This is a genomic window from Nostoc sp. LEGE 12447 (assembly GCF_015206985.1).
Lineage (GTDB): Bacteria > Cyanobacteriota > Cyanobacteriia > Cyanobacteriales > Nostocaceae > Nostoc.
The window spans coordinates 1-57,671 of record NZ_JADEXT010000043.1 but is presented as its reverse complement, the minus strand read 5'-3'; the positions used below and the strand labels follow the sequence as shown (position 1 = coordinate 57,671).

General features: G+C 40.2%; 43 protein-coding genes and 2 pseudogenes (1 of these 45 running past the window's edge). 21 read left to right on the top strand and 24 right to left on the bottom strand.

Annotated features, from left to right (window positions below; translation table 11 throughout):
* The 5 genes from IQ274_RS29335 to IQ274_RS29315 all read left to right on the top strand — a co-directional run.
* Positions 1-24: the end of a hypothetical protein gene (locus tag IQ274_RS29335; protein ID WP_194144320.1), read on the top strand. 210 nt of this gene lie to the left of the window's left edge; only the last 24 of its 234 coding nucleotides appear in the window; its start codon lies beyond the left edge, outside the window; it ends in the stop codon at positions 22-24.
* Positions 25-524: 500 nt separating this feature from the next.
* Positions 525-1,817, top strand: coding sequence for an ATP-binding protein (locus IQ274_RS29330; RefSeq protein ID WP_194144319.1), 1,293 nt, complete (start codon positions 525-527; stop codon positions 1,815-1,817).
* Positions 1,807-3,636 carry a tetratricopeptide repeat protein gene (locus IQ274_RS29325; RefSeq protein WP_194144318.1) on the top strand — a complete coding sequence of 610 codons (1,830 nt, stop codon included), beginning with the start codon at positions 1,807-1,809 and terminating at the stop codon, positions 3,634-3,636. Before IQ274_RS29330 ends, IQ274_RS29325 begins: the two co-directional genes overlap by 11 nt.
* 49 nt (positions 3,637-3,685) lie before the next feature.
* Positions 3,686-4,102: a XisH family protein gene (locus IQ274_RS29320; RefSeq protein ID WP_194144317.1), complete on the top strand. Its 417-nt coding sequence runs from the start codon at positions 3,686-3,688 to the stop codon at positions 4,100-4,102.
* Positions 4,090-4,425 carry a XisI protein gene (locus IQ274_RS29315; protein WP_163928493.1) on the top strand — a complete coding sequence of 112 codons (336 nt, stop codon included), beginning with the start codon at positions 4,090-4,092 and terminating at the stop codon, positions 4,423-4,425. The genes IQ274_RS29320 and IQ274_RS29315 overlap by 13 nt, the downstream gene beginning before the upstream one ends.
* A 97-nt stretch (positions 4,426-4,522) precedes the next feature.
* Here IQ274_RS29315 and IQ274_RS29310 read toward each other — a convergent pair whose 3' ends face one another.
* From IQ274_RS29310 to IQ274_RS29290, 5 genes are all read right to left on the bottom strand, one after another.
* Entirely contained in the window at positions 4,523-5,599 is a 1,077-nt protein-coding gene (locus tag IQ274_RS29310) for a PstS family phosphate ABC transporter substrate-binding protein (protein WP_194144316.1), read from the bottom strand.
* Positions 5,600-5,853: 254 nt separating this feature from the next.
* A complete protein-coding gene (locus IQ274_RS29305; RefSeq protein ID WP_228058433.1) occupies positions 5,854-7,137 on the bottom strand; it encodes a serine/threonine-protein kinase in 1,284 nt (427 codons plus the stop codon).
* Between the two features lie 772 nt (positions 7,138-7,909).
* Entirely contained in the window at positions 7,910-8,536 is a 627-nt protein-coding gene (locus IQ274_RS29300; protein WP_114080407.1) for a cytochrome c oxidase subunit 3, read from the bottom strand.
* 90 nt (positions 8,537-8,626) lie between these two features.
* Positions 8,627-10,363 carry a cytochrome c oxidase subunit I gene (gene ctaD / locus IQ274_RS29295; RefSeq protein WP_163928518.1) on the bottom strand — a complete coding sequence of 579 codons (1,737 nt, stop codon included), beginning with the start codon at positions 10,361-10,363 and terminating at the stop codon, positions 8,627-8,629.
* A gap of 67 nt (positions 10,364-10,430) precedes the next feature.
* Positions 10,431-11,516 (bottom strand): cytochrome c oxidase subunit II transmembrane domain-containing protein, encoded by a 1,086-nt coding sequence (locus IQ274_RS29290; RefSeq protein WP_163928496.1) that lies wholly within the window; start codon positions 11,514-11,516, stop codon positions 10,431-10,433.
* Between the two features lie 558 nt (positions 11,517-12,074).
* Between IQ274_RS29290 and IQ274_RS29285 the strand changes: the two genes are divergently transcribed.
* Positions 12,075-13,025, top strand: coding sequence for a COX15/CtaA family protein (locus tag IQ274_RS29285; protein WP_194144314.1), 951 nt, complete (start codon positions 12,075-12,077; stop codon positions 13,023-13,025).
* A gap of 226 nt (positions 13,026-13,251) precedes the next feature.
* Positions 13,252-14,205 carry a heme o synthase gene (locus IQ274_RS29280; RefSeq protein ID WP_163928498.1) on the top strand — a complete coding sequence of 318 codons (954 nt, stop codon included), beginning with the start codon at positions 13,252-13,254 and terminating at the stop codon, positions 14,203-14,205.
* A gap of 188 nt (positions 14,206-14,393) precedes the next feature.
* On the opposite strand, the gene IQ274_RS29275 is transcribed toward IQ274_RS29280, so the two are convergent.
* From IQ274_RS29275 to IQ274_RS29265, 3 genes and pseudogenes are all read right to left on the bottom strand, one after another.
* On the bottom strand, positions 14,394-14,642 hold the full coding sequence (locus IQ274_RS29275; RefSeq protein WP_163928499.1) for a type II toxin-antitoxin system HicA family toxin: 249 nt from the start codon (positions 14,640-14,642) through the stop codon (positions 14,394-14,396).
* Entirely contained in the window at positions 14,639-14,848 is a 210-nt protein-coding gene (locus tag IQ274_RS29270) for a 2-oxoisovalerate dehydrogenase E1 subunit beta (RefSeq protein ID WP_163928500.1), read from the bottom strand. The genes IQ274_RS29275 and IQ274_RS29270 overlap by 4 nt, the downstream gene beginning before the upstream one ends.
* A gap of 227 nt (positions 14,849-15,075) precedes the next feature.
* Positions 15,076-15,549 (bottom strand): annotated as a pseudogene (locus IQ274_RS29265) (protein kinase domain-containing protein); the annotation flags it as partial.
* A 189-nt stretch (positions 15,550-15,738) separates the two neighbouring features.
* Between IQ274_RS29265 and IQ274_RS29260 the strand changes: the two are divergent.
* Positions 15,739-16,614, top strand: coding sequence for an MBL fold metallo-hydrolase (locus tag IQ274_RS29260; RefSeq protein ID WP_163928502.1), 876 nt, complete (start codon positions 15,739-15,741; stop codon positions 16,612-16,614).
* A gap of 98 nt (positions 16,615-16,712) precedes the next feature.
* On the opposite strand, the gene IQ274_RS29255 is transcribed toward IQ274_RS29260, so the two are convergent.
* The gene (locus IQ274_RS29255) at positions 16,713-16,898 is read right to left on the bottom strand and encodes a hypothetical protein (protein ID WP_163928479.1); all 186 of its coding nucleotides are present in this window, start codon (positions 16,896-16,898) and stop codon (positions 16,713-16,715) included.
* A gap of 119 nt (positions 16,899-17,017) precedes the next feature.
* Between IQ274_RS29255 and dhaK the strand changes: the two genes are divergently transcribed.
* Together dhaK and dhaL are read left to right on the top strand one after the other, a co-directional pair.
* Complete coding sequence (gene dhaK, locus IQ274_RS29250; RefSeq protein WP_194144313.1) at positions 17,018-18,094, top strand: dihydroxyacetone kinase subunit DhaK; 1,077 nt, start codon at positions 17,018-17,020, stop codon at positions 18,092-18,094.
* A gap of 42 nt (positions 18,095-18,136) precedes the next feature.
* A complete protein-coding gene (dhaL, locus tag IQ274_RS29245) occupies positions 18,137-18,784 on the top strand; it encodes a dihydroxyacetone kinase subunit DhaL (protein ID WP_163928504.1) in 648 nt (215 codons plus the stop codon).
* A 22-nt stretch (positions 18,785-18,806) separates the two neighbouring features.
* Here dhaL and IQ274_RS29240 read toward each other — a convergent pair whose 3' ends face one another.
* From IQ274_RS29240 to IQ274_RS29230, 3 genes are all read right to left on the bottom strand, one after another.
* The gene (locus IQ274_RS29240) at positions 18,807-19,400 is read right to left on the bottom strand and encodes a Maf family protein (protein ID WP_163928505.1); all 594 of its coding nucleotides are present in this window, start codon (positions 19,398-19,400) and stop codon (positions 18,807-18,809) included.
* 229 nt (positions 19,401-19,629) lie between these two features.
* Positions 19,630-20,175, bottom strand: coding sequence for a photosystem II reaction center PsbP (gene psbP, locus IQ274_RS29235; protein WP_194144312.1), 546 nt, complete (start codon positions 20,173-20,175; stop codon positions 19,630-19,632).
* Positions 20,176-20,564: 389 nt separating this feature from the next.
* Positions 20,565-21,431, bottom strand: a complete 867-nt coding sequence (locus IQ274_RS29230) for an aldo/keto reductase (RefSeq protein ID WP_194144311.1) — start codon at positions 21,429-21,431, stop codon at positions 20,565-20,567.
* Between the two features lie 159 nt (positions 21,432-21,590).
* Between IQ274_RS29230 and IQ274_RS36820 the strand changes: the two genes are divergently transcribed.
* Together IQ274_RS36820 and IQ274_RS29220 are read left to right on the top strand one after the other, a co-directional pair.
* Entirely contained in the window at positions 21,591-22,352 is a 762-nt protein-coding gene (locus IQ274_RS36820; protein ID WP_228058432.1) for a hypothetical protein, read from the top strand.
* Positions 22,353-22,662: 310 nt separating this feature from the next.
* Positions 22,663-22,932: a DUF3146 family protein gene (locus IQ274_RS29220; protein WP_372726526.1), complete on the top strand. Its 270-nt coding sequence runs from the start codon at positions 22,663-22,665 to the stop codon at positions 22,930-22,932.
* 62 nt (positions 22,933-22,994) lie between these two features.
* On the opposite strand, the gene IQ274_RS29215 is transcribed toward IQ274_RS29220, so the two are convergent.
* From IQ274_RS29215 to ntcA, 3 genes are all read right to left on the bottom strand, one after another.
* Positions 22,995-23,450, bottom strand: coding sequence for a Holliday junction resolvase RuvX (locus IQ274_RS29215; RefSeq protein ID WP_163928508.1), 456 nt, complete (start codon positions 23,448-23,450; stop codon positions 22,995-22,997).
* A gap of 115 nt (positions 23,451-23,565) precedes the next feature.
* On the bottom strand, positions 23,566-25,056 hold the full coding sequence (locus IQ274_RS29210) for a DUF3084 domain-containing protein (RefSeq protein WP_163928509.1): 1,491 nt from the start codon (positions 25,054-25,056) through the stop codon (positions 23,566-23,568).
* Positions 25,057-25,224: 168 nt separating this feature from the next.
* A complete protein-coding gene (gene ntcA, locus IQ274_RS29205; RefSeq protein WP_010998529.1) occupies positions 25,225-25,896 on the bottom strand; it encodes a global nitrogen regulator NtcA in 672 nt (223 codons plus the stop codon).
* A 379-nt stretch (positions 25,897-26,275) separates the two neighbouring features.
* Between ntcA and fabI the strand changes: the two genes are divergently transcribed.
* From fabI to IQ274_RS29180, 5 genes are all read left to right on the top strand, one after another.
* The gene (gene fabI, locus IQ274_RS29200) at positions 26,276-27,052 is read left to right on the top strand and encodes an enoyl-ACP reductase FabI (RefSeq protein WP_163928510.1); all 777 of its coding nucleotides are present in this window, start codon (positions 26,276-26,278) and stop codon (positions 27,050-27,052) included.
* A gap of 95 nt (positions 27,053-27,147) precedes the next feature.
* Positions 27,148-27,789 carry an imidazoleglycerol-phosphate dehydratase HisB gene (gene hisB, locus IQ274_RS29195; RefSeq protein WP_163928511.1) on the top strand — a complete coding sequence of 214 codons (642 nt, stop codon included), beginning with the start codon at positions 27,148-27,150 and terminating at the stop codon, positions 27,787-27,789.
* A gap of 140 nt (positions 27,790-27,929) precedes the next feature.
* A complete protein-coding gene (locus IQ274_RS29190) occupies positions 27,930-28,913 on the top strand; it encodes an ABC transporter ATP-binding protein (RefSeq protein ID WP_163928512.1) in 984 nt (327 codons plus the stop codon).
* 537 nt (positions 28,914-29,450) lie between these two features.
* Entirely contained in the window at positions 29,451-30,926 is a 1,476-nt protein-coding gene (locus IQ274_RS29185) for a polysaccharide biosynthesis/export family protein (RefSeq protein WP_163928513.1), read from the top strand.
* A 913-nt stretch (positions 30,927-31,839) separates the two neighbouring features.
* Positions 31,840-33,261 carry a right-handed parallel beta-helix repeat-containing protein gene (locus tag IQ274_RS29180; protein ID WP_228058431.1) on the top strand — a complete coding sequence of 474 codons (1,422 nt, stop codon included), beginning with the start codon at positions 31,840-31,842 and terminating at the stop codon, positions 33,259-33,261.
* 291 nt (positions 33,262-33,552) lie between these two features.
* Here the strand turns inward: IQ274_RS29180 and IQ274_RS29175 are convergent, their stop codons facing one another.
* From IQ274_RS29175 to IQ274_RS29145, 7 genes are all read right to left on the bottom strand, one after another.
* Positions 33,553-35,799 (bottom strand): GumC family protein, encoded by a 2,247-nt coding sequence (locus tag IQ274_RS29175; protein ID WP_194144310.1) that lies wholly within the window; start codon positions 35,797-35,799, stop codon positions 33,553-33,555.
* Between the two features lie 159 nt (positions 35,800-35,958).
* Positions 35,959-37,152: a glycosyltransferase family 4 protein gene (locus tag IQ274_RS29170; protein ID WP_194144309.1), complete on the bottom strand. Its 1,194-nt coding sequence runs from the start codon at positions 37,150-37,152 to the stop codon at positions 35,959-35,961.
* A 162-nt stretch (positions 37,153-37,314) separates the two neighbouring features.
* A complete protein-coding gene (locus IQ274_RS29165) occupies positions 37,315-38,361 on the bottom strand; it encodes a glycosyltransferase family 4 protein (protein ID WP_228058430.1) in 1,047 nt (348 codons plus the stop codon).
* Positions 38,362-38,726: 365 nt separating this feature from the next.
* Positions 38,727-39,962: an O-antigen ligase family protein gene (locus IQ274_RS29160; RefSeq protein ID WP_194144307.1), complete on the bottom strand. Its 1,236-nt coding sequence runs from the start codon at positions 39,960-39,962 to the stop codon at positions 38,727-38,729.
* 148 nt (positions 39,963-40,110) lie between these two features.
* On the bottom strand, positions 40,111-41,208 hold the full coding sequence (locus IQ274_RS29155; protein ID WP_194144306.1) for a glycosyltransferase family 4 protein: 1,098 nt from the start codon (positions 41,206-41,208) through the stop codon (positions 40,111-40,113).
* Between the two features lie 66 nt (positions 41,209-41,274).
* Entirely contained in the window at positions 41,275-42,708 is a 1,434-nt protein-coding gene (locus IQ274_RS29150) for an oligosaccharide flippase family protein (protein ID WP_194144305.1), read from the bottom strand.
* A 485-nt stretch (positions 42,709-43,193) separates the two neighbouring features.
* Positions 43,194-44,636 (bottom strand): sugar transferase, encoded by a 1,443-nt coding sequence (locus IQ274_RS29145; RefSeq protein ID WP_194144304.1) that lies wholly within the window; start codon positions 44,634-44,636, stop codon positions 43,194-43,196.
* Positions 44,637-46,333: 1,697 nt separating this feature from the next.
* On the opposite strand from IQ274_RS29145, the gene IQ274_RS29140 reads away from it, so the two are divergent.
* A complete protein-coding gene (locus IQ274_RS29140; RefSeq protein WP_175586989.1) occupies positions 46,334-48,952 on the top strand; it encodes a non-ribosomal peptide synthetase in 2,619 nt (872 codons plus the stop codon).
* Between the two features lie 510 nt (positions 48,953-49,462).
* Positions 49,463-50,644 carry an aldo/keto reductase gene (locus IQ274_RS29135; RefSeq protein ID WP_194144303.1) on the top strand — a complete coding sequence of 394 codons (1,182 nt, stop codon included), beginning with the start codon at positions 49,463-49,465 and terminating at the stop codon, positions 50,642-50,644.
* An 87-nt stretch (positions 50,645-50,731) separates the two neighbouring features.
* Here the strand turns inward: IQ274_RS29135 and IQ274_RS29130 are convergent, their stop codons facing one another.
* Positions 50,732-52,060 carry a hemolysin family protein gene (locus IQ274_RS29130; RefSeq protein WP_163938720.1) on the bottom strand — a complete coding sequence of 443 codons (1,329 nt, stop codon included), beginning with the start codon at positions 52,058-52,060 and terminating at the stop codon, positions 50,732-50,734.
* Positions 52,061-52,300: 240 nt separating this feature from the next.
* On the opposite strand from IQ274_RS29130, the gene mfd reads away from it, so the two are divergent.
* Positions 52,301-55,855 (top strand): transcription-repair coupling factor, encoded by a 3,555-nt coding sequence (mfd, locus tag IQ274_RS29125; protein WP_194144302.1) that lies wholly within the window; start codon positions 52,301-52,303, stop codon positions 55,853-55,855.
* Between the two features lie 222 nt (positions 55,856-56,077).
* Positions 56,078-56,650, top strand: coding sequence for a hypothetical protein (locus IQ274_RS29120; protein ID WP_194144301.1), 573 nt, complete (start codon positions 56,078-56,080; stop codon positions 56,648-56,650).
* A 205-nt stretch (positions 56,651-56,855) separates the two neighbouring features.
* Here IQ274_RS29120 and IQ274_RS29115 read toward each other — a convergent pair.
* Positions 56,856-57,671: pseudogene (locus IQ274_RS29115) on the bottom strand (transposase); the annotation flags it as partial.

Here is a 57,671-nt window from a genome sequence, read left to right as displayed (position 1 = left end):
GTCGCCGAGCTTTATCTCATGTAGAGACGCGATTGATCGCGTCTAAAAGACTGACACGTTAGAAAGACGCGATAAATCGCCGTCTTTACAAAGAATGTATTCGTCGATTATTCTTTGACAGACTACTAACTAATAGTAACAACAGCTACCATCGCATGGGCTAGAGGGGAATGAGACGAAGCACATTAAAAATTTATTTTTATAACTGAAAATTTTATTTTATTTATATGTTAAGTAGCTTTCAGGATGTTATCTGTATCATCTATCATTCAGTTTAAATTATCGAATGTATCATCTATCATTCAGTCTTATTGATTATTGACCTCTGCTACTCATTGATAGGTTGAAGTTTGGGTATTAGGGCATCTCTTTTTAAGACATAACATACCACTCACTTAGTAGTTATTTATTAACGGAATTTAAGAAGTTCTGTAAGCATACTCTATCCTAGACATTGCCTGAACTTGTGCTTCAAAAATCATGAGCCATTATATGAATAGTTAGCACGTTTACGGCACTATCCAATGTCTGAAGACTTATTAAACTCCTTTCAAGAAGCATACAGCAATCTCGAACTGTTTCCGTTGATGGAACGGAACGAAATGGAAAGATTTAGAGTCGAATATGGTGATGATTTAATTGCAGACCTGAACCAATTAGTGGAAGATAGTCCTAATGGAGATGGCAAAATTGTCTTTACAGGACATCGCGGATGTGGTAAGTCTACTTTATTAGCTGAATTTAGCCGACAGATTCAAGATAAATATTTTGTAGTTCTCTTTTCTATTGCTGACAAAATTGAAATGTCGGCTGTTAATCATATTAATATACTGTTTGCGATCGCAGTTAATTTAATGACGGAGGCAGAGGCACGCAGAGTTGATATTCCACAATCGACAAAAGAAGCTCTTTATAAGTGGTTTGCTACCCGTACTCGCACTGAAGAATCAAATTTGCAAGCAGAAGTTAGTATAGGTTTTGACCTCTTAAAATTGATTAGCTCTAAATTAAAAGCTGATGCTAGCGTTCGGGATGAAATTAAGCAAGAATTTGAACGCAAGTTATCAGATTTAGTTGCCAGAATTAATGAAATTGCTGCTTTAATTCAAGCTGCAACTAAACAAAATGTTTTGGTAATTATTGATGATTTAGATAAACTTGACTTAGGCAGAGTGAACGAAATTTATCGAGATAACATTAAAGCTCTGTGTCAACCTAACTTTCAAATTATCTACACTATCCCCATTGCAGTACTTAGAGAAACATTTATCAGCACAATAATTGCCACTGAAACCAACGATCAAGTTGTGGCAATGCCTGTCTTAAAAATATTTGATAAAGGTAAAAATCGCTTCCCTAATGCCCTACCTCGCCCGGAAGCAACAAAGATTCTCGGTGAAGTTTTGCAAAAACGGATTCCTAGTGAATTAATCGCAGCAGAAACGGCTGAAAAAATCGTAATTTACAGTGGTGGTGTATTACGAGAATTAATTCGGATTTCTAAGGAATGCTGCCGCATTTGTTTGCGGATGATCCGGCGAAATCCCTCAGCCAAAGTTATCATTGATGATAAAATTCTTCTGCAAGCAATCAATAAAATTCGCAATGATTTTTCCATACGTTTAGGAAAAACTGATATCGATATTTTGCAGAGCGTTTATGAACAATTTATGCCCAATGATCCCAAACAAGCAGAGTTTTTGGATCTACTACATGGGCTGTATGTTCTAGAATATCGTACTGATGAAACTTGGTACGATGTTCATCCAATTATTATCGAAAGCTTGAAAAGACAGGGAGCTATTAATGTTGAATGAAGAATTATTAGATGATGAAGGAGAAAATCAAGATGCGTATGATGATTTAATTGTTTCTATTGAAGCTCAAAAACGGGGATTAAATTTACTGATTGCAGTTTGCGATGATGCTAGCTTTCGTGATGAGATTATTGCTCAATATGAAGCTGAACTACAACCCGCTTTTCGTGCATATCGAGTAACTTTAGCACGTCAAGAACCAAGCCTGAAAGCTGCTCTTAACCAACTGGTACAACAAGAAGAATATCTCCGTCAGCAAAACCTGGCGGTGATTACTGTCACAGGTGCTGAACAACTGTATTTTCTCAGGTTGGGAAATGAGCAATCAGAACAGGAAAAGTTTTTTGGTTACTTACAGTGGACAAGGGAAGGATTGCGCGAATTTCCATTTGCGATCGTGCTTTGGGTAACTAACCAAATTTTAGTTAACCTGATTAAAAAAGCGCCTGATTTTTGGAGTTGGCGTAATGGTGTATTTCGGTTTGAATCTCAAAAGACAAATGCTATTCCTGGTAAAGAATTAGAAAATATCCGCTTTGTTTTTAGAGACACAGAATTAGCTAGTACAGATACTAATGAAACTAATCGCTTTTTCTTACCCATTCAAGATTTACAAAGGTTAATCGAGAAAATAGAACAAGAGCGGGGAACTAAAGACCCCACCTTGGCTACTTTATACTCAAGATTGGGCGATATTTACCACAGCAGATTAGATCGGGGTGAATCTCAAAATTATCAAGAAGAACAGGAATTAGCAATTAAATATTGGCGACAGGCGAGTGAGCTACAAAATGAATTAGGTTTGCAGATAGATTTAGCTAATAGCCTCAACAATTTAGCCGGAATCTATCGTGCAACAGGACAGTACAGCGAAGCCGAACCTTTATATAAACAAGCTTTAGAACTAAGGAAACGCCTGCTAGGAGACAATCATCCTTCTTTTGCTACTAGCCTGAATAATTTGGCGGGACTTTACAAATCTACTGGACAATATGCTAAAGCAGAACTCTTATACCAACAAGCTTTGGAACTGAGGAAACGTCTGTGGGGAGAAAACCATGCGGATGTCGCCGTCAGTTTGAACAATTTGGCATTACTATATGATGAACAAGGACGTTATGACGAAGCAGAACCTTTGTATCTGCAATCATTAGAACTTGAAAAACGTTTGGTTGGTGAAAATCATATTTCTTTCGCTCTTATACTGAATAATTTAGCGCTACTTTATTATCATCAAGGACGTTACAGTGAAGCTGAACCGTTGTCACAACAAGCAATAGAATTAGATAAGCGATTTTTGGGAGAAGAGAATCCTGATGTTGCAACAGATTTACACAATTTAGGATTGATATACCGCGCTCAAGGACGCTACGATCAAGCAGAATCTTTGTTTTTAGAATCCTTGGAACTGAAGCAGCGTCTATTGCAAAAGGCGCATCCACTTTTAGCAGATACTATCTATGCTCTTGGTTATATGTACAGGGAGCAAGGACGCTACAATGAAGCGGAATCTTTATGTATAAAAGCCTTAGAACTTGATAAGCACCTATTGGGAGAAAATCATCCCAATGTTGCCGAAAGTCTCAATAATCTGGCAGAAATTTATCGTGCAACTGGACGTTATGATGAAGCAGAACCGCTTTATTTGCAAGCTTTAAATATTTGTGAGCGAATCTGGGGTGTAAATCATCACCGTAGTGTCTCTATTAGTCAAAATCTAGAAAAACTTGCCACAGCAATGCAGAATAATGGAGAGTGTGATGTCTTGTCTACGACACGCTGCGCAAACGACAACCCCTTTGGGGAACCCATTGCATAGAGCAACAATATCATTTTAGGTTAATCTGGCCTAATCTAGAGATAGCAACATGGCTAAAGATGTTTTTCATCAACAGCTTAAAAAAGCATTAATTAAGGATGGGTGGATAATTACTCACGATCCTTTTACAATTCGTATTAGTGAAGCAATTAAACTACAAATAGACTTAGTGGCTGAAAATGCCATTGCCGCAGAACGTAATACAGAAAAAATAGCTGTTGAAATTAAGAGTTTTATTGCAGATTCAGATATCAGTGAATTTCATACTGCACTAGGACAATATCTAAATTACTGCCAAGCTATTGAAGAACAAGAAGTAGACAGAGCGCTTTACCTAGCAGTTCCTATCGAAACATATCAAGACTTTTTTCAACTTTCTTTTGTCCAACGCGCTCTTCATCGTTACCAAGTTAAGTTGATAGTTTACGACCCAAGATGTGAGGAAATTCGACTATGGATAAAATAGAACGCTATCGACAACTTATCAAACAAGTATTGAGCGAACATCAACAAATAGCATCTAATAGCGATACAGTAAATTCACAATTAATTTTAGACAATGAAAATGATCATTATCAACTAGCTTATGTTGGCTGGCAAGGAGATAAGCGGGTGTTTGGCCCGGTCATGCATTTTGATATTCAAAATGAGAAAATATGGATTCAGTATAATGGTACAGAAGAGTCTGTTGCTGAACGATTGGTTGAGTTAGGTGTACCCCGTTCTGATATTGTGATTGGGTTTCATTCTCCTTTTAAACGCCAATTTACTTCTTATGCTGTCGAGTAAATGTAAATATTTTCAACTTAGAGCTTCTATAAGAACCCCGACTTCTCTAAGAAGTCGGGGTTCTTGGGGAAGGGGACTTAATTGTCATCCAAATCTACTAGTCAACACTGACGAAACCAGCTTGCTCAATTGCTCTTTGTCCCTGGTCAGTTAATAAAAGATTGGTGTATGCATCCCCAATTTTCTGTTCCCGACCTTTATTCTGCTTAATAATCACAAACAAATTAGCAATTATGGGATAGCTGCCATTTTTGATAGCTTCTGTATTTAGCTGATTGCGCTGACGCGGACATTGCTCAGGCGACACCATCGGTTCCCGATAGGGGGGAATTAATTGACCAGCTGTCTGACCCAATGGCAAAGCCTTTACACTACATTGAGGCACTACTGAACGAGCAGAACCGTAATATACACCACCAGGGATTTTACTGAGTTGGCGCACTGCCTCTGTAGTAGAGTAGACATATTGCACATTCGAGCCAAGTGTTTGCCCTTTCAAGTCGCTATTGCTAGGGAATATTACTGTATCTGCGTCCTCTGGTCGTTGAGATAAAGGTGTGATGGGTAGGTTTGGCCCACCTACTTGATTCCAGTTAGTAATTTTCCCCAAATAAATCTGCTGCAATTGGTCAACAGTTAAACCTGACACTTTCAGGGATGGGTTGACTACTACTGCTATTCCATCCATACCTACCTGACGTTGCTCAAGGGTAAAGCCTCGCTCTTTTGCCATAGCTTGTTCTTCATCTGTAAGGGGACGAGAAGACTGAGCAAAGTCTAATTTCCCATCAAGTAACATCCGAATGCCTGAGCTAGAACCAGGGCTAGCATTAACAGGGTCTACATAACGTAATTGTAGTTCCGGGCGATCGCTCTGGATCTGAGAATCTACCAATTGCCGAATAGATGCCCAAGCTGTACTTCCTCCGTAGTTAAATGAGGCAGTGGGGACATCTGCAACTGTCTGAAAACTGGATGTGGTACTAGAGACGGTCTTGAAATTTTGATTAGGAGAAGAGTTAACGCTGTTACGGGACAATAAATTCGGCTTTAGTAACCACCAAAGCAGCCCACCAATAACCATAAGTGTCAGCACTTTACCAATAATCAAACCTCTAAGGAAGAGAGCAATTTCGCTGTTAATTAAAGCTTTTTTTTGATTTGTATTGTCCATATTTTTAAATTTTGTTTATTATATTGATCTTACAGGAATCTCTAAGTAATTATCCTAGAATAATTTTTAGAATATTTAGATTTAAATTAAATACGTAATAGCTAGTTAATAGGTATTTTTATGATTGCTGCTAGATTATTAACTTTTTCTAATGTATAGACTCATCTTTGAATTTTGTGAAGTTAGACATATCGCGCTTGCGCTGCGCGCACCACACAAATAAATATGGCCATACCACGCTGCGCGAACAGAAATTAAAGTGGACTGCTATCATGAGATTCAATTTGCTTTTTAATAATTTTTGCAATGCTGCAATTGTTTTTACAGACTCCTTTTTTAGCTGCTGATTTGATTATTAGGCTATTCACATTGGCATTAGTAAATCGTTGCTCAACCAATTTTTCTATAAAATTATTTAATTGAGTAGGCTGGTTTGGAGACGATGCACCTGTATTAATAAATGTATAGATTAAAATTAATACTATAAAACTAGTGGTAGCGCCAAGCCCTATTCCTAGAAGCAAAAGAAAGTTTCTATAATTTAGCAAATAAGTATCATCAGCATTTTGGTTGATGCCAGCAGATTCTGATGACTGTGGCAACAGTAGAGCAGAATTAAGTGCTTGCAAAGCTTCTGTAGCAGATTGATAACGCTGATTGTAGCGATCGCGAACCATTGTATCTAAAATATTTGCAAGAGCATCACTTACCTGTACCTGATCGCGCCAGAGAACTTCTCCAGTATTGGGATCTTCTTTTATTTGCTCAGGAATTAAACCTGTCAAAGCTTGAATGCCTATCATCCCTACTGCGTAGATATCGCTGCAAAGTTTTGGCTTTCCTTTAGCCTGTTCGCTTGGCATATAACCAGGAGTCCCAACAGCAATTGTTAAACCTGCTCCCAAAGCACCAATTTTCTTAATACTCCCAAAGTCAATTAGCACAATCTTCTGATCGGAGTGCCGCCGCATCAAATTTTGGGGCTTAATATCTCTATGAATAATGTTATTTTGGTGAACGAATGCCAGCACTTCCAGGATGTCTTTTAATAAACTTAAGACTGCATTCTCGCTCAGACGCTGACCTGATACAATTTCTTGGGTTAACGCATGACCATCAATAAATTCTTGGACTAAATAGAAATCTCCATCTTCATCAAAATGGGCAAACAGTCTAGGAATTTGATCGTGGTCGTTGCCTAGCTGGTATAAAACTTCCGCTTCCCGATCAAATAACTTTTTAGCGATGGGTAGAACAGCGGGATTGGAATCTTTTGGTTGGAAATGTTTTACCACACAATGGGGTTGTCCTGGTAAATCTAGGTCTACAGCTAAGTATGTATCACCAGAGCCTCCACTTCCTAAGTGTTTGATAATTTCAAAGCGATTCCGAAGTGTTTTTCTGGGGAGAGAGTATTGATCCCTGTTACCTCTAGCACCTGCTAACAAGTAAGTATTACCAGAACCTCCGCTTTCCAGCAGTTTGACAGTCTCAAAGCGACTCCGAAGTTTTTTTCTAACTAGAGGGTTCTGGCTCATGTGGCGTATACTACTTGTTAATTTACTGACCATTCAGAGCTTGGGTGAGGTATGAATACCTGCCGCTAGATTTGTTCCTATTTGAGGAAGCTAGCTTCTCAGTCAAACCATACTTTGGAGCATTTTCATGGCTAACTCCTTGATTTGGTTAATTTGATACCTTTACAGATATCTTAATATAAAGATAAAGTTTATTTTTGGAATAATTCAATAATTTTATCTCTTAAGTAAATTTAATACTAGCCTCCAGTATTTATAACAGTATATTAACTGGTTATTCAATAGGGTCCAAAAAACATCCAACTTTTCCGACTTTTCCGACCTTTTAGTTGCGTCTATAGTACAATACGCTTGGGTTAAGAGCTACTGGCAAAAATTTTGGGTTTTGAGACGCGATAAATCGCCGTCTCTACAAGTGTTTTGGTCTTATCTGAACTGTATTGTATTGGTCTATAGTAATCCGCTTTGATTTTTGTTCGCGCAGTGTGGTGTAGCAATATTTACTTGCATTGGAAGGTAAGAGGCAAGAGACAATTTGAAAAAAAGCTTTTTGAATTGTACAAGGTTTTTTAAAATATCAAATACAAGTACTATATATTACTTGCAATAAGTCAGTTGCATTTAAAAAAGTAATCGTGTGAGTAGTTTAAGCTTGTTTTAGTATATTTTCTATAAACCTTGCTAAGTAAAAAATAAAATATTAATTAAAAAAGCCCCCAATAGGGGGCATATTAAGTTGTTCGCGTGGAGTAAACAACTAAATAATTAATACTCACAGGAGATAGAGTAATCCGAACAAAATAATCCAAATCACGTCAACGAAGTGCCAGTAGATTTCGGCTGCTTCAATACCAAAGTGCTTTTCGTCACTATAGTGACCCGGAAGGCGCGATCGCCACAACACGGCAACAATGGCCAAAACGCCAATGGTAACGTGCAATCCGTGGAAACCAGTCAAAACGTAAAATGCACTAGCAAATAAATTGGTAGTTAAACCAAATTCTAAATGGGTATATTCATATACTTGACCCACTAAGAAAGTAGCGCCCATCACGGCGGTAATTGCTAACCAGATTCGCGCACCTCGCGTATCGTTCTTTTTAATAGCAGTGTCAGCATTGTGCATGACAAAACTACTAGAAATTAGATTGATGGTGTTGACTCCAGGTAACAGTAGTTCTAATTCTGGAGTACCTGCTGGCGGCCACACAGGTAAGGTAGCACGGAAAGCTAAGTAGGCTCCGAACAGACCCATAAAAATCATCCCTTCAGCAATCAGGAAGACATATAGCCCAAACAGACGATGGTCTGGATGTTCTTCGTGATGGCCAACGGACGCTTCCACCGCGTGGTGATGATTAAGTTCGGTTTTAGCTGGGTCAATGATTTGACTTTGCATGAATTTTGATGAGTGGGGAATGGGGAATGTGGAATGGGGAATGGGGAGCAGAGGAGAAGAAATTCCTAGTCCCCAGTCCCCAGTCGCAGTTTATTTGCGGTCTTCGGGATTGGCAGCAACGGCTGGATCGGGTTCTGCTCTTAATACTGAATTGGGCCCACCAGACAAGATTGGATTGGGATCGTATAAAGGTACACCTTCATTAGCATGTTCCAAACCGTAGTCGTAGGGGCCTGTAGCCAGCACTGGGGTTTGATCAAAATTTTCGATCGCAGGTGGTGAAGTTGTCATCCATTCTAAGGTAAGTGCCCTCCAAGGATTATTAGCAGCTTTCTCACCGTACAACCAACTCCAAACCGCATTGATGATGAAGGGGAATGTCGAAATTGCCAGTATGTAAGAACCATACGTACAAATTTCGTTCAATGTGGTGAATTTGGGATCATATTGGGCAATGCGGCGATTCATGCCCATTAAACCCAGTTTGTGCATAGGTAAGAAGGTCATGTTTAGACCAACAATAGTCAAGGCAAAATGAACCTTACCCCAAAATTCGTTGATCATCCGTCCCGTCATTTTTGGGAACCAGTGGTAAATGGCGGCAAAAATCCCTAGAACGCTACCACCAAATAGCACATAGTGCAAGTGGGCTACCACAAAATAGGTGTCGTGAACGTGAATGTCAAAGGGCACTGCTGCCAACATCACGCCACTGATACCGCCGATTACAAAAGTGCCGACAAAGCCGATGGCGAACAACATCGCACTGTTAAGCTGGATTTTTCCACCCCACATGGTTGCTAACCAGCTAAATATTTTAATCCCTGTGGGTACGGCGATGATCATGGTGGTGATCATAAAAAACATCCGCAACCAGCCGGGGATACCACTGGTAAACATGTGGTGCGCCCAGACGATTAGCCCCAAAAAGCTGATTGCTAGAGATGAATAAGCGATCGCTTTATAGCCAAAAATCGGCTTGCGGGAATGCACGGGGATAATTTCTGAAATTGCTCCAAAGAAGGGCAAAATCATGATGTAAACGGCTGGGTGGGAGTAAAACCAGAACATGTGCTGGTATACAACCGGGTCGCCACCGCCAGTTGGGTTAAAAAATGTTGTCCCGGCAATTAAGTCAAAGGAAAGCAGAATCAGACCTGCTGCTAGAACTGGGGTAGATACCAAAACTAGCGCCGAAGTTGCAAACATTGCCCAGCAGAACAAGGGCATTTTGTGTATGTCCATGCTGGGGATACGCATCTTCAGCAATGTCACCAGGAAATTTATCGACCCCAAAATTGAGGACGTACCCAGCAGCAGGACACTCATAATCCAAATGCCTTGCCCCACTTGTCCTGTTACCAAACTCAGGGGAGGGTAGGAAGTCCAACCCGCATCCGGTGCATCGCCTACCGCTAAACTGGCGATCAGCAATATACCCGCAGGGGGGATCATCCAAAAGGCAACAGCATTCAGCCGAGGAAATGCCATATCTTTTGCCCCAATCATCAGGGGAATTAGATAGTTAGCAAACCCTGCCCCGGTTGGCACGATCCACAAGAAAATCATGATCGTGGCGTGTAACGTAAACAGACTATTGTAGACTTCTGGGGTGACAAAATCTACCTCTGGGGTTCGTAGTTCTGTGCGAACCAAGTCAGCCATTACACCGCCAATGCAGTAGAAAATAAACGAAGTGACTAGGTATTGAATCCCAATCACCTTATGGTCGGTTTGAAAGCCAAAGAAGTCTTGCCATTTTCTGATCCCTGGTTCCTCAAGAAGGGCAGGGATATTGGCAGTTTCTTGCAACTGAGCTTGTGTCATAGTCATTAGTCATTAGTCATTAGTCATTGGTCATTAGTCACTGGATTTTGACTAAATAACATATTGACTAATGGTGAACTTGATGAAGGATTTCTGGTTTAATTCCCATGTCCTTGGTGTAAGGAGCAAGAAAATCATTTGGGGATAAATTCGCTGGGTTAACAGCAACGGCTTGATTTAGTGTTTCTTTGCTGGCAACTAGCTGTTCTTGCATCCATTTGGCAAATGCTTCTTCTGACTCAACAACTACTGGCGCTCTCATTGCACCGTGGTAAGGGCCACAAAGTTCGGCACAGATTAGGACATAATCTCCTGCTGTTTTGGGGGTGAAGCGAATCTCGCTTTGTCTACCAGGGATCGCATCTTGTTTCAGGCGGAACTCTGGCACCCAGAAAGCATGGATGACATCGTTGGCTGTCATATTGATTTCCACTTCTCGCCCGATGGGAACGTGCATTTCACCTGTAGTTATACCAGTTTCAGGATAGGTGAAAATCCAGGCATATTGTAGACCTGTGACGTTGACCTGTAATTGTGCTGGTTTGCCTGCTTTATCAGGAGTTCCCCCAATTGTTGGAGCAACACTACCGACACCTGGGGCATTCCGCAGTTGGGGAATTTGGTCAGCATTGCGGACTTCTGCGGTAGCTGGGTCTTGCATTGCCTCATCAGATTTTTCTTGATTGAGGTTAGGCTCGGTGCTAGGAGGAGTATCGCTTAAGGTTGCGGCCATCGCACTTCCAGGCATTGCCATTGACTCCTGATTCATCATCGGCGCTTCATGAATAGCATGAGGATCAAAGCCACCGATTTCGTTGTAGACATCAAAGCTGTAAACAGAAATACCGATAACGATAATTGCTGGGATCGCCGTCCAGAGTATTTCTAGAGGTATATTGCCCTCAACTGGTGGGCCGTCTTCATTGTCACCTGCACGCCGACGGTATTTAAATGCGGAGTAAATCAAAATACCTTCAACTAACAGGAATATACCTGTAGAAACAATCATCATCGCGTTGAACAGACCATCCACCAAGACGGCTTCATCCGTGGCTGCTGCTGGCAACAGACCGTGATTTTGACCGTACCAAAGGCTGGCTAGCGTTAGCACGATGCCAATGAGTAATGTCCAGATTGAACTTGGAATCTTCACGGCTTACTTAATTGAATTTACTACGTTATCTTAAAGCTGCCCACTTACTAAGGTAGTCTAGGCTGGAAGGCATAGAGTCCAAAGGTCTGAAATTTTTATTAATTTTTTTAACTATTTTACTAATATTGGGTACAAGGTGACTATCAGGAGGCAGAAGGCAGGAGGCAGGGGGCAGGAGGTAGAGGGGAGGAGTAACCCAGATGCATTTAAAAGCATGGGTATTGAACCACTGGATTTTATACTCAAAACTGAAGTTTCCATTCATTTTCATTCATAATTATTTCCTCCTGCCTCCTGCCCCCTAACTCCTGCCTTCTCCTAAAATCAGTGGAAAAATTTAAGGAAAAATTTAGAATGTTTAAATTAATTGTGATTAATCAATTTTTCACATCTTGAAAAATACCTAAAGCTTCAGGCAGAACCTTCCTAGAGTGATTCAAAGTATAAGTGAGTGCTAATCTATAAACCCTTAGCCTATACGCTAGGGTGAAGATGGGACACTAAAAGAAAATTGAAAATTTTAAGAGAGCCACCAAGAGCGGGCAGAAGGTATCATTCATGAGCGAATTTGTCCTACAACAACAAAATGAAGCGGCAGTTGAGCAGCAAAAGCCCAAGGAAATGATTCGGCGCTTGGTGTGGAAAATGTGCATAGCCACCTTAATTTTGATGGCAATAGGCAGTGCCACCCGCGTGATGAATGCTGGACTTGCTTGCCCAGACTGGCCCTTATGCTATGGCGAACTCGTGCCAGCCAAGCAAATGAATCTCCAGGTGTTCCTAGAGTGGTTTCACAGATTGGATGCAGCTTTAATTGGTTTAAGCGCGATCGCACTTTTTGGTTTGTCCTGGTGGCATCGTCGTTTCTTACCCAGATGGCTGCCTTGGGCATCCACATTCGCCCTATTTTTAATCGTCTTCCAAGGCATCTTGGGAGGACTCACCGTTACCGAACTGTTGCGGTTTGATATTGTTACTGCTCATTTAGGAACGGCGCTGTTATTTTTTTGCACCCTCTTGATTATCGGCACGGCACTCACTCCCTATCAGGGGACTGGAACCGTTGGTAAGTTGCCTTGGGTAGGTTTAACTGCTGCTATTCTGGTTTACCTGCAAAGTCTGCTAGGTGCTTTGGTAGGCTCTCGCTGGGCACTACACCAATGCTTCGGTGGTTCTCAACTTTGTACTGTAATGTACAGCCATATTGCTGGTTTGGTGCCGCCAACAGTCACAACCTTGGCAATGGTATTTATCTGTTGGCGTACACCAGCACTACATCCAGCCTTGCGGCGACTGGCAAATATAGCTGGTGGTTTGTTGACCTTACAAATTTTGTTGGGATTTGCCACTTTCAAATTACATCTCCAAGTCGAGCCTCTCACCGTCTCCCACCAAGCTATAGGAGCAGCTTTGTTAGGTACTTTGGTGGCTTTCACAGTTCTCGCACAGCGTGACTCAGTTAGTGCTGAGTACACAAGTGCTGAGTCACGAGTGCTGAGTGCTGAGTAAGGAATGGGGAAGATGAGGAAGACGAGGGAGATGAGGGGGCAGAGGAAGAATTTCTATCTAACTCATAACTCCTAACTCAGCACGGGCTAAACCTTAGCTATCCGCTAACAGCACTAATGATGCAACCTACCCAGGGACAGAAAATCTGTGTTTTTATTTGCCTGAAAGAGCCAGCTTGAGCGTGGGCTGCATATAAGTTGTTGAAAAATAAGGAACCAGAGCCAAAATGATTGAGACTAATGTCTCTCGCCACCACGAAACGTTTTTCCAGGTAGTTCAAAGTTATTACCAGCTAACAAAGCCTCGGATTATTCCGTTGCTTTTGATTACCACGGCTGGGAGTATGTGGATTGCTGCTAAGGGAGAAGTAGACCCATTGCTGTTGCTAGTAACTCTCACTGGTGGCACTTTGGCTGCTGCAAGCGCCCAGACGATTAACTGTATCTACGATCGCGATATTGATTATGACATGGAGCGGACGCGCCATCGTCCGATGCCTTCCGGTAAGGTGCAGCCACGCGATGCTCTAATTTTTGCGATCGCACTGGCAACGATTTCCTTTACACTCTTGGCAGTATTTGCCAATCTGTTAGCCGCGCTGCTAGCTTTCTCTGGCATAGTTTTTTATATTTTGGTCTATACCCACTGGCTGAAACGCCACACCCCTCAGAATATTGTTGTTGGTGGTGCGGCTGGGGCAATTCCGGCTTTAGTGGGTTGGGCCGCTGTCACGGGGACATTAAGCTGGTCAGCATGGCTGATTTTTGCCATCGTCTTTTTATGGACACCACCCCATTTCTGGGCGCTAGCTCTGATGATTAAAGATGACTACGCAAAAGTTGGGATACCAATGTTACCTGTGATTGAAGGTACTACGGCAACTGTAAAGCAGATTTGGTATTATACGCTGCTAACAGTAATTGCAACCGTGTTATTGGTTTATCCTTTGGGCGCAAGTGGAATTCTTTATGCTGCGATCGCTGTAATTCTGGGAGGATTATTTATCCACAAATCTTGGCGTTTGTTGCAAAATCCAGAGGATCGCGCTGTAGCTAAAGAGTTGTTTCTCTTTTCGATCTCCTACATGATGCTGTTGTGTCTGGGGATGGTAGTTGATAGTCTTCCCGTTACCCATAATTTAATTAGTGCGGTGAGTAATCATCTGCATTTTATTGGTTAGGGGATGCAAAATTTCGCGATCGCGTTTGGTAAAGGGGCGCGATCGCATTTTCAGAAATTAAAAAATATACATAATAATTAGAGTTTGGCGGATTTGCGATTTCTACGATGGGCTACGCCTACGCGAGTAAAGTTTCAATCATAAGTGAATTTATTAAACATTAATTACACTTACCTATTTATCCGTTTTTAATAGCTATAGAAAAAGCAACGCAAGTAATTGTCACGAGTGAAACCAGCATGAGCAGCAACATCTCTCAGTATGGCGTTAAGAGTACCAATTTTAATCGGGTCATGAGCGGGAACTGTAATATGATGCTCACCATTCTGTTGAGTAGTTAACCGAATGTGGCTGCCCTTTTGATGACTGACCTCGTATCCTAGATGAGCAAGAGCGTTAACTAATTCTGAACCAGATAAGTCTCGTGGGAGCTTCAAGAAGCTATTACCTCATCACGTACTATGTGTAACCGAATAATTTTAGGACGGTTATGTTCATTAGGAAAATGACAATGAACCGCATCACGGATCATTTCGCGTAGTGTTTCTATATCCTCAGCCTGAGTAAAAATGGACTCGGTTAAAGCTCTAGCTGTATAACCACCATCTGGATCATCTTCAACGAGAAATACAATTTCAGTCATAGCGAATCTTTCCTTAATTACTAAATTCTACAATTCACAAGTCTTGATGTAAGGGCAGAGAGTGTTTTTCTTCTTCCATCTAATCTCATACTCCATATCGCTCTGAGTAGTTGTCCTACCGGAGCAGCTAATGTAAATGATAGAAATTCATAAGGCTTCCAATTATTTTTAATCCGCCATCCTAGAGACTCACCGAAATATTTCCAGGTTTCCAAATCTAAGTCAGGACGTTCATGGATAAACTTCAGGATAGGCAATAAATCAGTTAAAAGCTGTTTTATCTTTTCTTCGCTAAAAGCTCCCTTCTGCTGCAATTCTTGTAATAAATTCTGCCCCTGAATCAACTCTTGCACCAAATAAAGCCGCTTATCCTGTTCAAAATAAGCAATCAGGTGGGGAATTTGCGGGTGTTCTCCCAAGTCATAGAGACGCTTCGCCTCTTGCTTAAATAACTCCGTTGCTTTCTCAAGTGCAGCTGTTCCTTGAACTTGCGGGACAAATTGCTTAATTACGCAAGGTTCGTCTATCTTATCTGCATCCCTAGCTTCATAAGTTTTGCTAAATCCACCCTCACCCAAAAGTCGTATTACCCGGAAACGGTTTCTGAGTAATGACGTGAGTGTTTGTCCACACTTAATACAAAACTTATTGTCATCAGTATTAAAAGGATTTGAACAACTGGAATTAGAACAGTAAAGCATATTTGGGAATAAGCAGATAGTGTCTATTAAGTTTTCCCATTTTCTGTTTACTAGGTTTCACGAGTCTTTATATTATTGAGCAGATTTACTTCTCGTGGCGGCTACAGTCTCAAGTCACTTTTGCTAGCGTAGTGATATAAGGTTTATCGCTCCCCCAGTATACGGTTGGAAGCAAAAGGATTAATTAATATGGCTCATTTAAATCAGCGTCGTCCCCAAAATGTCAACGGCGATTTTTATGTAGATACTACCTGTATTGATTGTGATACCTGTCGCTGGATGACTCCTGAAGTGTTTTCTCGTGTTGATGAACAGTCGGCAGTTTATCATCAACCAACGAATGATACAGAAAGATTAGCAGCACTTGAAGCACTTTTAGCTTGTCCTACTAGTTCTATTGGGACTGTTGAAAAACCAAAAGATATCAAAGTTGCTCAACAAAAGTTTCCAATATTAGTGGCGGAAAATGTTTACCACTGCGGCTATCATTCTGAAAAATCTTATGGTGCTGCTAGCTATTTAATTCAACTTCCAGAAGGTAATATTTTGGTGGATTCTCCCCGGTTTACGCCGCCTTTAGTCAAGCGTTTAGAAGAACTGGGGCCGATTCGTTATATGTACCTAACTCATAAAGATGATGTGGCAGATCATCAAAAGTTTGCGGAGCATTTTCAGTGCGATCGCATCCTTCACACTGATGATATTACTGCGGATACTCGCAATGTAGAAATACAGCTAACTGGTTCTGAAGCATTTACCTTGACTCCAGATTTATTAATTATCCCAGTTCCCGGTCACACCAAAGGGCAAACCGCCCTACTCTACAAAAATAAGTTTCTCTTTACTGGCGACCATCTCGCTTGGTCAGAAAGCTTGCACCAACTGACTGCATTCTACAGTGTCTGCTGGTATTCTTGGCCAGAACAGACTAAATCAATGCGTAATTTGGCTAATTATTCTTTTGAGTGGGTGCTACCAGGTCATGGGCGAAGGTTTCATGCTGATAAAGAAACTATGCGCCAGCAGATGCACAAGTGTATTGAGTGGATGGAATCTTTGGATTGACATTACAACTATTCTCAGGTAAACAGACCACGTAGTAGGGGCGCAAGGTCTTGCGCCCCTACTGAATAGAGTGTACACAAAAGTCTTCTAAAGCTGCCCTACATCTTGACCTGCAATGCTAATGCATCAACCTGCAATGCTAATGCATCAACCTGCAATGCCAATGCATCAACCTGTAATGCCAATGCATCGACCTGTAATGCCAATGCATCGACCTGCAATGCTAATGCATCAACCTGCAATGCTAATGCATCAACCTGTAATGCTAATGCATCGACCTGCAATGCTAATGCAACACTAAAGCTTTCTAGAAGAGAGATTTAGACAGAGGTCAGAATCTATTGCATACAAACCAGAAGCGCTATAACCTGGGTTTTAGAACCCTTTTAAGCAAACACGGATTATGAAAAAGCTGATCAACAAGCCGGAAGACTTTGTGCGGGAAAGTCTAGAAGGTATGGCGGCGGCTCATTCCGATTTAATTAAAGTAAACTATGATCCCACTTTTGTTTATCGAGCCAATGCACCTATACAAGGTAAAGTAGCAATTATTTCAGGTGGTGGCAGTGGACATGAACCAATGCACGCTGGCTTTGTGGGCAAAGGAATGCTTGATGCAGCTTGTCCTGGTGAAGTTTTCACTTCACCTACTCCTGACCAAATGCTAGAAGCAGCAAAGCTTGTAGATGGGGGCTCTGGTATCCTTTACATCGTCAAAAATTACAGTGGCGATGTCATGAACTTTGAAATGGCAACGGAGTTAGCCCGTAGTGAAGGCATTCGATCGCTAAATATTTTGATTGATGACGATGTAGCAGTGAAAGATAGCCTCTATACCCAAGGACGGCGGGGTGTGGGAACAACAATATTGGCGGAAAAAATTTGTGGCGCGGCGGCTGAGGCTGGGTATGATTTGCCACAAATTGCAAATTTATGTCGCCGAGTAAATCTAAATGGGCGGAGTATGGGAATTGCTCTAACATCTTGTACAGTCCCCGCGAATGGAACACCGACATTTGAATTGAGCGATCGCGAAATTGAATTAGGTATCGGTATTCACGGTGAGCCAGGAACAGAACGTACCGCCATCAAACCAGTAGATGAGATTACCGAAGTTTTGACGCGATCGCTCCTTGAGGATGCACCATACAGCCGCACACTGCGCGAGTGGGATGAAGACAAAGGAGAATGGCTAGATGTAGAACTAACAAATCTCCCATTTGCCAAAGGCGATCGCTTATTAGCTTTCGTCAATAGTATGGGTGGAACTCCAGTTTCCGAACTATATATTGTTTACCGCAAACTCGCCCAAATCTGCGAACAGCAAGGATTGCAAATTGTGCGAAACTTAATCGGCCCTTACATCACATCTCTAGAAATGCAAGGTTGCTCCATTACCCTGCTGAAATTAGATGACGAGATGATCCGATTATGGGATGCACCAGTCAAAACACCAAGTTGGTGCTGGGGAATTTCATAATTACGTTAGCGAGTATTCGAGCGTCATTACGAATTACGAATTATGTTGAGTCAGGCGCAGATATTACAATGGTTGCAGGCTTATGCAACCGAGATAGAGCAGAATAAAGCATATTTGACAGAATTAGATGCTGCGATCGGAGATGCTGACCACGGTATAAATATGGATCGCGGCTTTAAAAAGGTAAGTACTCTGTTACTAACTCTCAGAGACAAGGACATCAGCAACATTCTCAAAGCTGTGAGTATGACCTTGATTTCTTCCATTGGCGGTGCTAGTGGCCCTCTTTATGGAACCTGGTTTTTACGAGCTAGTACAGCAGTAGTAGATAAGCAAGAATTAACAGAACAAGATGTGTTAAGGCTATTCCAGGCAGGCTTAGACGGCGTGCTGCAACGTGGCAAAGCGCAACTAGGAGACAAAACAATGGTGGATGTGCTATCTCCGGCTGTAGTCGCTTTTGGGCAAGCTGTAGGAGAAAGTAAGGGAACGCTGGAAGCGATGCAACAGGCTGTAGCATCAGCTCAAAAGGGTTTACAAGAAACTATACCTATGCAGGCGAAAAAGGGACGGGCTAGCTATCTGGGGGAAAGAAGTATCGGACATCAAGATCCAGGAGGGACTTCTGCTTATTTAATGTTGAAAAGTTTGTTAGAGGTATTGGAAAGTGGCCAAACAACTGACCATTGAAAATTAACAATTGGCGCAATAACTATTGCCAGAAATCAGTGACATCGTATCCCAGTTCCGCTAATATGTGCCGGAGCAGGGGTAAACTGAGTCCTATTACATTGCTGTGACAGCCTTCAATTTTTTCAACAAAGAAACTACCAAAACCTTCAATAGCAAATGCTCCAGCACACTTGAGTGGTTCACCTGTGGCAATATATGCTTGAATGGCGCGATCGCTCATTTGAGCAAAGTAAACTCTTGTAACTTGAGACTTGACTATAGTGCGGTTTTGCTCAAGGTCAATTAAAGCGTGACCTGTATACAAGTCGCCAAAGCTACCTTGCATTATCTGCCAACGGGCGATCGCTTCAGAAGTGTCTGCTGGTTTGCCGTAAATTTCACCATTCATGGACAAAACTGAATCACAACCCATAATCAAAGCTGATTCAAACTGCGGGGCTACAGTTTCCGCCTTATATTGGGCAAGAGTTTTAACCAATTCTGCTGGTTCACTTAATTGGATTTGCGACTCGTCAAAGTCACTAGCTCGAACTATCGGTTCAATACCAACAGTTTGCAGCAAGCGGCGACGAGCCGGGGAAGCTGAGGCAAGTACAAAGGGTGGAATTTTCATGAGATTTATAAAAAGCTTGTTAATTGGGTATGGGGTATGGGGTATGGGGCATTGGGCATTGGGAATTGGGCATTGGGAATTGGGCATTGGGAATTGGGAATTGGGCATGGCTCAAGAATCAATAGTTCTTCTGCTTCCCCTGCTTCCCCTGCCTCCCCTGCTCCTCTGCTCCTCTGCTCCTCTGCTCCCTGCTCCTTTGCCCCCTGCTTCCCTATTCCCTATTTCCCAATTAATAGACAGAAAAAGAATTTACAACCTCATCAATCATTCCTTTAACTCTCTGCCAGCGTTTTTCAGGAATTGAGGCGTTGAGGGTAAAAAGTTTGCCACGGCTAACAGCGACGCTGGCGATGTTATGCCGTTGCTGTTTATTGGGAAGTTGAACCTCATACTCTAAAAGGTAGTAGGTTTTACCGTCTACTTCTCGCTCTGCGGCATTGACTAATTCAGCCGAACGACCAGAGTCAGGAGGCGCAAGAGCAGCTTTTCCCAATTTATATCCTACTTCTGTTGGGGTTCCCAATTCTGATAAAGTTTTGCCTTCTGGAACTGGGCTAATCACAACAGAAACGTTTTCAGACACCTCAATCAAATCGTGGAAAACCACATCTGGCCCGTTGGAAACTTTAACTTGTAGCCACCCGTTAGGATATGAAAACTGATAGCCATCACTAGTATCTACAAAGCTTTTGAGTCCAGCCGCAGCTGCTATATCAGAATTACTCAGGCTGAAACTCAACACCAATAGCAAAATTAATACAATTCTTTTCCACATTTATACGAGTTCCTTTGAGCTGGGGACAACACCAGGCTTGCATCATTTCTCGTTTTTATTCTCCCACCAAGCGGGACGCTTCGGATGATGCGTTTCGGGGTTGCTTAAGCGATCGCCTGTTTTTGGAAAGACTGTTTCTTTACATATCCTTTATTTCATCAAATACCCGAATCGTAAGTTATTACGCTGTCTTAAACTAACTAAAAGTGAGCGTAAATATTTGACAACTTTTACTAAATCTAAGTGAGTTGGCACAATAAAACCAAACTATGTAAAGAAAAATGAACTAGGCTAAAATCCTTATACCTATTGCCTATTGCCTGTTGCCTATTACCTGATCTCAACGACAATTATTTACGTTCACTTACTTAAGTTAGCTAGTGAAATGATTAAGTTGCGTGATCAATTTTTTGTACTTCTTCTTCAGATAGTTTCACATTGATAGCTTGTGCTGAGTCTTCAATACTAGAAACCTTGCTAGCACCAGGAATTGGCAAAATAGCGGGCGATTTTGAGCGTAACCACGCTAGAACGATACTATATACTGACACGCCTTTTTCTTTAGCTAAGTTAGCGATCGCAGGAATATCTTGCAAATCCTGATGGCGACGTCTACCACCAAAGGGACTCCAAGGCAAAAATGTCAATTTTTGCTGTTCGCAATACTTCAACACGCCGTCCTTTTCTGGCTGTCGTTGCCAAGGACTGTATTGATTCTGCACCGAGACAATATCTACTACATCTTGTGCCCGCTTAATTTGTTCAACCGAAAAGTTAGAAACTCCCACAAACCTAATCAAACCTACCTCCACTGCTTCTTTCACTGGCGCAAGGGATTCTTCAATGCTGTACTTACTATCGGGTGAATGGTATTGCCAAACATCGATGGGTTTAGCGCCACCTAACGCCTCAAAACTGACTCGAATTGTTTCGCGCAAATGTTCTGGGTTGCCGTTGCTTGTCCAGTTTCCATCGGGACGCATCAAACCGCCTTTAGTTGCCACAATTACTTGGCTAACATCGCCTTTATAACTAGTAAGTGCCTTGTGAATTAGTCGCTCGTTGTGGTGTTTTTCTGACTCATCTTTGCAGTAAGAATCGGCAGTGTCAATAAATGTAATACCCAAATCCAAAGCCCGATGAATAACTTCGATTGATTGCGATTCGGGAGGGCGATTAGAGATTGACATGGGCATACCACCCAAACCGATCGCACTTACAAAGACACCAGTTTTTCCTAGCTGTTTGGTTTCCATGCTTCTAGCTATAGCTTTCTGACCCAATTATCCCAGCTAATCAAAGCTTTTTGAGCGATTTATCATAAATCCTCCCTAGTACTTAGATTTGTTGATAAGTGAATGGGCTACTAAGGGAATACTCTACTCAGGGGTTAAGTATTCTATACACAAGCACTGATGAAAATTGTCGAGGAAACCCGTACCAGATTGCAGTTAAAGCATCGACCACTCAGATATTGGGTCATCGGGTGGTGCATTTTTACTGTCTGTTTAGGCTTCTTGATTTACTGCTTATTTTTTGAGTCTGCTTCAATCAGTCTTAATTGCGATCGCCTCTCGCCAAGCAAAATTAATTGTGAATTGAGACGGTTTAATTTGCTGGGAAGGATGGAGAAACTCAGAATGTTTGATCCCAGTGAAGCATACATTCTCACAAAAACTGGTAGCAAAGGGTCGAAAAGCTATCAGGTTATAATTGTGACTCCATTTAAAGATTTTCCTCTTTTATCCCATCTTAGCTATGAACAAAATCAAGAATTTACCTTGAAAACCAACGATTTTATCAACTCTAGTAAAACTTCTCTATTGGTACAGCAAAATCAGCGAAATTATCTATTTTTCTTAAGTTTATCTATATTAATTATCATGGCGGTCGCTGCTTTTTTTGCCACATCACCTGTAACTACCTGCACCTTCTATAAAAGCATCGATAAGGTCTTTATCGAACGTAAAAGTCTTCGTGGAAATCAAGTTATTGAACATCCACTAGAAAATATTCTGCGTTTTGACATCCAAGAAAAGCAATATAAATACTCTAAGCTTTATCGGTCTGTAATTGTGCTGAAATCTTTCAAAGAAATTCCAATCAATCCACAATACACTGATGAAAGAAGCGTTAGATATACAGTTTCTAGGATACTCTTATTTCTAAAACTTTAACAAAAACTATCCCCACTACTTACCACTATGCCCATAGACTGAAGTCATAGATCGCTGACTTATCTAGAAAGCTGGGGATATTGTCTATCAAAAATGATTTAGGATTTGCTATATAGACACGAAACGCTGAGATTAAGGAAGTTTGAGTCACTTTCAACTGAAATTTTACATTTAGCATTATCCATTAGTACCATTCTGACTCAACTAAAAATACTCACTTTGTCAGTTTGTCTATTTAGACTATGTTTGGTACATAAAATAAGAAGCCAGTCTAATATGAGCGGCTGTTATTCTACACTTGACATAAAGCATTGTGAGTGCTAAAAGACGACTGCCAGAAACCATTGCCCATGTCAGAATCACCCGCCAATCTTGGCAACACGGCTTCCTTGAGGGTGAAGTGAGTGCAGGTGAGTTTGAGTGGCATTTCCAGTGGCATTTTCGCCGGGGAGAACTTGCCGTCAAGCCTTCCCAAGGCCGCGCTTTAATCAAAGAACCCCTTGGTCGATTTTTGGAGCAACAAGATTATCAGCTAGAGCCTGGAGGAGATTATGCTTTTACTATTCGGGCGGAACTTTAAAAGTTAGGAGTTAGGTGAGACGCGATTAATCGCGTCTGTACAGGAGTTAAGGATGTCATTCCTCACTCTTGACTGCTGAGTGTTGATTCTGTGAGGCGGTTTAAATATCTTTCGATTAGGAGAATGGCAACAATGTCATCTATCGGTCTTGGAGGCTGTCGCAGACCTTGTGGCAATAACTTTGTTAGTCCTTTGGGTGGGAACATTTGCCAATAGCGATCGCGTGCTTCTAAGGTTGTATATCGCTCATCTACTAAAATAATACTCAGAGGTTCTGTCAATTCCTGATATAGTTGCTGTCTCCACTGCTTGGCTGTAGTTTGGTCGCCCATCACCATCAAGGAGATGGGAAACTTTTGACGCAGTGTTTCAATGGTAGCGATCGCCTCTTTGGCTAACGCAACCTGATGATAATACAATTGTCGATCCAGTCCCATCACCGCTAACCCACACTTATCTCGACCTGGATCAAACCCCAATATGACTGGTTGCGTTGGTGAAAATTCGCGTAAAGTCATAAGAAATTAAAAATAAAAATTGAGAATTAGAAATCAATAAATGCAATTACAGCAACTATTTTGACTGCTGTTGAATATGTTTAAATCTTACTAATAACAGTGTGCAAATAATGTTTTAAGTACTAAAAATAATTTTTCCGTTGACTATTGCCACTAATTTTACTCTCAATGGCCCGGCTGTATAAGTGTCCTCTGCTGCGATCGCTTTGATTTCTAAGGGTTGATTATACTGTCTTAATTGGGCGACAAAGCGCAAGAAAGTCCCCTCTACTTGCACATCTTCGACAATTCCGGCATTACGGGCCCGAAATTGGGAAGCAGAAATTAGTATTTCCAGCCTTTGCTGTAACTGATACGATGTCATAGTTTTGGAATCGGCACTAGTTGTAGCTAGGACTGCGCCTCCCGAAAAAACCAATTGATTTCGCGCTGTATCGGCGAAAAACTCTATCTGCTTTTCTCCCCTGACGTAATTACCAGCCGAGAAAATTCGCACCACATATTCTTGACCATCGCTAATCTGCTTGCTCAATTGGTCAACCCGATCCTGAGTCACGCGTAGTAGCTCTACATTGGCAGGATTTGCCCCAGGCTCACTTAATTCGAGGTTGGCGTTGCGATTGGCTTCTTGTAAAAGTTGTACCACTGCCTGACGAGCCGCAGCAGGTTGGGTAACACGAATTACAGCACCAGACAAAACTTGACCGCGAACTAAGGCCAACTTACCTAGACGCAGGTCGCGGTAAGACTGATAATATTTTTCCAGCCTGGCAACTTCTAGTTCTAGTTGCTCTTGTTGCGCTTCCAATTCTTTGAGGCGCGATTCCCGTTTGGCAATCACTTCCTCTCGTGCTGCAACTTCTACATTCCGCTTTTGAATCAATTGATCGAGTTGGCCAATTTTTTTATCGCGTTGTTCTATGGCTTCTTGACGGTTAGCCAGTTCGCGATCGCGTTTTTCAATAGCTGTTTTGGCTTCGTCAATGGCTTTTTTCGCTTCAGCGTACAGTCGTTGTCGTTCTGTCTTCAGTAGTTCAACTGCCGCCTGTAGCTCTTTTCTTTGATTGGAAACGCTTTGCAACTCAGCTATGGCTTTTTGGTACTGAGTTACAACTTGTCCTAATTGACCTTGAGTGCGTTGGAGTTGAGTTTGAGTTTGAGCTTGTTGACTAATGGTGCGGTTCAACTGAGCTTGTGTTTGGAGTTGTTTGGCATTTGCTGCCTGTAAAGACTGATTAATTGCCTGTAAGTCTTGTTGTGCTTTTGCTTGGGCAATTCTTGCTTGATTTAGCTCACTTTCTACCTGACTTTTCTGAGTTTCTGCGGTTTTTAGCTGTTCCCGTTTCTGTCTGAGGTCTGTTTGAATATCTTCTAATTCAAAAACTCCCTTTCGCAAGCCTTCATCGGCAGCGAATAAAATTCCTAATGTTGATGCTGAAATCAAACCGCCCGTAAAAATAGTTACCACTACGGCAGTATTTTTCGGACGAAGCTTAAAAAGTGAGAGGCGGGCTTTGCCAACTCGTGTGCCGATGCGATCGCCCACGGTGGCAATTACGCCTCCCAGAATTAAAATTGCTGCGATGAGGATGTATCCGGTGGTCATCTTTAGCTACCGAAATCCTTCCAGATACAGCCTACTACTTTTAAGCATTGTCTGCGGAGAAGTGGAAGTTGGCAATAGCTGAAATTATTCAATTTTAGATTTACCTCTAGCTATTAGTGTCATCTTTCAAAATAGAACACGCGCCGATTCCCCTTTCTCCGATTGATTTTATGTGAATTGCCTACTTAAGGTAACAGGTTTATGCACGGTAATCTTCTTTTTGTGGATAGAAATCATCTTTTTCTCACGCAAATCCCCTAGTAGCCTAGTAACAGTAACACGAGTTGAACCAATTGCTTCTGCGATCGCCTGATGAGATAACTTCAGATCAATAGTTATCCCATCTGCACAAGGAACGCCAAAATCCCGACAAAGAATTAATAAAAAACTCACCAACCTAGAACCCATATCTCGGTGAGCAAGAGTTTCAATCATCATCTCTGTCTGTAAAATGCGCGAAGAAAGACCCCGCAGCATTAACATTGATAATTCTGGATTTTCCTTAAGTGCTTGCTCTACTTGTTCAATTGGGGCTGACAGTAATTCCACAGGGGTAAATGCAACCGCATGGTAAAACCTATCCGACTTATTTCCTGTCAGCAATGACAAAACACCAAAAACACTATTTTCCCGAAGCAATGCTACTGTTATTTCCTCTCCTGCCTCGTACACCCTAGAAAGTTTAACAGCACCTTTCAAAAGAAAATAAACTCGTTCGGCAGGATCGCCAGGAAAAAAGATCGTTTTATTGCGTTCAAACGTTTCCACAACTGGCGGAAACGCCCCGGTCGCCATCTGACGAAATACATTTGCTAGGGCTTTATCTTGTGTCACGATCATCTCCCTTCCCCTACCCAATGCCGGAAAAACAAAAACTGATTACCTAAGAATACACCCGAAAAATGAATAAAGCACCGTCAACCTTTCTGTACTTTCCTATACTCAAACTAATCGCTTCATAACTGTTTGTTTATAATGATACATAATTGTTGATCCTTTCAGCTACTAATTGTTGATAAGTAGTTCCAATAACTGTATTAAAAAGGGTTTTTTAAAGAACAAATAAAGATATCTTGAGAAAATCTTTAGGAAAAATCAAGATTTTTGTCATAGCAAACACCCTTCTCAATATTCATTTTTGCAAATCCTGTATAAAACAAAGACAAACGTGCCTCAGATTCTAGTATGCTCCTAATGATCGATCGCATTAACAATTTCTATGCTGAATCTGACTGGAAAAAATGCTCTTGTTACAGGTATTGCCAATAACCGCTCGATCGCCTGGGGCATCGCCCAACAGCTGCATAAAGCCGGAGCAAACCTGGGTATTACCTACCTGCCGGATGAACGCGGCAAAATGGAGAAAAAAGTTGCGGAGTTGGTAGAACCCCTCAACCCAAGCTTATTTCTTCCTTGTAATGTCCAAGATGAAGAACAGATTCAATCTACCTTTGAGACAATTCGTGAGCAATGGGGGAAGCTAGACATTCTCATCCATTGTCTGGCCTTTGCCAGTAAAGACGATTTAAGTGGAGACTTTAGCCAAACCTCTCGTTCTGGCTTCAACACTGCCTTAGAAATCAGTACCTACTCGCTGGTGCAGTTAAGTGGTGCAGCGAAACCTTTGATGACTGAGGGAGGTAGTATCGTCACGCTGACATATTTAGGCGGTGTTAGAGCAATCCCTAACTACAACGTTATGGGAGTTGCTAAAGCAGGGTTAGAAATGAGCGTGCGTTACCTAGCTGCTGAACTAGGGCCGAAAAATATCCGCGTCAATGCCATCTCCGCAGGCCCCATCCGCACCTTAGCATCTTCAGCAGTGGGTGGAATTTTGGATATGATTCATCATGTCGAAGAAGTAGCTCCCCTGCGCCGTACTGTCACTCAGCTAGAAGTGGGGAATACTGCCGCTTTCTTATGTAGTGATTTGTCCAGTGGTATTACCGGACAAGTTCTATATGTAGATGCAGGATATGAAATTATGGGAATGTAAGATAATTTGGGGAGTAGGGAGTCGGGAGTAGAGGGAGTAAGTAAAAAATTATTCTTGCCGATTCCCCATTCCCCATTCCCCATTCTCCACTTCCCATGCAAACAACCAATCGCCAAGTTAATTCAAACTACGACCAGTCAACTAAAACCCCTCGGATTGCCACTATTCACCGCACTACTGGTGAAACTGATGTACAAGTTACCATCAATTTGGATGGTAGAGGAACTTGCACGGCAGCAACAGGCATTCCGTTTTTGGATCACATGTTGCATCAAATTGCCTCCCACGGGCTGATTGATATAGATGTCCAAGCCAAGGGAGACTGGGAAATTGATGACCATCACACCAACGAAGATGTAGGCATTACTTTAGGCCAAGCTTTCAACCAAGCACTAGGCGACAGAAAAGGTATTGTCCGCTTTGGTAATTTTCTTGCGCCATTGGATGAAGCTTTAGTTCAGGTAGCGCTAGACTTTTCTGGACGGCCTCACCTCAGCTACGGCTTGCAAATTCCTACCCAGCGCGTAGGAACTTATGACACCCAACTCGTGCGCGAATTCTTTGTAGCATTGGTGAATCATAGCCAAATGACACTCCACATTCGGCAACTGGATGGCATTAATTCCCACCACATCATAGAGGCGACATTTAAAGCCTTTGCAAGAGCAACACGGCTAGCAGTGGAGATTGACCCCCGTCGTGCTGGTCTAATTCCCAGTTCTAAAGGCGTTCTCTAAAAGTTGTAAAAAGGGGCATTAGTTATTTCCCCTATAGTCTCCAATCCCCAATAATTGACACACGACTTGGTGATGGTTATTATCAGCCTACTAGGTAACTTGTAATTAATACCAAGCTGGTTATTAGTGGTTGAACCAAGATGAAGTCTGTTGCAGATGACCCTGATTCTCAACTTAATACGGCAGACACTCCGCCAGTAGTCCTAACTTCTGAGTTGCGAAAAGTCTATCGCACTGGTTTTTGGCTAAATCAAAAAGTCGTATCTCTCAAAAACTGTTCTTTAACGGTTTACAAAGGTGAAACCTTTGGGTTGCTAGGGCCAAACGGTGCTGGTAAAACCACCCTTTTAAAATTGTTGCTGGGAATTATTCATCCCACTTCTGGACGGGGATTTTTATTGGATAAGCCTATAGGCGATCGCAGTGTTAAGCAACATATTGGCTATTTGCCAGAAAATCCCTATTTGTATGACTATCTCACTGGCTGGGAATTTTTGCAGCTAGCTGCTGGACTATTCCAAATTCCCCAAAGTGTCCAACGCCAACGCATTCCCCAACTGCTGGAATTAGTAGGTTTATCCCAAGCTGATGCTCGCAAAAAGCTTTTACGCCGCTACTCAAAAGGAATGCTACAGCGTGTTGGTATGGCACAGGCGCTAATTAATGAGCCAGATTTAGTTTTTCTCGATGAACCCATGTCTGGTCTCGATCCGGTGGGACGTTACCAAATGCGGGAAATCATCTTGGCACTAAAAGCTGCTGGAAAGACGATTTTTTTCAATAGCCACGTTCTTAGTGAAGTAGAACAGATTTGCGATCGCATTGCCATCCTTGCTCAAGGTGAACTAATTTGCTCTGGTTCCCTTAATGAACTTTTAGGCGTAGAGAACACATATCATGTAAAAGGTCAAGGTGGTGACTGGGAAATTCTCAAAAAATGGATACCCACTCTCAGATTTGAACCTGATGGTTCCTGGCAAGGTACACTACAAGACGATTACTATGATTTCCTCGCTAGTGTTCGTCTGATGGAAGGTAAAATTATTGCTATGAACTTGTCACGTTACTCCCTAGAAGAGTTTTTTATTCAACAAATTCAAAGAAAAAATAACTCTGTTAATTAATTTCGTTGCCAAATACTCAATTATAGATTTTTTTGAACAACGTATATACGTGGTATCTTTTTACAGAATAACCTTAAATTTCCGCCTTTTTGAGTTTATCTTTGCTCAATCCAACTCACAAAAAAACTAAATTTCGACCTTTTTTCAAGATTATTTGTAGTTAATCAATAATGGAGTTCATAATTTTTGCAAAAATTACTACTAATAGAATATTTAGAATCACAGGTTAAGTGTCATTTAATTGACTTTGGTAGAAATGCGTTATTCGTAAGTACCTATTTACATAACAGACAATTTTTTATATAAACTGCGTTTATCTCCGTAAGTCACATATTTTTTGATAATCCCCATATTCAAGTTTGCTCAACTTTAAATTAACTTCACTAAAAATTCAAATTCAATAAACAAATTTCCTCCGGAAAATTACACTTTTCGGGGAAAATAAGAGTGTTGGGGAACTTGAATACTTAGGTATAGTCAAAATAAAAATGTTTAGACAGTACTTTATTAATCGTAGTTTCAGAATCTAAGGTAAATATGCTTAACACAAGTTTGTTTAAATTCAAATTCCTAACTCAGCCAGTTGTGGGTGTGGCTTTGTTAAGTGCTGTCAATGTCGCTGTGCCATTTGCGAGTCTAGCTCAGGGACAACCATTACCACCAACGACACAAACACCAAGCACACAAACACAATTAGATACTAATTATTCATTAGGAGGCGGCGATCGCATCCGGGTAAATGTATTTGAAGTACCTGAATATACAGGAGAATACCAAGTTCCCCCAGGTGGAGCAATCAACCTACCTTTAATTGGCAGTGTGTCAGTCCTCGGTCTAACAACTGAACAGGCTGCTGACGAAATTGCTAGAAGATATGCTCGCTTCCTCAAACGTCCCTTAATCTCAGTCAATTTGTTATCGCCTCGTCCTATCAATGTTTTCGTTGCCGGAGAAGTGACACGTCCAGGAGCTTACACTCTTAGCTTGAGCGGAGGCGCGGGAGACAATCCAGGCGTACAGTACCCCACTGTATTAGCTGCATTGACAACAGCACAGGGCGTAACCTTGGCTGCGGATGTGAGTCAAATTCAATTAAGGCGTAAAATCGGACGTTCTTCAGAGCAAGCCGTTAGTGTCAATTTGAAGGAACTTATCCAAACAGGTAGGTTATCACAGGATATTACCTTGCGTGATGGAGACACCATAGTTGTGCCAACAGCAACCAACTTCAACGTGGCAGAATCTCGTAATATATTTGCATCTAACTTTGCTGCCAGCCAAACCACGCCTCGCACGGTAACAATTATCGGTGAAGTTAATCGTCCCGGTTCGTATCTGGTCACCCCAGCCAGCACAGATGCTCAGGGGGGCGCAGCAACTAACAGTGGTACTGCTAATCCCAATGGTCTACCAAACGTGACACGGGTTATTCAACTAGCTGGGGGAATTACAGCACAAGCTGATGTTCGTAATCTCAGGCTACGTCGACTTACAAGAACTGGCTCAGAACAAGCTATAGATATTAACCTTTGGCAACTATTGCAGAGTGGCGACGCTAGTCAAGACATCATCGTGCAAGACGGAGATACAATTGTTATTCCGACGGCAACTGAGATTAACCCCGCAGAAGCTACTCAATTAGCTACCACTACTTTGTCTCCTACACGTATTCAAGTTGGTGTGGTAGGTGAAGTTAAAAAACCAGGGTTAACAGACGTTCAGCCGAATAGCTCTTTAAATCAAGCTATACTGGCAGCTGGCGGATTTAATGATGCCAGAGCTAGTAGCAGTGCTGTTGATTTGATTCGCCTCAACCCTAACGGTTCTGTCACTAAACGCATAGTAAAAGTGGATTTTTCTGCTGGCATTAATGAGCAAACTAATCCCATACTCCGCAATAATGATGTTGTTGTAGTCAACCGATCGGGTTCCGCTAAGACTGGCGATACCATAAACACTATCACTGGTCCTCTCGGTGTTATCTTTAATCTTCTGAACTTGTTCGGACTCTAGCCTAATATACAGATGTGAATTGGGGGCGTTGCTTAAACTTCTCCGTCCCCAAAATTACAATATCTATATAGTCAAAGAGATTGATTGCTCTTGGTGTATTCTCTTGCGAGAGAGCAATATTCATCTCTCTTGAACTGTTCTCCACAATAACCACCTCTTTTATTAACTGAACTTACGCACTCAAAACCAGAAAGCTCGATCCCTCTTAAAAAAAAGCGAGTATCTCTTACGCGTAAGTATTAGTTAAATTACAGCAGTTGCCAGTAAATGAAATACACTTCTCCCGAACGCTTTCCAGATACTCTTATTTGACCATAGGATAAGACAATACTAGATTACATAATAAATTCTTTATATTTTATACTAAATTTTATAAAAGTCTAAGCCTTATTACTGAGCTTCAAATTCCGTAAACAGAAAGCTATCACTGAAGTTTCTGAATTTGTCATTGATATACCCTTTAAAACTTTGTTTTAGTTACTCTGATTTTTTATGATAATGAGAATACTTTAGAAGGTAAAGATTGTATAATCTACTCCCTGCAAGACTTGGTTCCTCGATCTAATTATCATTATCATAAGAATTATTTAAGTAAAATAACTGTTTAATGACAGATATACTATCTTAACTACAGATACCGCGTATACACAGTAGAATGATGTCCAATTAGAAATGATGTCATTTGTACGGTTGGTTTGTGTCCATTAATGGGATGACTCTGGATACTGAGAATTTTTTCAGTACTTTTACCAGATAGTTGCCATTTTTTTAACACTGCCTAGAAAACATTTCAGCGATATTTACGTGGAAATGCTCAGGTGTAAACCTGATAAACCGTTTATAAACTTACAAATGGCAGTTACACGACCGTATCCAATACTGACTTACTGACCAAGGCTAGAGTTACTGACCGTTGACGATTCAGTTTTTGCAATATACCCTATTTTTCCCTATGATGATTCATGGTTTAGGCTTTCTCAGTTTAAGTGCATCTCTTGTACTCCCCTGGGCGTTAACAGGTCTGGTTCAAGGACAGAGAATAACAGAGTCTTTAGTTAAAGACGTTCGTCAGTTATCCACCGATCAAAGCACACCACTACCAAGTCGCAAGCTGATCAGCCAGGTTACAACTACAACATACTATGTTAGTGGTAGCGGAAGCGACAAAAATAGCGGACTCACTCCGTCATCTGCCTTTAGGACAATTCAAAGGGCAGCAGACCTAACTAGTCCTGGCACTACAGTACTGATCATGGATGGAGTATATAAGAATACTTACTCTAGCGGTTCAGCACTAGTAATTAAACGCTCTGGAACGGCAAATTCATGGATTACCTATAAGGCATATCCTGGAAATAAGCCAAAAATTCAGCACAATGGATGGAATGGAATTTCCATTGAAAATGGAGCCTCATATATTGAGATAAATGGTCTGGAGGTTGCAGGGAACAATACCAATATAACCCTGAGTTATGCGCTGAGTCAGAAGTATAATACATCCAACCCACTGACGAGTGGAAACTGCATAAATATAGATGGACGAAAAAATGGTCGTTCCCACCACATACGTATTCTCAACAACAAGGTACATGATTGTGGCGGTGCGGGTATTTCAGTTATTGAATCGGACTATGTAACAGTGGACAACAACGAGGTATATAATAATGCCTGGTACTCACCATACGGGGCTAGTGGGATTTCACTGCTCAACAATTGGAATTATGATAAGAACCTGAACTATAGGATGTATGTTACCAGAAACAAAGTCTACAATAATCAAATGTTTGTTCCCTGGTATTACAATGGAAAGTTCCAAGATGGTAATGGTATTATTGTTGATAAGTCACGAGATAATGGGTATCAAGGACGTACTTTGATTGCCAACAATATCTCATATAAAAATGGTGGTACGGGCATTCATACCTTTTCAAGCGATCATGTGGATATTGTCCACAACACTGTTTATCTGAATAACCAGACTAAGGAAATTACTCACGGACAAATAATGAGTAATTATTCAGGTGATGTCAAAGTTATCAATAACATCATTTATGCTGCGGCTAACAAAACAATAAGTACGAATAATAAAAGTACCAACACTACTTTTAACTACAACCTCTACAACAACAATGGTTCTCGTGCAGTTTCTGTGGGACCTAACGATATTATGGCAGATCCACAATTTGTAAATCCCTCAGGTGGTGACTTTAGAATAAAGGGAACTAGTCGGGCCATCAACAATGGTTTTAAGTGGAATAATTTGAAAAATGATTATTTTGGTAAATATCGTCCTGTCGGTGCTGGATATGATATTGGGGCACACGAATATCAGTAACCGTAATATTGTGTCCTGAAATCTACACCCTACAATCTACAACACATAGTTCTGTCAGGCTGAAGTCTAGAGTTATACAAAATAATAAGCCTACCTCTGAAAGTAGGCTTATTGTTTTTTTGCTAAATAATTAAACAGATATGATACAAGTATCCCAGCAGAATTAATTATTGATGTTTTACTAGGCAAGAATTTCAGCCAAGTTATTGTGTAATTAATACTGTACTATTATTTACCAGTTATGGTATTAAATTAACTGGTAAGACAAAATCCTAATTTATTTAACTTATTTTATACAGAAGTTTTATCTGGAATACGTTTTTTTAGCTTTGTCTCTTTTGCCAAATCTTGATGAGTAAAGTATTGTTTAACATGGTTGAAATAACTACTAGATTCATTTTTATCAATGATACCATTCACAACTAAACCTAATACGTTGTGACTTGATCTCTCTAGCATTTCTTGAGCGGCAGATGCACTGTTAGAATCAATTACCCCAGGTCGAGCGACTAACAAAATCCCATCAGTCATTTGGCTTATAGTCAAAGCATCGGCTGCCAAAAGCAAGGGAGGAGCATCAATAATTACAAAATCATATTTATATTGAGATGAAAAACTTTCAATTAGCGATGCCATCCGCTTTGAGTCAAGCAAAGCCAGTGGATTGGGAGGTCTAGAGCCAGCAGTTAAGACATCAAGATTATCCATTACTTTAGATAAAGCAACATCAAATTCAGTCTGACCTATAAGAACTTCACTCAAGCCATCTGCATTACTTACTTCCCACAGATGATGCTGAGAAGGAACTCGCATATCTGCATCTATTAGTAAAACTTTACGTCCTAATTGAGCGATCGCTGTTGCCAAATTAGCTGAAACTGTAGACTTGCCTTCTTTAGGAACTGCGCTAGTTACCACGATGGTTTTCAGAACTTTATCTGAACTCAGGAATTTCAGATTCGCTTGAATCATTCTGTACATTTCGCTAGTTAAAGAGTAAGGCGTATCTCTGACAGCAATTGTTTGATTTATTGATTCTGCGTTTGAATAACGGGAGCGAATCTTTTTAACAGACAAAGGCACAATTCCTAACAAAGTATATCTAAATATATCTCTGATTTCTTGAAGGGTTTTCAGAGATCTATCTCTCATACCTAGAACAAGAACTGTTGTAGTAGCCAAGAATAAACCGAACATTACTCCTATTACTAAAACAATAATTTTTTTGCTTTCTACTGGCTTATCGGGCACTATAGCCTGAGCAATAATCCGCGAGCTGGCTGTATTTGTATTCTCAACTAACTGTAATTCTTGAACCTTTTTCAACAGAGTTTGATATGTTGATTCTGCGACTTCAACTTTTCGTTCTAACTCCCTCTGATTTTGTGCTAGTTGGGGTATGAGTTTAACGCGCTTTTCGTATATAGAACGGGAGTTATATAAAGAGGAGAGTCTTTTTGCTAAACCAATGCGCTGTATTTCCGATTGCAGAAAATTTTGGATCAGATTTTGTCTTAGTTGTCCAATCTGTAATAGGTTCTGTGAAACTTCTGTTTTATTGCCAACAGTCTGACCAATTTGCTGTTGTAAGAGAGATTTTAAGCTAGCTTTCTTTGCTTCTAAGTTAACAACTACAGGGTTGTCATCTAGGAAACGGCTACGCTCAATTGCTAGCTGTCGGTCAGTTTCTTGAAGTTGTGCAAGAACTCCCTGCACTGCCGGTGACTGACTAAGGGCACTCACAGCGATCGCTTCCTGAGAACTTAGCTCTACTTTCTGGCGCAGTTCATTGGTTTGGGCGTTTACCTCATCCAGCTGAGCCTTAACAGTATTCATCTCATTGTCTAGATTTCCAATAGTTGAAACAGCTGACTTTGTCTCCTCTGACAGATCTGCTATCTGATACTTCTGTTTAAATATACGTAGTGCTACTTCTGTATTATTAACAACTTCTTGAGTTTTAGGAAGCTGCCTGGCAATAAATTGACGAGTTGCTGCCGCCTCAGAGCGATTTGTCAGAATATCATTATCTAAATAAAGATTCATTATTGTGTTGACCACTGCTGCTGATTGCTCGGGGTCAGGACTGGTATAGCTAATTCGCAATACATCTGTTGCACTAACAATTTTCAGGGTCAAAGATTTCCGCAGCTTTTCTACTTCTAGAGGTTTACCTTCTTTGTCTTTCAGTTGTAGCTTATCTATTGTCTTCTGCAATAAAGCAGGGGAAGAAATAACTTCTATCTGAGTGTTTATCGGATTTTGAGTTGCTAGCAGTGATTTTAAATCCCCTGCATCTCCTCCTTCTGTATTACTAGGCAAAAGACTAGCTCCTACTACTTTAAAAGAAGGAATTCTAAATAATAGTTTTCCTTCGGCTTCATAGGATGGCTTCATAAATTGTGTAGCTATAGCACTGAGAATAACTGTAGCTGTAAATATCGCAGTAGCAGGTAGCCACCATCGTTTCAATATGAATAGGTAACGACTGAGGTCTAAATCAATAGATTCTCTAGATTCCGTAGATTTTTCTGACATAAATCTTCCCAAATACAGATATTAAGTAAGAAACTAAAAAAGACTTAGAGAATTCACAAACCACTGCAACTGACAAGAATGATGCGATTTGACAATATGACAATAGTATAGACTATCTAAGTTATAAATTTAGTTCCCATTGTCGCACAATAATGCCAACTAGCTTTGCCAAATCTTATCATAAGCCTCTAACAATTTCGGAGCTTGATATTGCCATTCAAGAATCTTCTCCATTCTCAGTCGTCCCTCAGCTCCTATCTTTTCTCTTAGTTCATGAGAATCTAGAAGCTCTAGAATTTTCTCAGCAAATTCAACCTCATCATTAGGCTTGGCATAAAGAGATGCTTCCTGTGCAGAACGTCTTCCCTCTCGCAAATCAAACTGGACAATTGCTTTTCCCATCGCCATGTATTCGAGGATTTTATTCATGGTGCAGTTTTCGTTATAAGCAGATGTTGGGGAGGGTTCTACACAAACGTCACAACTGGAAAGCCTTTCTAAAAGTTCCTCCCCTTGCTTAAAACCTGTAAATTCTACAAACTCACTCACTCCTAACTCTCTGGATAAAACTTTAAGTTTTTCGGCTGCTGGTCCACTACCAATCAACATAAAGTGAATATCTTGGCGATTTTTTTTCTGGGTAATATAATATACTATTCTCAGAAGATAATCAATTCCCTCTGGTTCACCCATGACACCCATATATCCTATCAAGTGCTTCTTACCTCTACGATAATTCTGATTTGGGGGCATTCGGTGAAAACGGGAAAGGTCGGGCGCACTACGAACTACAAAGACCTTCTCCGGTTTCTTGTGCCCACGGGTAAGAGCTACCTCTCGGTGCGACTCGTTCGTTGAAATTACTATGTCTGCTGTGGCATAGGTCAAGCGTTCAGCCCAGCATAATCCATGATAAAAAATATCTCGCCGTTGATACTTAGCTTCATACATCTCCGGACTGAGGTCATGATGATCAAAGATAACCCAGATGCGATGAAATAATTTAAACCATCCTGCTACTAAAAAAAGTAAATCCGGCGGATTACAAATATGGATAACATCAAAACCCCGCTCTCGCCATACCCGTTGAGCTAGACGGAATTGCCAATTAATCGCCCAACTATACTCTCGAAGATAGCCAAGAACAGAACTTTCTTCTGGTGGTAGAGGATGACGGTAAATGTGAATTTTCTCAATAATCTCGTAAGATTTCTCAAACCCATTACCTGTTGGTGAAATTACGCTAACTTCATACCCAGCTTTTTGCAAAGTAGTTGCTTCCATCCATACCCGCCGATCAAAGGGAACTGGCAGATTTTCAACGATAATTAGTACTTTTTTAGGTAATGCCATAATAATCTCAACTCTTAATCAGTTTAGTAAAACACTGACTTGTCAATTCTAAAATCTGCCTTTTTTGGGTAAATTTTAGTCATACCTGGTGAAACTGGGCTGAATAAACTGCAGGTCTGCATTTTTATAGTTTTCTGTTTTGCAGTTGCTAGATTTATCATTTCAACTTAACACTGAACGATATAAATCAAGAAAAGAAATCCAGTGATTTTTGATATCAAGATGAAAAACACTTTTTCTCGCTTTAGATCCTAGAGAGAGCCTCAAATCCTCATTTTCAATCAAAGACCTAATAGCATCTGATAACTGCTCAACACTTCCTGGATTAACAATTAATCCATTTTCAGATTGAGTAACTATCTCAGGTATGCCTCCTACTGGTGTAACTATGACTGGTAACTCCCAAGCCATTGCTTCCAGCATTGCTAGTGGGAGACCTTCGTTATAAGAGGGCAACACAAAAACATCTGCCTTACTTAAAAGAATATCACGTTCATCTGACCCTATCCAGCCAGGCAATTGTATATAGTTTTGTAGATTTAAAGTCGTAATTAAATTGCTTGCCTCTTCTATGTCTCCATCTCCTGCCATAATCAAACTTGATCTGGTTTTATATTCAGTAGGCAAAAAAGAAAAAGCTTTGATCAAATCAAATGCTCCTTTCCGTTGACCAATTCGTCCTAAAAAAAGTAAGTTAACTTTTGCAGAAACTGAACGGTGTGGAACTTCAGGAGGAAATTTTACTGGATTGTAAAAAACTACAACTTGTTCAGGTTTAAGACCAAGATTTTCTATATAGAAACTTTTCCAACTTTCCGATAATACAATTAAGCGTTGACATTTACAAAATATCCAACTTAGCAATTTCTGTATCCAGTTAGCAAGTCCAGCATAGAAAAGATGAAATTGACTACCATGAGCGTGTAGAATTATCGGTTTGTTAAATAGCCAAGCTAAAAGTGTCATAATTGCTTGCCGTAAAACACTGCCGCGTTGTGAAATTTCAAGTTGAACAATATCAACTTCTTCTGCTCTTAATATCCATATAAATTTCCATATAGCTTTCAAAAACACCATTGTTTTCAGTGCTATTGATCCGTCCTCATGAGTGATAATATGATATATTTGAATTTCAGAAGGAGCATATTCTAAAAAAAGCTTCTCATAACCGGAAATCCCACCCTGCTGGAGTAAACTAGGACCTAACATGATAATCTTGAGAGTATTAGTTCGGGACATAGGCTGTACTTTTGAAATAAGTTGGTATATCTTTGATTAATATATCACCGAAATAATCACAGTTTATTGTTTGATTTTCTCTGAGTCAAATCGATGCGTAACTTACTTCAACATATTAGTACATCTGTAAGTAGAGTATCTACGCCTAAAATATTGTCAATAAAAGTACGATTATTTTTTGGTTAATTTGAGGTAAAAATATCTTGGTTTATAGCTTTATTAATTTAACTCTATCTGTACATACATTTTTGTAAAACTTACAAAAATATTTTGTTTGAGTTAAAATTTATTAATCAAGAAATTTATATTTAAATCACTCCATCTTCTCTACAACTTTATATTGATTCTAGTTTTAGAGATTCGCGTGCGTAGTAAAGTTGACTTGATAATATCGCTGCTACATAAAGTACCCATTCCATACTATTTTGAACTAGCAATGTACTTTCAGTTAGATTTGAAAGAATCATAAATGTAAGATAAACTAAGAGCCATATACTTTCGGATGTTTGATTCCGCCGGATTAAATATATCGCTTTAAATAAATTAATAACAAACCCAATTATAAAAACCAAGAATCCTAATAGACCCAATGATAGCCAAAGATCCAGAAATCCATTATGAGCATTAGGAGCGTCCCATTGTACCGTTTGTAAAACAATAGAAGATTCACTACTCTTCTCCCAGAATACTCCATAGCCATATCCTAACCATGGTTTTTTTCCAATCATCTCCAATACAACAGGCCATAATTCTGCGCGTCCGGTGAGTGTTGCGTCTTTACCTACTAAGCCTAAAATCGAATCACCTTGTGAGATGAACCAGTAATAAAAAGCTATACTCAATGTTGATATAAACGTCAGAACAGGTATAAATACTTTGTATTCTAAATGTAAAATTCGACAATACACAATAAAAGCTACTGTGATGATTATAAAATTCAATAGTGATGTTGCTGATTGGGATAATAATATAAGTACTCCAGAAGTAATATAGCCAAGCCATAAAACCAAACGATTTTCTTTACTAGTAATGGCAAGGAATAAAAATATTGCTGCACTAAGTACAAATCTCTTGCCCAGTACATTCTTGGTTGGGAATATTCCTCTCCAACTATTAAATGCAGGATCGATTCCAATTTGTGGTAAAAATATAACAAATAATAAACACATTACTATTGAGACGGCAAGCATATATGCACATAGCTTTAGCTGCTGTTTTAAGGTGTAGCGTGAAGCTAAATAAAGTCCAAAGATAGTTGTTCCTGACAAACCAATGACGCGACGCACGGTAATGTCTGGATCTAAAGACCAAAAAATAGAAAGTGCAGAAACTCCAATCAGCAACCAAATAAACTTATCTTTGCTAAAAGCATAAGTAACTTTCTTCCAACGTAGAGCAATCAATGAAAGGCTGACTATATATGTAAGAGTATAAAGTAATCGAAATATAATTCTATCTCCTTCTTTTACAGTAAAGCCATCAGTCAAAAAACCATCTAGTGGGGTTCCTGAATATAGCATCAAGGAAGTAAATGTAAATATTTGTTCAGCAGAAATTAAAAATTTCCTCATTTTTTATAATTATGTATGCATAGAGAAAATATATTAAGCAAGTTAGAGATTAGTAGTTGCTAGTTTCAGTTTAGTTGGGCAAATACTTTGTTTGTGAGATGAGTCATTATTATGTTTGTTAAATGCCAATTTAGTGAGTAGAATTTTACTAATTTATTGTTTTCATGGCTTTTTGATAAACCTCCACAGTTTGAGCAGCGATATTTGACCAATTTAAATCTTGCTGGCAACGAGCTAGTGCCGCAGTTCGCATTTTTTGTTGTAAGTCGCGATCGCTTAACAAACAAACGATGGCATCAGATAGGGCTTGAGCATCACGTGGTGGAACTAATAAACCATCCTTTTTATGCTGAACTATCTCACTCAATCCCCCTATATCAGAAGCTACAACCAGCGTTCCCATTCCATAAGATAAAGCTGCTACACCACTTTGAGACGCTTCAATGTATGGTAGAACTGTTAGTGTGCTACGTTGAAATAGATTACCTACTTCTTCAAGAGAGATTAGTCTATTGATAATCTCGTAGCGGTTCTCATCATAACCGTTAGGGAAATACTGGTTGATATTTTCTCCCCTTCCAGCAATAATCAGCTTGACTTGAGGTACACGTTCAGCAATTAAGGGCATAGCCTCAAGCAAATATTTCAATCCTTTATAGGGCCAGATGCGTCCAAAAAATAGCAATGTATTTGGATCGCGAGGCTGATTATTGCGATCGCCCCGGCGCTGATACAGACTGCCAAGTTCACCATGTGGTATGACATTGACTCGCCCTTCAGGTAAATTAAATTGTTCAATTAGAATCTTTTTGAGTTGATCAGTATGAACAATCAATTGTTGGGAACGATAGAAGGCAATACGCCGAGTATACTCTGAACCAAATACAGCCACCTTATCTCCTGGGTGACGAAATACATCGTGGATGGTTGTTACTAGTGTTGGCATCCTGTTGAGTAACAACGTCCAATCATACCAAGGATCGTTAGTTTCTTGCACATGTAAAACATCTGGCTGTATATCTTTGATAATACGCATCATAGCGTTCATAGACAACACATTACGCGGGTCGCGAATCCGTGGTTTGTTAAAGGTAATGACACGGATACTGGGATCAAACGCATCACGGCATACATCTGAGAGCTTTTTTGGGTGAATTACCGTTAAATCAACATATTTAGCCAGACTATTTGCTAATTCAATGGTGTAGTCTTCAAAGCCAAAATGTAATAGGGCAACTTTAATCATAATTTAAATTATATTCTTACTTATAAAACTTTGGATTGTTTGTCTGTATAATTTTAGATTGAACAATTAATGTTCTCTTAAAAGTTTCATCCATAAAAAACGAAACCCGCCAAACGCACGAATACCTAAATAAATCACAAATAAACCATAGGTACAAGTTGCAATAAGTAAAGTGAATACAAAGTCTAGGTTAATTTTTTGCAATAATATAAATATGGGTAACATTAAAACACTTATTATCAATGGTCGGCGCATAATTCGCCATAAATTTAATGAAAACAAGCGAGTATAGGTGAAATAAATATACTGGCTAAAACCCAGAATCGTCATTAACAATACCATTAAAGCTGCACCTAGTAACTGATATCGGGAAACTAATACTACACCTCCCAAGCTTCCGAATATAGTAGTAATCACCACTTCACGTAGGTTAACTATTTCAAAACCATTGGCTACCAGTAGATATGAAAGTGAGCGGATGAAGGGCAAAAAAACCAGTGATATAGCACTTAGGCGAAGGGCTAGATTTGCTTGAGCAAAGCTAGAATCATACACAAAAATTAGTAAATCTTTGCCAAAAAATAACAATCCCAAAAATAAGGGCAATGCCATAATTAGTAGGATTTCAATAATAGTTTCTGCGGTCTGCTTCTGTTTTTCCCTTCCTTGGTCTACTGCCTTTGAAAATCTTGGAAACATTGCTAAAATCATACTGTTAGCAATAATCGAAAAGGGTTGTAGTAATTGTGCTATTCCACCAAATAGACCTACTAAAAACTCATTTCCTAACAATGAAAGAATCAAAATTTGAATTCGGCCAGTGACTACAGCTATTGCTTCAATAGCAAAAAATGTACGCGCACTTTTGATTGTATTAAGTACAAATTTTCCATCAATCTGCCATTGGATTTTGACTAATCGTCTGATAAAAATCCATTCAATTATTAGAATTACTGTTTCTGAAAAAAATAGAATCGCTCCCAAATATCCAATTCCGTATTTTAGTTGCATCGCCCAAATCATTATTATTAGGCGTATTACATACACTGGAACTGTAGCTATGGCAATAAGATGCATCTTCTCTTGAGCTTGAAAAACTGCCTCCGTTATGTTGGAAAGTGCAAAGGGAATGATTGTTAAACCCATTATGTAGCAAAGAGTAGAGGTTGTGGAACTATAGGGAAGTAAAAAGACTACAATCACTAATGCCCCATAACTGAAGAAACTAAATATTAACTGCAACCAGGTACCACTCATTAAGTAAACTGGTGTTTTTTCTGGCTCACGTGCTAGTTCTCTAGTGAACAATGTCTTTAGCCCCTGTGAAGCAATGCCCACAAAGATAAAATAGTAGCTATAGGCTAGTAGATACTGCCCTAAAGCCTCAGCTCCTAAAGTTCGAGCAATAGCAGCGGTTAATACAAAGGCGGTAATGCTCTGTGCTAACCGATTGACTATCATTGATAAAGAATTACTTATAAATTTGTACTTTTCTGCCATTCTTAAAATTATTAATTCAGCTTAATTCGTTTTAAATCACTAAATACCCATGTATTTCATAAACTGATCTTTTTGGATATGTATGGATATATCTTCAGAAGTTTTTATACTTGATTCCATGCATAAATATTTGTACTTTCAGACTTTGTACAAAATTAGAAAAAGCTCACTTAAAATTAGAAAAAGCTCACTTTAATCCGCAAGAAATTGCACTGCAAGTTGCAATAATCATATCAACACGTAACCATTATAGTTCTTACTGTCTTTTCTAATTTTGTTTTTTGTTTGACCTTAGCTCAACCTTATCCAAAATTAGTAACCAGGTTTTCTTGATCCGGCAAAAAACCTAGTTTCGTAGCAAAAACTTTTTCCATGTTAATGATTATCGTTGAATTTGATTAAAATAAAACTGCCGGATCACTAAGGTTTAACGATGAATATTGGTGCCTTCAAGAAAAATTGAGAAAGTAGAGCAAATTTAAAGCTTAGTAGGCACCTTCTTTTTTCAAAACCACCATAACTGTTTTGAGCAAAATTTCAAAGTCCAACCCAAGAGACCAATTTTCAATGTAGTTCAGATCAAGATTTATCACTTGTTCAAAATCTACAATGTCTGAGCGACCTGAGACTTGCCAAAGACCTGTAATACCAGGTAAAACTTCATGTCGAATAAAATGATGTTCAGAAAACTTGTCTACATCTCTAGTAGGTAACGGACGGGGACCTACTATACTCATTTCTCCAAAGATAACGTTAAAAAGTTGAGGTAATTCGTCTAAACTATAACGCCGAAGAAATTTTCCAACGCGAGTAATACGAGGGTCATCTTTAATTTTAAAGATAATCCCATCTTTCGTTTCATTTAAAGCTTCTAATTCTTTCTGTAACTTTTCGGCATCAGACCTCATAGTTCTGAATTTCCATACTTTGAATTGTTGCCCATGTAGACCTATACGCGTTTGCCTGTAAAATACTGTTCCAGGAGAGTCCAGTTTTATAGCTACAGCTATAGCTATATAAATCGGAAATGATAACATTACAAATAAAGTTGCAAAACAGAAATCACAAGTACGTTTTATCCAAAAATCCTTACCTGTAATTATCGGACAATCCAAACTCAGACAAGGCATTCCCCCTATTTTATTAAATTCTATGTTTTTATAAATTGGTTTTAATTCCATCGGTAAAATATGTACTTGAATACCAGATGCTTGAAATAACCAGCATAAAAACATTCTATTTTTTAGAGCATCCCAAGATATAAAAACTTCTGTTACACCTAATTCATTAAGTTGATTCAATGTTTTTTGACGCTGATATCTGTCTAATGAATTAGCATGAGCAGTTCCAGATACAATATAGTGTTTTTCTTTTTTAATAAAGCTAGCAATCTGCTCATGGTCTTGAGGATCACAAATAATGAAGACAGAAGAACGAACTATTTTTTTCTGCTTACGGAGATATTCCAAAGTAACATTTACACCGTATCTCCCAGTACAAATAAATAATATACTTAGAAGCCAAGATAACAATATTAATTTTGGGCGTGTAATATCAACAACAGGTTGATACAAAAAACAAGCAAATATTATTAGTCCATGAGCAAAAGTTAGCGATTTAATAATGTTCAAATAGTCATAGCGTTTTTGACCTTCTCTATAAATACCTTCTATAGCTAGCGATCCTATTTGAATACCAATAGTTATTAAAATCGGTAAGTAATGACTAGGGAGATCCCAAGAAAAATTACCATAAAAAGATTTGTATCCAGCAAAAACCCAAGCTAAGGATAAAAGGGTATAATCTACCAGAAACAATGTTATTAATCTCAACCACCATGAACCTTTGCGTACCCTTACAGATGAAGATGCACGTAAATCCAAAGGTACTTCACTGAATTTATTTGTTGTAATGCTTTGATTACTCATACTGAGGAACACTTGGTATATTTAAAATTTGATGGAATTTGATCAAAACTTAATATTTAAGACAAGTGAGATATCCCACATTTTTATTTCAAAGAAACCTCTTCTTTGCAGTCTAAATATTATTAACTATTTTGTTCGGAGTAACTTGAATTTCTCTATCAAAAGCATATTCCAGGATCGGTTTGAGGAAATTTACTACCCAGATATTTAGCTTTTGTTGCAGGTCAAGATTCAGTTTAGTCTGGATATTTTGAGCTTTGAGCGCAAGAAAATGATTTTTTGGTAAGTTAACTTCTTATAGTTTAATAAAATTCCTGACATTGACATTAATAATTAAATAGGTCAGGTAAAAATATTAGACTTTTGAAAGGGCGTAACAGTTGAACTGAGTGATTACAGTTCCATTGCAGAGTTTTACTTCTATGAGACAATTATGTTCATTCGGGAAATACTGTAGCATATTTAGCTAGATAAATTTAGCTTTCCTTAGAAGTTCTCTGTTTTTTACGCATAATTACTTAATTAATAAGACTTACACACATAACATATAACGAAACGCATCAAAAGTTTGGATAATGTTACAAAAGTTTACAAAAATTATTTCGTGCTTGAACTTGTGTCAAGTCTCATGGTTATCTTGAGAGAATTTTGTAACAGATTAACAACAATAAATTCTAATAAATGAACAAAATCTATCTGTGAGTCTTGTTATATCTGCATTTATAGATAATTTCACCTTCTAAGCCTTTTTTCCTACATTATCTTTATGCCAATGATATGTTTTTATGGAGACCTGATTTGAGAATGGTAGCATCAAGTAAAAAATATTACGCCACTTTGTATGAAGGAAATCGCTAAAATAGCTTAAAACACGTACTTTTAATCTCCTTATGTTCTTACATTTCAACTCGGATTGCTATAGTCCTGAGTCACCAGTTACTCTCTGATGTGTTTTTAGTATATGCAACTCATGACCCCTACTTAATTATTTAAACAAATCATAATCATGGCTTCACACTATTTTTACATATAAATAAACATAGTGAAGATTCGATAATAATTATCTTTTACTCTAACAAATTTCTATAAAAAAAGATAAGGTTTTATCAGTATTAATTTCCATAATTTTATATCTTGTAAAGAAAAAAATTTTAATTTGTTAACTAAAAGGAAAGGTGTAAAAAGTGCCGATCTATTGCTATACCTAGAAAATGAATAATAATACTTTTACTTTAATTTGTATTTATAAAGTTACCGCTTTAAATTAAATATTTGTTAAAAATGGAGATTATTATATTAAATATAAATCGATTATCTACAGATTTAAATACAAATTTTATTTGAAAATTTATATGATTTGCCTGTGTACGAAAACCTAGAAACTGTTTGCCCAGCGTCTCACATCTGAAGCTAAGCTAGGTTGTGTTTATACAACTTCGGGCTTCTATGCTGAGATACTTAATGTATAGCCTCGCATAGGATTTGATATAAACGCATATACAATAAAGAATAAATAAATTAAAATAATGGCATCTCCTTGTGGAGTTGGTACATAAAAAATGCAGATAAATAGGCAAATTTCAGAATATAAGCAAAATATTCCCTTAAACACCTTAACTAATATCCTCGATACTCAAGTTATACAGGAATCGAATGATACTGAACTAGATCATCATCAGGATTTGTGCATCCATCAAATGTTTGAGATGCAAGTTGAGCGATCGCCCCAGTCCATTGCTGTAATATTTGAAAATACGCAACTTACTTATTGGCAGCTAAATCAGCAGGCTAATCAACTAGCACATCACCTACGTGCTTTAGGCGTTGGTCCTGAAGTACTTGTAGGCATTTGTCTAGAGCGCTCCTTGGAGATGATAGTAGGACTACTGGGAATTCTCAAAGCTGGAGGTGCTTACGTGCCTTTAGATCCGGCATATCCCTCAGAGCGTTTAGCCTTCATATTGGAAGACACTCAGACACCAGTATTGTTAACCCAAGAAAAATTGCTCAAGAACTTGCCACCACATCAAGCACAGGTACTTTGTCTCGATTCAAATTGGCAAGGAAATATTCAAAACAGTCAAGAAAATCCTGTAAATGAAACGACAGATGATAATCTTATCTACGTAATTTACACATCTGGCTCTACAGGACAGCCCAAGGGTGTTATGATCCCTCACCGTGGTATCCGCAACCAACTCTACTGGCGGCAAACCACCTTTAGATTAACTCAGGCAGATAAGGTTTTACTGACTATTTCTTTTAGCTTCGATCCCTCAGTGTGGCAGATATTCTGGCCATTGTGCTTCGGGGGGCAATTGATCGTGGCTCGCCCTGGTGGACATCAAGACACTGCATACCTTGTGAAGGTTATTACTGAGCAGCAAATCACTGTCTTGGCCTTAGTACCTTCCATACTGCGTGTCTTACTAGAAGAAAAGGGAATTGAGAATTGCTCATTTCTGAGGCATATTACCTGTGGTGGTGAAGCTTTACCTAGCGAACTCATAGAACGCTTTTTTGCAAAACTGGATTTGGACAATGTTCTCCATAATTGCTATGGCCCGACAGAAGCCTCTATTGATACCACTTTCTGGACTTGTCAGCGCGGCACTAATTCTACCATTGCTCCTATAGGTCGCCCCGTGGCCAATGCAGAGATTCACATCCTTGATGAAAATTTGCAGCCTGTGCCTGTTGGTGAATCAGGTGAACTGCACATTGGTGGTATTGGTTTGGCACGAGGCTATCTTAACCGTCCAGAATTGACCATAGATAAGTTTATTTTCAATCCTTTTAGCTCTGAAACTGGGGCACGTCTTTACAAAACTGGGGACTTGGCACGTTACTTAAGCGATGGAAATATCGAGTTTATTGGTCGCATTGACTACCAAGTAAAGATTCGTGGCTTCCGAATTGAATTGGGAGAAATTGAAGCCATATTAGACCAACATCCTGCACTGACACAGACTCTAGTCATTGCTAGAGAGGATATTAATGGTGACAAACAACTCGTGGCTTATGTTGTTGCCAATGCAGAGCAAATTCCTAGTCGAGTTGAATTACGTCGCTTTTTGCAAAGTCAGCTACCTGAATATATGGTGCCTGCTTACTTTGTATTTTTGGACACCCTACCATTAAACCCTAATGGTAAAATAGACCGCCATGCTTTACCTGCACCCGATTTATCAAGGCAAGCATCGGAAGTTACCTTTGTTGCTCCTCGTAATGAAGTGGAGCGCGAAATAACACAGATTTGGGAACAGATTTTAGGTGTCCAACCTATTGGCGTAAAGGATAACTTCTTTGAGGTAGGAGGAAACTCCATCTTGGCAGTAAAACTATTTTGGCAAATTGAGAAGATATTTAGTAAAAATTTTCCTCTTGCTATTCTCTTTCAGTCTGGGACTGTAGAGGCTTTAGCCAAAATAATCTGTCAAGAAGAAGATTTAGCAATAAACTTGGCTTCAGTAAATACCTTAGACAAATCAAAATCTAGCTGGTCATCCCTGGTAGAAATTCAACCCAATGGTTCCAAGCCACCTTTTTTCTGTATTCACGGACTTGGCGGAGAAGTCTTGTGTTTCCGTGAATTAGTATTGCATTTGGGGTTAGACCAACCATTCTATGGACTACAGCCACAAGGACTAGATGGAAAACAGCCCTTGTATACGCGGGTAGAAGACATGGCAACTCATTACATTCAAGAAATCCAGACCATTCAACCCAATGGGCCTTATTTTCTGGGAGGTTATTCTTTTGGGGGTGTAGTTGCTTTTGAGATGGCTCGGCAACTCCAGCAGCAAGGTCAAGAAGTTGGTATTTTAGTTATGCTTGATAGTTGCCGTCCAGGTTATAGTTGGCGGGCACCATTTCTGAAGCGAGTTTTTTTGCATTTAAATAATATAGCTCAACAAGGACCTGTCTACTTTTGGCAAAGACTTGTGAAATGGATTTATTGGGGTACGCAGCGTCTCCAAAAAACATATCAGCGTTACTTGCAAGGGATAATTGATTTCCCTGCAAATGACAAGCACTTAAAGATAATGGATGCTAACACTCAAGCCATCAGTGAATATATCTTTTCACCTTACCTTGGTCGAGCTGTTCTCTTGCGAGCAGACGATCAGAGTCGGGACGAAGCTATAGGGACACAATACGATCCTCAATTCGGCTGGGGCGACTTAGTTGCTGGAGGATTAGATATCCATTACATTTCTGGATCTCACCATAACCTATTTAATGAACCGCATGTACAGGTGTTAGCCGAAACATTGAGAAATTGCTTAATCCAAGCGCAGTCTCCAAATAATTAATTTGACAACCTACTACCCTTGCAAGAGAAGTCTAGTAATTTTGGATTTTGAATCGGGATCAAATAAAGCATTATAGAATCAAAGAAACAAGTGCTAAAATCGGCTTAAATCTTCGACTTATACAGCAAATTTAACGTTTGTAAGAGACAAAAATACTCCACTGCCGCGATCGCTCACCTTCACGCCACTTGCTTCTTGGCAATTGAGAACTGCTATATCTAGATTATGGGAGTCTCAACCCAGTACTGCTGGGTAATTTTGTCATTTCTTAGTCTAAACACAAATTGGGAGAATAACGGAAAAATCACTTGCTAGTGGTAACTAGGATGAGATAATTATTCTGTGGAACGGGAATACTGGTCGCAGTCCAATAGCCAAAAGACCTGACCAATTTAATATGCGATGAATCTTGCTAGTGCCACTGATTGAACAGAGGTATTTATTGTGGCACTGTAGGCTTAGATGACTGTCGTTTTCTATTTATGTTGGTAAACAATCCACAATCTACTGATGCTATATAGACGATTTGGACGCACAGAATTACAGATGCCAGTGTTTTCCTGCGGTGGCATGAGATATCAGTTTAAGTGGCAGGATGTTCCCGATAATGAAATTCCTGCTGATAGTCAGGCGAATCTGGAAGCGACGATTAGAAGGGCAGTCGAGGTTGGGATTAATCATATTGAAACTGCTCGTGGTTATGGCACTTCCGAAATGCAATTGGGAAGAGTTCTACCTCAGCTTCCCCGTGAAAAGCTGATTGTTCAAACCAAAATCAGTCCAAAGGAAGATGCGAAAGAATTCCGCGATACATTTGAACAATCATTGAAAAATCTCCAGCTAGATTATGTCGATCTACTGGGATTGCACGGTATCAACCATACTGAGTCATTAGACTATAGCATCCGTCCCGGTGGTTGCTTGGAAGTAGCACAGCAGTTGCAAGCAGAAGGAAAAGTTAGATTTATTGGTTTTTCCACACACGGAGCAACAGATACAATTGTGCAGACAATTAATACCAATCTATTTGATTACGTGAACCTGCACTGGTACTACATTAATCAATGGAATTGGGCGGCAATTGAAGCGGCTAAACGCCATGATATGGGGGTGTTTATCATTAGTCCATCGAATAAAGGAGGTTTGTTGTATGAACCTCCACAAAAATTAGTGAATCTTTGCGCTCCTTTGAGTCCAATGGTGTTTAATGATTTGTTTTGTTTGAGTCATCAAGAGGTGCATACTCTGAGTGTGGGAGCAGCAAAACCACAAGATTTTGACGAACACCTGAAGACTTTAGAATTAGTAGATCGGGCATCAGAAATTTTGCCGCCCATCTTAGCAAGGTTGGAGTCAGAAGCGATCGCTACTTTGGGAGAAGATTGGGTAAAATCCTGGGAAACAAATCTACCAACTTACGAGCAAACCCCTGGTGAGGTCAATATTCGGGTGATTTTGTGGCTGCGGAATTTAGCGATCGCCTACGATCTGGTAGATTATGCCAAAATGCGCTACAACCTACTTGGTGATGGCGGTCACTGGTTTCCTGGTAATAAAGCAGATCGGCTAGAGGAATTAAACTTGCAGCAATGTCTCGCCCGCACTCCCCATGCCGATAAAATCCCCAAATTTTTGGAGCAAGCGCATCAAATGTTGGCGGGTGAAGCGGTCAAACGTCTATCTAAGACTTGATGAATTGGGAATTGGGAATTGGGCGAGAAATAACTCTTAACTCCTGTACAGACGCGATTAATCGCGTCTCCTAACTCCTCAACATCGCTAGTCAGCTTTTTTTGTATCTGCTAATTTAGTTGCCTTCGGTACCACTAGCACTTTGTCAACGCGGTTCCCATCCATATCCATCACTTCAATTCGCATACTTTGCCATTCAAAATGATCTGCTGCGGCAGGAATACGACCTAAATGGGTGATGACAAAACCGCCCAAGGTTTGATAACTGCCGCGTTCCTCGGATTCCCACTCTTCCATACCAAAAAGTTCTAAAAATTCTTCTACAGGTAACATCCCATCCAAAAGCCAGGAACCATCTTCGCGTTGCACAGCTTGGGGTTGATCCTGTCCATCTGTTGAAGGAACATCACCGACGATTTCGCTCATGATGTCGTTGAGAGTAACTAATCCTTGAATTACGCCGTATTCATCCACTACTAATGCCATGTGAGTAATAGTTTGCTTGAACAATTCCAAAACTTTCAATCCACGGGTACTTTCTGGCACGAATACGGGCTGTCGCAATCCCACTGTTAAGTCCAGCGCTTCTCCTCGGAAACTCCTGGCTAATAAGTCGGTGACAGGGATTACACCCAGCACGTTGTCAAGTCCCGCCTGACAAACTGGATACCGAGAATAGGCACTATCAACCATTTTTTGGCGATTTTCTTCGGCAGTGTCTTCTAAGTCTAACCAGACGATATCAGGACGGGGTGTCATTAAGTAGCTGACGGGGCGATCGCCTAAACGAAAAACTCGCTCTACCATATCCTGTTCGGCTTCCTCAAAAGTTCCCGCCTCAGTGCCTTGCTCAATTAAGATTTTTATTTCTTCTTCGGTGACTTGCGGCTCGGTAGAAGCTGTTATTCCTAGCACTCGTAGGATTAAATCTGTAGAAGCACTTAATAGAAAGACTACTGGAGAACCGATCGCTGCCAAGGCTTGCATCGGAATAGCTACAATCGATGCAATCCTTTCTGGATTATTTAATGCCAGACGCTTTGGTACCAATTCGCCAACAATGAGTGACAAATAGGTAATGATCAAAACGACTATTCCAAAAGATATCGGTTCGCTATAAGGTGCTAACAAAGGCACAAGTTTTACATAGACTGCCAGTCGGTTGGCAATTGTTGCTCCTCCAAAAGCACCAGTCAGGATACCGATTAGCGAAATACCTACTTGAACGGTTGACAGGAAATGATTTGGAGATTCAGCGAGTTTCAATGCTGCCCTTGCTTTGGCATCTCCTTGATTGGCAAGCTGTTGTAGCCTGACTTTCCGGGCTGAGACAATCGCCATCTCAGACATAGAAAACACGCCATTGGCAATAATTAGCACCAAAATGATTAAAATTTCAAAAGTGATGGAGGACATGTTTAAAATTGCCGCTTATCAGAGCGAATGTAGCTCAATACCTAGTATCTAGTATTAAAGGTGCTTCTATAAATGCTTTTACTGTACACAAAGTAATAGTTATAGTTTTTAAGTCTATTAGTTGCTGTGCATTATTCTTCCATCGAAAGAATAAGAAGGCTGTCAACACTTTTAAAATAGTTGACATAAACTGCCTCAAGATTTTCTGACTCACAAAGACTCCCACCGCTAGTTGTACTTATGTCATTTTCTTCTATTGTGCGTGCCTTAGCGCGATCGCCGCTCACCACTGAATTTATTTCTAAGCTAAACCGACAACAAGAATTGCGGTTAAATGGCATTTCTCGATTGCCCAAGGGTTTAGTCGCTTCGGCATTGGCGCAAGCTCAGGGTAAGGATTTATTTGTGGTTTGCGCCACTCTGGAAGAAGCTGGACGTGTTTATGCACAACTGGAGGCAATGGGATGGCAAACAGTACATTTTTACCCCACCTCCGAGGCTTCTCCCTACGAACCTTTTGACCCGGAAACTGAGATGAGTTGGGGACAAATGCAGGTATTGGCGGATTTAAGCATGGGGAATGGGGAATGGGGAATGGGGAATGGGGAAGAAAACCAGATCCCATCCAATTCTCAGTTACCTAAGATGGCTATTGTGGCTACTCAAGGGGCGTTGCAACCCCATTTGCCACCACCAGAGGCTTTTGGGCAATTCTGTCTTACCTTAAAGCGGGGGATGGAATTAGACTTAAATGCCTTCAGTGAGAAAATCACTATTCTGGGGTATGAACGAGTACCTCTGGTGGAAATGGAAGGACAATGGAGCCGACGGGGTGATATTGTTGACGTTTTTCCAGTTTCATCTGAGTTTCCAGTCAGGTTGGAATGGTTTGGTGATGAAATTGAGCAAATGCGGGAATTTGACCCAGCAACCCAACGTTCGGCACTCGATAAAGTTAATCAGTTAATTCTTACCCCCACTAGCTTTGCTCCCATTGTGATGGCGGCACTCAACAAGAGTACTGAGTTGCGAGTGGTGAGTGCTGAGTTAAATCCTGACTCAGAACTTAGCACTGAAAACTCATCATTGTTGGAGGGTAGTCGTCGCTTTTTGGGGTTGGCTTTTGAGCAACCAGCATCTCTGCTAAATTACCTATCAGAAAATACACTGATTGCTATTGATGAGCCAGAACAGTGTCATGCTCATAGTGATCGCTGGGTCGAAAATGCTGAGGAACAATGGAGGATGGGGAATGGGGAATGGGGAATGGGGAATGGGGAAGAGTCTAAGCAGGTACCGAGAATTCATCGGTCTTTTGATGAGTGTTTGGCTGACATTGCCAAATTTAAAACACTATATTTATCGGAACTGTCAGAGGAAAATAGTGGGATCAATCTTTCTAGTCGATCACTTCCAGTCACGCCACACCAGTTTGCTAAACTAGCTGAAACTATCCGTCAAGAACGCGATCGCAATTTCTCAATCTGGTTGCTTTCTGCTCAACCTTCGCGTTCTGTCTCGCTATTGCAAGAACATGATTGTCCAGCTCAGTTTATCCCCAATCCCCGCGACTACCAAGCGATAGATAAGCTGCAAATTAACCATACTCCCATAGCCCTAAAATATTCTGGTCTTGCGGAACTCGAAGGTTTTATTCTGCCGACATACCGAATAGTAATCGTTACAGACCGGGAATTTTTTGGGCAGCATTCCTTGGCGACTCCCGGCTATATCCGCAAGCGCCACAAAGCTACTTCTAAGCAGGTTGATCCCAATAAGCTGCGTCCAGGCGATTATGTAGTTCACAGAAATCATGGTGTTGGTAAATTTGTCAAGCTGGAAAGTTTGACAATTAATAATGAAACCCGTGATTATTTGGTGGTGCAGTATGCTGACGGGTTATTAAGAGTTGCCGCCGATCAAGTGGGTGCTTTATCCCGGTTCCGCGCCGGAGGTGATAAAGCACCGGAACTCAACAGGATGACTGGTAAAGCTTGGGAAAATACCAAGAATAAAGTCCGCAAAGCCATCAGAAAATTGGCGGTGGACTTGTTGAAACTGTATGCAGCGCGATCGCAACAACAAGGTTTTAGCTTTCCCAGTGATATGCCTTGGCAGGAGGAATTGGAAGATTCTTTCCCCTACCAACCCACGACAGATCAACTCAAAGCTGTACAAGATGTGAAACGCGACATGGAAAGCAATCGCCCAATGGATCGCTTAGTTTGTGGCGATGTCGGTTTTGGAAAGACGGAAGTGGCGATTCGTGCTGTTTTTAAAGCAGTCACCGCCGGTAAACAAGTGGCACTCCTTGCGCCAACGACAATTTTAACACAGCAGCATTACCATACACTCAAAGAACGTTTTGCACCTTACCCGGTAAATGTCGGTTTGCTCAACCGTTTTCGTTCGGCTGAAGAGCGCCGCGATATTCAAAAGCGATTGGCAACTGGTGAATTAGATGTAGTTGTTGGTACACAGCAACTTTTGGGTAAAGGCGTGATGTTCCGGGATTTAGGACTGTTGGTGGTGGATGAAGAACAGAGGTTTGGGGTAAACCAGAAAGAAAAAATTAAAAGCCTGAAAACTCAAGTGGACGTGCTTACACTCTCCGCCACTCCCATTCCCCGTACTTTGTATATGTCCTTATCGGGAATTCGGGAAATGAGTTTAATTACTACACCACCCCCAACCAGACGACCGATTAAAACTCATCTATCACCAATAAATTCTGAAAGTATCCGCAGTGCAATTCGTCAAGAATTAGATAGAGGTGGACAGGTTTTTTATGTAGTTCCGCGAGTGGACGGGATTGAAGAAACCACAGCCAATTTACGAGAAGTGATACCGGGAGCTAGATTTGCGATCGCTCACGGTCAAATGGATGAAAGCGAGTTAGAATCAACCATGCTCACTTTCAGTAATGGTGACGCAGACATCCTCGTTTGTACGACAATTATTGAATCTGGCTTAGATATTCCACGAGTCAACACCATTTTAATTGAAGATGCTCACCGCTTTGGATTGGCACAACTGTATCAATTACGCGGTCGTGTAGGACGTGCAGGTATCCAAGCTCATGCTTGGTTATTTTATCCCAAGCAACGGCAATTATCTGATGCAGCACGGCAAAGATTACGAGCAATTCAGGAATTTACACAGTTAGGTTCTGGATATCAGCTAGCGATGCGCGACATGGAAATTAGAGGTGTGGGTAACTTGTTAGGTGCAGAACAATCCGGTCAAATGGATGCCATCGGCTTTGATTTATACATGGAAATGCTGGAAGAAGCAATTCGGGAAATCCGAGGACAAGAAATTCCGAAAGTGGAGGATACCCAGATTGACCTTAACCTGACGGCATTTATCCCAGCAGATTATATTACCGATTTGGATCAAAAGATGAGTGCTTATCGGGCGGTGGCCACAGCTAAATCTAAATCAGAATTAAATCAGATTGCAGCCGAGTGGAGCGATCGCTATGGTAGTTTACCGGTGTCTGCAAATCAACTTTTGCGAGTCATGGAACTCAAACAGCTAGCGAAAAAACTCGGATTTAGCCGAATTAAACCAGAAAACAAGCAGCACGTCGTTTTAGAAACGCCGATGGAGGAACCAGCTTGGAATTTGTTGGCGGCGAATTTACCAGACAATCTCAAGACGCGGTTTGTCTATTCTCCGGGGAAAGTCACAGTGCGCGGATTAGGAGTTTTTAAAGCAGATCAACAATTGCAGAATTTGATTGATGCTTTTGGGAGAATGCAAGGTGCAATTCCAGAGGCGGCTGTTGTTTAATAAGTTTTGCTCAAGTTTCTATCAATTTAGAACCAAACCTACAGAGGATACAGCCCTACACACGTTAATAGCTACCCGACACTGACACGTTTTGAGTAAAAAGCAAAGTGTGTAGGCATAGCCAGTCTTAGACATCGCTGTTATCTGTGTAATTTCGGTGGTGAGTTAGTTTTGTCTGTGAGAGATTAGGCATCTAAGTTTCCATAGCACGGACAACCAACAATGGAAAAAGAAAAATTTCACATTGGCCCAACATACCTTGGTATTGAGGGTATTTTTGATAGCACGGATATCTACGGAAATCAAATTAAGCGTCCTGATTCTTGGGAGGATGAGGGAAAAGTTGTTGTTTGGGGATATCGCATATCTGGTTCAGCAGTTTCTTTTCGTTCTCAGATTGACTACTTTCCAAAAAATCGACTTGAATATGTAGATATATGTCAGTTTGTTTGCGATCGTATGGCAGACTTACTTAATGAATGCATTCAGAGGATCAAACAACATAATAATTTAGAAGATTCATCTGTAGATATAGCAGATTATGGATTTAGAATTTATCATTATTGTGAATATTTTTTGGGGGAAGAAGAAGAGACTCTATCTCTGAAGTTAAACCATCTTTATAAAAGCGGGAAATTAAAGCAGGTAAACCGTAAAGGTGGGCTGTCTGAAAAAGTTGCTCAAATTGGGGAGATTGATTTCTGCCTCAGTTCTGGATCGATAACTTTGATAAGAAAAAAGGATTTGTTAGAGAAGTTGAGCAACACAATCTCAAAACATATCAAGAATATTTAGATTTAAAAAAAGGGAGAATAAATGACTATAATCTGCTAGACATACTTGAACTTTAAAGAGAAGTGTAGGCAGTCAGTTAGAGTAGTCTAACACTCTGTTGCAGTGGAAAATATTAATTTGAATAGCCACAGTTAAGAGCAAATACGTATGCTTATTATCCCTCTTCTGTCACTTTCCGAAATAAGCAAGTAGTAAAGAAGCTAAATCATCCAGAAGCATAATAGGATTTAAATTGATTCATTGCGGCAATTAAATGATTGAATCCTAGTAACAAATCTGAATTAGGAAAAATACTTAACCAGGGATAAATTAACCAAAATAGTAAAATTGGTTGGATAATAAGACGCAGATTATTTAAAGTATTCTTCCATCCAAATTCATGATTCCATTGTGGATGATTAGAAAAATCAACATCATTATTTTCTTGTGCCTCAGCCTCAAGTTGACAAGATTGATTTAGTCTTAAGAAAACAGGAGAATTTAAACTAATCATCGTATAAACATTAAAAATAATCTCCCACCCTTCGGGTTCGCCAGTCGCTCATGGGGGAAACCCCCAAGACCGCGCTGGCTCACCATCTCTCAATATGTTGGAAATTAATGAACCGATAATCTGTCCAGCCTAGTTCCTGTTTACACTGTCGAAACCCATATTCAACCCAGGTTCTTAATCCATAGAGGTCGCCTAAAGTCTTCTTCAAATTTCCTTGAAGATTCGTCATCACAAAGGAGGTAGAATTTTCTGGCATGGTTTCTGGGTCAGTAGTTATTTCCCAGTAAGTTATGGCTCTTTTTTTACCATAAATTATTTCCCTAATATATCTAGTCTCTGATTTTTGATTGCTAAATGTTCTGGAGAATTTACACCACTTGTTAGCTCTAACGCTTTGCCCCGTTGGCAACCAGACTCCATGATTACTTCTGATTGATACCACATAACCTAAGTTATATTCAGCTAGTTTTCTCAGAAATTGGCTACTTTCACCATACAAACTATCAGCCAATACTAATTCAATATTGA

Coding starts and splice junctions, on each gene's coding strand:
- psbP (WP_194144312.1), bottom strand. CDS start 20,175: ATGTGGAAAAGAATTGTATTAATTTTGCTATTGGTGTTGAGTTTCAGC.
- IQ274_RS29315 (WP_163928493.1), top strand. CDS start 4,090: ATGGATAAAATAGAACGCTATCGACAACTTATCAAACAAGTATTGAGC.
- IQ274_RS29150 (WP_194144305.1), bottom strand. CDS start 42,708: ATGGCAGAAAAGTACAAATTTATAAGTAATTCTTTATCAATGATAGTC.
- IQ274_RS29190 (WP_163928512.1), top strand. CDS start 27,930: ATGAAGTCTGTTGCAGATGACCCTGATTCTCAACTTAATACGGCAGAC.
- dhaK (WP_194144313.1), top strand. CDS start 17,018: ATGAAAAAGCTGATCAACAAGCCGGAAGACTTTGTGCGGGAAAGTCTA.
- IQ274_RS29155 (WP_194144306.1), bottom strand. CDS start 41,208: ATGATTAAAGTTGCCCTATTACATTTTGGCTTTGAAGACTACACCATT.
- IQ274_RS29300 (WP_114080407.1), bottom strand. CDS start 8,536: ATGCAAAGTCAAATCATTGACCCAGCTAAAACCGAACTTAATCATCAC.
- fabI (WP_163928510.1), top strand. CDS start 26,276: ATGCTGAATCTGACTGGAAAAAATGCTCTTGTTACAGGTATTGCCAAT.
- IQ274_RS29325 (WP_194144318.1), top strand. CDS start 1,807: ATGTTGAATGAAGAATTATTAGATGATGAAGGAGAAAATCAAGATGCG.
- IQ274_RS29240 (WP_163928505.1), bottom strand. CDS start 19,400: ATGAAAATTCCACCCTTTGTACTTGCCTCAGCTTCCCCGGCTCGTCGC.
- IQ274_RS29330 (WP_194144319.1), top strand. CDS start 525: ATGTCTGAAGACTTATTAAACTCCTTTCAAGAAGCATACAGCAATCTC.
- IQ274_RS29230 (WP_194144311.1), bottom strand. CDS start 21,431: ATGGAAACCAAACAGCTAGGAAAAACTGGTGTCTTTGTAAGTGCGATC.
- IQ274_RS29175 (WP_194144310.1), bottom strand. CDS start 35,799: ATGTCAGAAAAATCTACGGAATCTAGAGAATCTATTGATTTAGACCTC.
- IQ274_RS29285 (WP_194144314.1), top strand. CDS start 12,075: ATGAGCGAATTTGTCCTACAACAACAAAATGAAGCGGCAGTTGAGCAG.
- IQ274_RS29280 (WP_163928498.1), top strand. CDS start 13,252: ATGATTGAGACTAATGTCTCTCGCCACCACGAAACGTTTTTCCAGGTA.
- IQ274_RS29185 (WP_163928513.1), top strand. CDS start 29,451: ATGCTTAACACAAGTTTGTTTAAATTCAAATTCCTAACTCAGCCAGTT.
- IQ274_RS29215 (WP_163928508.1), bottom strand. CDS start 23,450: ATGACTTTACGCGAATTTTCACCAACGCAACCAGTCATATTGGGGTTT.
- hisB (WP_163928511.1), top strand. CDS start 27,148: ATGCAAACAACCAATCGCCAAGTTAATTCAAACTACGACCAGTCAACT.
- ntcA (WP_010998529.1), bottom strand. CDS start 25,896: ATGATCGTGACACAAGATAAAGCCCTAGCAAATGTATTTCGTCAGATG.
- ctaD (WP_163928518.1), bottom strand. CDS start 10,363: ATGACACAAGCTCAGTTGCAAGAAACTGCCAATATCCCTGCCCTTCTT.
- IQ274_RS29145 (WP_194144304.1), bottom strand. CDS start 44,636: ATGAGTAATCAAAGCATTACAACAAATAAATTCAGTGAAGTACCTTTG.
- IQ274_RS29135 (WP_194144303.1), top strand. CDS start 49,463: ATGCTATATAGACGATTTGGACGCACAGAATTACAGATGCCAGTGTTT.
- IQ274_RS29130 (WP_163938720.1), bottom strand. CDS start 52,060: ATGTCCTCCATCACTTTTGAAATTTTAATCATTTTGGTGCTAATTATT.
- IQ274_RS29160 (WP_194144307.1), bottom strand. CDS start 39,962: ATGAGGAAATTTTTAATTTCTGCTGAACAAATATTTACATTTACTTCC.
- IQ274_RS29210 (WP_163928509.1), bottom strand. CDS start 25,056: ATGACCACCGGATACATCCTCATCGCAGCAATTTTAATTCTGGGAGGC.
- IQ274_RS29305 (WP_228058433.1), bottom strand. CDS start 7,137: ATGAGCCAGAACCCTCTAGTTAGAAAAAAACTTCGGAGTCGCTTTGAG.
- IQ274_RS29320 (WP_194144317.1), top strand. CDS start 3,686: ATGGCTAAAGATGTTTTTCATCAACAGCTTAAAAAAGCATTAATTAAG.
- dhaL (WP_163928504.1), top strand. CDS start 18,137: ATGTTGAGTCAGGCGCAGATATTACAATGGTTGCAGGCTTATGCAACC.
- IQ274_RS36820 (WP_228058432.1), top strand. CDS start 21,591: ATGAAAATTGTCGAGGAAACCCGTACCAGATTGCAGTTAAAGCATCGA.
- IQ274_RS29270 (WP_163928500.1), bottom strand. CDS start 14,848: ATGACTGAAATTGTATTTCTCGTTGAAGATGATCCAGATGGTGGTTAT.
- IQ274_RS29310 (WP_194144316.1), bottom strand. CDS start 5,599: ATGGACAATACAAATCAAAAAAAAGCTTTAATTAACAGCGAAATTGCT.
- IQ274_RS29140 (WP_175586989.1), top strand. CDS start 46,334: ATGTTTGAGATGCAAGTTGAGCGATCGCCCCAGTCCATTGCTGTAATA.
- mfd (WP_194144302.1), top strand. CDS start 52,301: ATGTCATTTTCTTCTATTGTGCGTGCCTTAGCGCGATCGCCGCTCACC.
- IQ274_RS29260 (WP_163928502.1), top strand. CDS start 15,739: ATGGCTCATTTAAATCAGCGTCGTCCCCAAAATGTCAACGGCGATTTT.
- IQ274_RS29170 (WP_194144309.1), bottom strand. CDS start 37,152: ATGGCATTACCTAAAAAAGTACTAATTATCGTTGAAAATCTGCCAGTT.
- IQ274_RS29165 (WP_228058430.1), bottom strand. CDS start 38,361: ATGTTAGGTCCTAGTTTACTCCAGCAGGGTGGGATTTCCGGTTATGAG.
- IQ274_RS29120 (WP_194144301.1), top strand. CDS start 56,078: ATGGAAAAAGAAAAATTTCACATTGGCCCAACATACCTTGGTATTGAG.